At 66.7% G+C, this 57,332-nt stretch carries 51 protein-coding genes and 3 pseudogenes (2 of these 54 cut by a window edge); 19 read left to right on the forward strand and 35 right to left on the reverse strand.

Going from position 1 to position 57,332, the window contains the following annotated elements; genetic code table 11:
* Together WI26_RS14430 and WI26_RS14435 are read right to left on the reverse strand one after the other, a co-directional pair.
* Positions 1-1,354 carry the 5' portion of an aldehyde dehydrogenase gene (locus WI26_RS14430; RefSeq protein WP_059540465.1) on the reverse strand. The gene continues 137 nt to the left of window position 1, outside the view, so 1,354 of the gene's 1,491 nt are visible here — the first part of the coding sequence; the start codon lies at positions 1,352-1,354; its stop codon lies beyond the left edge, outside the window.
* 85 nt (positions 1,355-1,439) lie between these two features.
* Positions 1,440-1,991: a cupin domain-containing protein gene (locus WI26_RS14435; RefSeq protein ID WP_014895828.1), complete on the reverse strand. Its 552-nt coding sequence runs from the start codon at positions 1,989-1,991 to the stop codon at positions 1,440-1,442.
* Between the two features lie 468 nt (positions 1,992-2,459).
* Between WI26_RS14435 and WI26_RS31265 the strand changes: the two genes are divergently transcribed.
* The 11 genes from WI26_RS31265 to WI26_RS14485 all read left to right on the forward strand — a co-directional run bounded on the left by WI26_RS31265 (position 2,460) and on the right by WI26_RS14485 (position 15,325).
* Positions 2,460-2,642, forward strand: coding sequence for a hypothetical protein (locus WI26_RS31265; RefSeq protein ID WP_081051547.1), 183 nt, complete (start codon positions 2,460-2,462; stop codon positions 2,640-2,642).
* A gap of 285 nt (positions 2,643-2,927) precedes the next feature.
* On the forward strand, positions 2,928-3,713 hold the full coding sequence (locus tag WI26_RS14440) for a gamma-glutamyl-gamma-aminobutyrate hydrolase family protein (RefSeq protein WP_059540464.1): 786 nt from the start codon (positions 2,928-2,930) through the stop codon (positions 3,711-3,713).
* 29 nt (positions 3,714-3,742) lie between these two features.
* The gene (locus WI26_RS14445; RefSeq protein WP_059465918.1) at positions 3,743-5,080 is read left to right on the forward strand and encodes a glutamine synthetase family protein; all 1,338 of its coding nucleotides are present in this window, start codon (positions 3,743-3,745) and stop codon (positions 5,078-5,080) included.
* A 37-nt stretch (positions 5,081-5,117) separates the two neighbouring features.
* Positions 5,118-6,551: an aspartate aminotransferase family protein gene (locus tag WI26_RS14450; RefSeq protein ID WP_069226247.1), complete on the forward strand. Its 1,434-nt coding sequence runs from the start codon at positions 5,118-5,120 to the stop codon at positions 6,549-6,551.
* A gap of 61 nt (positions 6,552-6,612) precedes the next feature.
* Positions 6,613-7,728, forward strand: a complete 1,116-nt coding sequence (locus WI26_RS14455) for a polyamine ABC transporter substrate-binding protein (RefSeq protein WP_059468540.1) — start codon at positions 6,613-6,615, stop codon at positions 7,726-7,728.
* Between the two features lie 188 nt (positions 7,729-7,916).
* Entirely contained in the window at positions 7,917-9,071 is a 1,155-nt protein-coding gene (locus WI26_RS14460; RefSeq protein ID WP_059468541.1) for an ABC transporter ATP-binding protein, read from the forward strand.
* Positions 9,072-9,081: 10 nt separating this feature from the next.
* Positions 9,082-10,068: an ABC transporter permease subunit gene (locus WI26_RS14465; protein WP_059593519.1), complete on the forward strand. Its 987-nt coding sequence runs from the start codon at positions 9,082-9,084 to the stop codon at positions 10,066-10,068.
* Positions 10,065-10,904, forward strand: a complete 840-nt coding sequence (locus WI26_RS14470; RefSeq protein ID WP_059448516.1) for an ABC transporter permease subunit — start codon at positions 10,065-10,067, stop codon at positions 10,902-10,904. The genes WI26_RS14465 and WI26_RS14470 overlap by 4 nt, the downstream gene beginning before the upstream one ends.
* Before the next feature lie 101 nt (positions 10,905-11,005).
* Positions 11,006-12,580, forward strand: coding sequence for a DUF3138 family protein (locus WI26_RS14475; RefSeq protein WP_059541338.1), 1,575 nt, complete (start codon positions 11,006-11,008; stop codon positions 12,578-12,580).
* 113 nt (positions 12,581-12,693) lie between these two features.
* Entirely contained in the window at positions 12,694-13,998 is a 1,305-nt protein-coding gene (locus WI26_RS14480; RefSeq protein ID WP_069226430.1) for an NAD(P)/FAD-dependent oxidoreductase, read from the forward strand.
* A gap of 25 nt (positions 13,999-14,023) precedes the next feature.
* Positions 14,024-15,325, forward strand: coding sequence for an NAD(P)/FAD-dependent oxidoreductase (locus WI26_RS14485; RefSeq protein ID WP_069226248.1), 1,302 nt, complete (start codon positions 14,024-14,026; stop codon positions 15,323-15,325).
* A 78-nt stretch (positions 15,326-15,403) separates the two neighbouring features.
* Here WI26_RS14485 and WI26_RS14490 read toward each other — a convergent pair.
* A pseudogene (locus WI26_RS14490) lies at positions 15,404-16,422 on the reverse strand (IS3 family transposase); the annotation flags it as partial.
* Between the two features lie 63 nt (positions 16,423-16,485).
* Here WI26_RS14490 and WI26_RS31270 point away from each other — a divergent pair.
* Positions 16,486-17,612 (forward strand): IS3 family transposase gene (locus WI26_RS31270; RefSeq protein ID WP_155768721.1). Its coding sequence is split into 2 segments (ribosomal slippage): positions 16,486-16,726 and positions 16,726-17,612, totalling 1,128 coding nucleotides; the frame shifts between segments, so codons are not numbered across the junction.
* A gap of 15 nt (positions 17,613-17,627) precedes the next feature.
* Here the strand turns inward: WI26_RS31270 and WI26_RS31275 are convergent.
* The 10 genes and pseudogenes from WI26_RS31275 to WI26_RS14550 form a co-directional block, all read right to left on the reverse strand.
* Positions 17,628-17,975: pseudogene (locus tag WI26_RS31275) on the reverse strand (transposase); the annotation flags it as partial.
* 142 nt (positions 17,976-18,117) lie between these two features.
* Entirely contained in the window at positions 18,118-18,792 is a 675-nt protein-coding gene (locus WI26_RS14510; RefSeq protein ID WP_059468544.1) for a DUF799 domain-containing protein, read from the reverse strand.
* A gap of 10 nt (positions 18,793-18,802) precedes the next feature.
* Positions 18,803-19,234 carry a DUF4810 domain-containing protein gene (locus WI26_RS14515; protein WP_069226249.1) on the reverse strand — a complete coding sequence of 144 codons (432 nt, stop codon included), beginning with the start codon at positions 19,232-19,234 and terminating at the stop codon, positions 18,803-18,805.
* A 55-nt stretch (positions 19,235-19,289) separates the two neighbouring features.
* Positions 19,290-19,961 (reverse strand): CsgG/HfaB family protein, encoded by a 672-nt coding sequence (locus tag WI26_RS14520; RefSeq protein ID WP_196480711.1) that lies wholly within the window; start codon positions 19,959-19,961, stop codon positions 19,290-19,292.
* 439 nt (positions 19,962-20,400) lie between these two features.
* Complete coding sequence (gor, locus tag WI26_RS14525) at positions 20,401-21,756, reverse strand: glutathione-disulfide reductase (protein ID WP_069226250.1); 1,356 nt, start codon at positions 21,754-21,756, stop codon at positions 20,401-20,403.
* A gap of 244 nt (positions 21,757-22,000) precedes the next feature.
* The gene (locus WI26_RS14530; protein WP_014895816.1) at positions 22,001-22,225 is read right to left on the reverse strand and encodes a hypothetical protein; all 225 of its coding nucleotides are present in this window, start codon (positions 22,223-22,225) and stop codon (positions 22,001-22,003) included.
* Between the two features lie 529 nt (positions 22,226-22,754).
* Positions 22,755-23,825, reverse strand: coding sequence for a fimbrial protein (locus WI26_RS14535; RefSeq protein ID WP_069226251.1), 1,071 nt, complete (start codon positions 23,823-23,825; stop codon positions 22,755-22,757).
* An 85-nt stretch (positions 23,826-23,910) separates the two neighbouring features.
* Complete coding sequence (locus WI26_RS14540) at positions 23,911-26,547, reverse strand: fimbria/pilus outer membrane usher protein (RefSeq protein WP_081334268.1); 2,637 nt, start codon at positions 26,545-26,547, stop codon at positions 23,911-23,913.
* A gap of 179 nt (positions 26,548-26,726) precedes the next feature.
* Positions 26,727-27,437, reverse strand: coding sequence for a molecular chaperone (locus WI26_RS14545; RefSeq protein WP_236849283.1), 711 nt, complete (start codon positions 27,435-27,437; stop codon positions 26,727-26,729).
* Positions 27,438-27,589: 152 nt separating this feature from the next.
* Positions 27,590-28,153 carry a fimbrial protein gene (locus tag WI26_RS14550; RefSeq protein ID WP_059541349.1) on the reverse strand — a complete coding sequence of 188 codons (564 nt, stop codon included), beginning with the start codon at positions 28,151-28,153 and terminating at the stop codon, positions 27,590-27,592.
* 209 nt (positions 28,154-28,362) lie between these two features.
* Here WI26_RS14550 and WI26_RS32840 point away from each other — a divergent pair.
* Positions 28,363-28,502 (forward strand): annotated as a pseudogene (locus WI26_RS32840) (ISL3 family transposase); the annotation flags it as partial.
* Positions 28,503-28,651: 149 nt separating this feature from the next.
* On the opposite strand, the gene WI26_RS14555 reads toward WI26_RS32840, so the two are convergent.
* From WI26_RS14555 to WI26_RS14565, 3 genes are all read right to left on the reverse strand, one after another.
* Positions 28,652-29,773 (reverse strand): porin, encoded by a 1,122-nt coding sequence (locus WI26_RS14555; protein ID WP_069226253.1) that lies wholly within the window; start codon positions 29,771-29,773, stop codon positions 28,652-28,654.
* A 427-nt stretch (positions 29,774-30,200) separates the two neighbouring features.
* The gene (locus tag WI26_RS14560; protein ID WP_059508312.1) at positions 30,201-30,728 is read right to left on the reverse strand and encodes a chromate transporter; all 528 of its coding nucleotides are present in this window, start codon (positions 30,726-30,728) and stop codon (positions 30,201-30,203) included.
* Entirely contained in the window at positions 30,725-31,339 is a 615-nt protein-coding gene (locus WI26_RS14565) for a chromate transporter (RefSeq protein ID WP_069226254.1), read from the reverse strand. The genes WI26_RS14560 and WI26_RS14565 overlap by 4 nt, the downstream gene beginning before the upstream one ends.
* Positions 31,340-31,435: 96 nt before the next feature.
* Between WI26_RS14565 and WI26_RS14570 the strand changes: the two genes are divergently transcribed.
* Positions 31,436-32,320 carry a transcriptional regulator GcvA gene (locus tag WI26_RS14570; RefSeq protein WP_069226255.1) on the forward strand — a complete coding sequence of 295 codons (885 nt, stop codon included), beginning with the start codon at positions 31,436-31,438 and terminating at the stop codon, positions 32,318-32,320.
* Positions 32,321-32,360: 40 nt separating this feature from the next.
* Here the strand turns inward: WI26_RS14570 and WI26_RS14575 are convergent, their stop codons facing one another.
* The 13 genes from WI26_RS14575 to flgB all read right to left on the reverse strand — a co-directional run bounded on the left by WI26_RS14575 (position 32,361) and on the right by flgB (position 45,871).
* The gene (locus tag WI26_RS14575; RefSeq protein ID WP_069226256.1) at positions 32,361-33,668 is read right to left on the reverse strand and encodes a solute carrier family 23 protein; all 1,308 of its coding nucleotides are present in this window, start codon (positions 33,666-33,668) and stop codon (positions 32,361-32,363) included.
* 238 nt (positions 33,669-33,906) lie between these two features.
* Positions 33,907-35,145 (reverse strand): flagellar hook-associated protein FlgL, encoded by a 1,239-nt coding sequence (flgL, locus tag WI26_RS14580; RefSeq protein ID WP_059508315.1) that lies wholly within the window; start codon positions 35,143-35,145, stop codon positions 33,907-33,909.
* A gap of 23 nt (positions 35,146-35,168) precedes the next feature.
* Positions 35,169-37,151, reverse strand: a complete 1,983-nt coding sequence (gene flgK, locus WI26_RS14585; RefSeq protein WP_069226257.1) for a flagellar hook-associated protein FlgK — start codon at positions 37,149-37,151, stop codon at positions 35,169-35,171.
* A 195-nt stretch (positions 37,152-37,346) separates the two neighbouring features.
* Positions 37,347-38,102 carry a flagellar brake protein gene (locus tag WI26_RS14590; protein WP_059468555.1) on the reverse strand — a complete coding sequence of 252 codons (756 nt, stop codon included), beginning with the start codon at positions 38,100-38,102 and terminating at the stop codon, positions 37,347-37,349.
* A gap of 231 nt (positions 38,103-38,333) precedes the next feature.
* Positions 38,334-39,317: a flagellar assembly peptidoglycan hydrolase FlgJ gene (gene flgJ, locus WI26_RS14595; RefSeq protein ID WP_059541370.1), complete on the reverse strand. Its 984-nt coding sequence runs from the start codon at positions 39,315-39,317 to the stop codon at positions 38,334-38,336.
* The gene (locus tag WI26_RS14600; protein ID WP_059593521.1) at positions 39,318-40,517 is read right to left on the reverse strand and encodes a flagellar basal body P-ring protein FlgI; all 1,200 of its coding nucleotides are present in this window, start codon (positions 40,515-40,517) and stop codon (positions 39,318-39,320) included.
* Positions 40,518-40,522: 5 nt separating this feature from the next.
* Positions 40,523-41,212: a flagellar basal body L-ring protein FlgH gene (flgH, locus tag WI26_RS14605; RefSeq protein ID WP_059535093.1), complete on the reverse strand. Its 690-nt coding sequence runs from the start codon at positions 41,210-41,212 to the stop codon at positions 40,523-40,525.
* A 21-nt stretch (positions 41,213-41,233) separates the two neighbouring features.
* Positions 41,234-42,022 (reverse strand): flagellar basal-body rod protein FlgG, encoded by a 789-nt coding sequence (gene flgG / locus WI26_RS14610; protein WP_014895799.1) that lies wholly within the window; start codon positions 42,020-42,022, stop codon positions 41,234-41,236.
* Positions 42,023-42,057: 35 nt separating this feature from the next.
* Positions 42,058-42,816, reverse strand: a complete 759-nt coding sequence (flgF, locus tag WI26_RS14615; protein WP_059468558.1) for a flagellar basal-body rod protein FlgF — start codon at positions 42,814-42,816, stop codon at positions 42,058-42,060.
* A 20-nt stretch (positions 42,817-42,836) separates the two neighbouring features.
* Entirely contained in the window at positions 42,837-44,078 is a 1,242-nt protein-coding gene (gene flgE / locus WI26_RS14620; RefSeq protein ID WP_069226258.1) for a flagellar hook protein FlgE, read from the reverse strand.
* Between the two features lie 28 nt (positions 44,079-44,106).
* Complete coding sequence (gene flgD, locus WI26_RS14625; RefSeq protein WP_059593465.1) at positions 44,107-44,853, reverse strand: flagellar hook assembly protein FlgD; 747 nt, start codon at positions 44,851-44,853, stop codon at positions 44,107-44,109.
* Positions 44,854-44,920: 67 nt separating this feature from the next.
* Positions 44,921-45,346, reverse strand: a complete 426-nt coding sequence (flgC, locus tag WI26_RS14630; protein ID WP_059448498.1) for a flagellar basal body rod protein FlgC — start codon at positions 45,344-45,346, stop codon at positions 44,921-44,923.
* 36 nt (positions 45,347-45,382) lie between these two features.
* Entirely contained in the window at positions 45,383-45,871 is a 489-nt protein-coding gene (gene flgB, locus WI26_RS14635; RefSeq protein WP_059448497.1) for a flagellar basal body rod protein FlgB, read from the reverse strand.
* A gap of 205 nt (positions 45,872-46,076) precedes the next feature.
* On the opposite strand from flgB, the gene flgA reads away from it, so the two are divergent.
* The 3 genes from flgA to WI26_RS14650 all read left to right on the forward strand — a co-directional run bounded on the left by flgA (position 46,077) and on the right by WI26_RS14650 (position 48,286).
* Complete coding sequence (gene flgA, locus WI26_RS14640; RefSeq protein WP_069226259.1) at positions 46,077-47,309, forward strand: flagellar basal body P-ring formation chaperone FlgA; 1,233 nt, start codon at positions 46,077-46,079, stop codon at positions 47,307-47,309.
* 118 nt (positions 47,310-47,427) lie between these two features.
* The gene (gene flgM, locus WI26_RS14645; RefSeq protein WP_059448495.1) at positions 47,428-47,760 is read left to right on the forward strand and encodes a flagellar biosynthesis anti-sigma factor FlgM; all 333 of its coding nucleotides are present in this window, start codon (positions 47,428-47,430) and stop codon (positions 47,758-47,760) included.
* Positions 47,761-47,845: 85 nt separating this feature from the next.
* A complete protein-coding gene (locus WI26_RS14650; RefSeq protein WP_059468562.1) occupies positions 47,846-48,286 on the forward strand; it encodes a flagella synthesis protein FlgN in 441 nt (146 codons plus the stop codon).
* Positions 48,287-48,399: 113 nt separating this feature from the next.
* On the opposite strand, the gene WI26_RS14655 is transcribed toward WI26_RS14650, so the two are convergent.
* Entirely contained in the window at positions 48,400-50,250 is a 1,851-nt protein-coding gene (locus tag WI26_RS14655) for a M24 family metallopeptidase (RefSeq protein WP_069226260.1), read from the reverse strand.
* Between the two features lie 445 nt (positions 50,251-50,695).
* Between WI26_RS14655 and WI26_RS14660 the strand changes: the two genes are divergently transcribed.
* Positions 50,696-51,502 (forward strand): helix-turn-helix domain-containing protein, encoded by an 807-nt coding sequence (locus tag WI26_RS14660; RefSeq protein ID WP_069226261.1) that lies wholly within the window; start codon positions 50,696-50,698, stop codon positions 51,500-51,502.
* Between the two features lie 45 nt (positions 51,503-51,547).
* Here the strand turns inward: WI26_RS14660 and WI26_RS14665 are convergent, their stop codons facing one another.
* From WI26_RS14665 to WI26_RS14680, 4 genes are read right to left on the reverse strand one after another with little or no spacing between them, the layout of a single operon-like run.
* On the reverse strand, positions 51,548-52,789 hold the full coding sequence (locus WI26_RS14665) for a multifunctional CCA addition/repair protein (RefSeq protein ID WP_069226262.1): 1,242 nt from the start codon (positions 52,787-52,789) through the stop codon (positions 51,548-51,550).
* On the reverse strand, positions 52,786-53,433 hold the full coding sequence (locus tag WI26_RS14670; RefSeq protein ID WP_069226263.1) for a glutathione S-transferase family protein: 648 nt from the start codon (positions 53,431-53,433) through the stop codon (positions 52,786-52,788). The genes WI26_RS14665 and WI26_RS14670 overlap by 4 nt, the downstream gene beginning before the upstream one ends.
* 54 nt (positions 53,434-53,487) lie before the next feature.
* Positions 53,488-54,447, reverse strand: coding sequence for a complex I NDUFA9 subunit family protein (locus WI26_RS14675; RefSeq protein ID WP_059541387.1), 960 nt, complete (start codon positions 54,445-54,447; stop codon positions 53,488-53,490).
* A 57-nt stretch (positions 54,448-54,504) separates the two neighbouring features.
* Positions 54,505-56,457: a lytic transglycosylase domain-containing protein gene (locus WI26_RS14680; protein WP_069226264.1), complete on the reverse strand. Its 1,953-nt coding sequence runs from the start codon at positions 56,455-56,457 to the stop codon at positions 54,505-54,507.
* A gap of 8 nt (positions 56,458-56,465) precedes the next feature.
* On the opposite strand from WI26_RS14680, the gene WI26_RS14685 reads away from it, so the two are divergent.
* Positions 56,466-57,080, forward strand: a complete 615-nt coding sequence (locus WI26_RS14685; protein WP_059468570.1) for a 5-formyltetrahydrofolate cyclo-ligase — start codon at positions 56,466-56,468, stop codon at positions 57,078-57,080.
* Between the two features lie 68 nt (positions 57,081-57,148).
* On the opposite strand, the gene WI26_RS14690 is transcribed toward WI26_RS14685, so the two are convergent.
* On the reverse strand, positions 57,149-57,332 hold the 3' end of the coding sequence (locus tag WI26_RS14690; RefSeq protein ID WP_069226265.1) for a winged helix DNA-binding protein. 329 nt of this gene lie beyond the right edge of the window; only the last 184 of its 513 coding nucleotides appear in the window; the start codon falls outside the window, past its right edge; the stop codon is at positions 57,149-57,151.

A 57,332-nucleotide genomic window follows, 5' to 3' on the forward strand; every position in this document is an offset into this window, starting at 1 on the left:
CCCACACGGTGCCCGCCCGCAGCCGGCGCGACACGTCGTGCGCGGTCGTCAGGCTGGACGTCCACACCGCCGCCGCGAGCCCGTACTCGGTATCGTTAGCGATCCGAACCGCCTCGTCGACATCGTCGAACACGATCACCGACAGCACGGGGCCGAAGATCTCCTCGCGCGCGATCTTCGCGTCGGGCTTCACTTCGAACACCGTCGGCTCCACGTAGAAGCCGCCGGTCTCCTCCTTCACGCGCGCGCCGCCCGTCACCAGCGTGCCCTCCTTGCGCCCGGCATCGATGTAGCCGAGCACGCGCTCGAGCTGAATCCCGTCGACGATCGCGCCCATCGATACCGCCGGATCGAGCGGGTTGCCCGGCACGTACGCGCGGGCGGCCGCGACCAGCTTCTCGATGAACGCATCCTTGATGTCGCGATGCACGAGCAGGCGCGAGCCGGCCGTGCACATCTCGCCCATGTTGTAGAAGATCGCGCCGGCCGCGGCCTGCGCGGCGCGGTCGAGATCCGGACAATCGGGCAGCACGATGTTCGGCGACTTGCCGCCGAGTTCGAGCCATGCGCGCTTCAGGTTCGACTGCGCGGCGTACTGCATGATCAGCTTGCCGACTGCGGTCGAGCCAGTGAACGCGATGCAGTCGACGTCGCGATGCAGCGCGAGCAGCTTGCCCGGTTCGCCCGCGCCCGGCACGACGTTGAACACGCCGGCCGGGATGCCGGCCTCGTATGCGAGTTGCGCGACACGGATCGCGGTCAGCGGCGATTTCTCCGACGGTTTCAGCACGACGCTGTTGCCGGCCGCGAGCGCCGGGCCGAACTTCCATGCGGCCATCAGGATCGGGAAGTTCCACGGCACGACGGCCGCCACCACGCCGACCGGCTCGCGCGTGACGAGGCCGACGAGATGATGGTCGGCCGGCGCGACTTCGCCGCCGACCTTGTCGATCGCCTCGGCGAACCATTCGACGCAATACGCGGCGCCCGGCACGTCGACCGTCGTGGTATCGCCGATCGGCTTGCCCGCGTCGAGCGTCTCGAGCAGCGACAGTTCGTCGAGATGCTCGCGCATCAGTGCGGCCCAGCGCAGCAGCACGGCCTTGCGCGCGCGCGGGTTCAGTCCGGCCCACACGCCGGCGTCGAACGCGCGGCGCGCGGCCGCGACGGCGGCGTTCACGTCCGCTTCGCCGCAATCGGCCACCTTCGCGAGCACGCGGCCGTCGATCGGGCTCACGCAGTCGAACGTCCTGCCGCCGTGCGCGTCGCGCGACGCGCCGTCGATGAATGCGCGCCCTTCGATCGCGAGCGACGCCGCCTTGTCCTGCCAGTCAGCCAAAGTCAACTTGTTCATCAGGATGCCTCAATTGTCGTGGCATTCGCGCTGCGGCACGCCGCGCAACGGCAAGACTGCCGGCGGCGAATGCGGTGATGCGGGCTCAGAAGGTGGCCGGCGAATTCGCCGACACGACCTCGCAGAGCTGTTCCGCGCTGGGATTGCGAAAACGGTGCGGCAAGCGGCTTTCGAAGTAGTAGCCGTCTCCGGGATCGAGCAGCCAGGTCGCGCCGTCGACGGTGAGCTCGAGCCGGCCCGACACGACCACGCCGCCCTCGTGCCCCGCATGCACGAGCATCTCGGGCCCCGTGTCGGCGAGCGGCTGGTAGATCTCGCGCATGATGCACATGTTGCGATCCTTCACGCCCGCGCCGACGAGATGAAACGCGAGCGCGTCGTTGCCGAGGTTCGGCATCTCGTCACGGCGCGATACGACCGAGCGCGATTCGACGAGTTCGAAGGTGAAGAACTCCGCGAGACTCATCGGAATGCATTCGAGCAGTTTCTTCAGCGAGCCGACCGACGGGCTCACGCGCCCCTGTTCGATCAGCGAGATCGTGCCGTTGGTCACGCCGGCCCGCTTCGCGAGTTCGCGCTGCGACAGACCATGCTTGTTGCGCACGAAACGCAGGCGCTCGGCGACTTCGGTGGACATCGATTCGGTTTCGGACACGATAGGAGTGCGGTGAAAAAGTGAAACGACGCGTTGGACGGCATGACGCAGCCGTTGAATATTCTAATCACTTTATGCCGCACATCAGCGGGGAAAACCCTGAAAGGCGTTCGAAATAATGAACACCTCATGAGCCATTCCATTTGCGAATGTTTTGTTCGGAGTGCCTCGGGAAAGCCCTGACACGAGACCGTCAAAAAACATTTGACGCCGTTTTTGGCTCGTATATGCTGGCTCTCAGGTCAGCGTCATTGACCATTCATCGGCACCGAAAAACGTTATTGCAACGTAGAAATTGATGCCCATCAATGTAAATGACACAGGCCCGGCACCTCGATTATTTTAAACGCCTCGCGCGCTGAAACGATCAGGTGTTCAATACTTTCAACAAACCAGTCGAGTGTAATCGTGAGAGTCCGTGGCCCTCTGGTGAGGTGGGATCGAGGCGATGTGCGAAGTTTGCGCAGCGCTGCTCCCGCTTCCGATGGCAGTTGCGGCTGGCATAGTCCTCGCCTGCTGCATCTGTCGATCTACACCATCCTGTCCCGTCGTTCCGTTCGCCGTCACAACGCCGTTTCCGCGCGCGCGTTCGTGGCCGTCGATACCGACGGAGTCGCTTCGCTGCTGCCATAGCGCCTCTCCTCCTTTTCTTGTCGTTCGTTTCAACTGCCTGCTCGTCAGCCGCGTCATCCGCGCGGTGACGGAACGCGTTCGCGCATCCATTGCCGCGTCGCGCAGCGCAACGAAGCGAACGACAGCCTGACCGTCGCGCGCAGCGCGGATCGCCATGCGAACCCGTTGCGCCCATTCACCAGCGGCCTTGCGCATTTCGCCAGGCCGCGGGGCCGTGTCGCGCCTGCGTTTCGTGATTTTCCCGCGCAATGCACGTCGCAGCCCTATGGACAACTGATTGACGTCATGGAAAGGAAACCCCTCGTCGGCCTCACCGCCGACTTCACGCAGATCGGCGCCCATGCGTCGCATACGGTCGGCGACAAGTACGTCGCGGCGATCGTCGACGGCGCGCACGCGCTCGCGATGGTGCTGCCCGCGCTCGGCGATCGCCAGTCCGTCGACGACGTGCTCGCGACGGTCGACGGACTGTTGTTTACCGGCAGCTATTCGAACGTCGAGCCGCACCTTTACGGCGGCGCGCCGAGCGCGCCCGGCACGAAGCACGATCCCGCACGCGACGCGACGACGCTGCCGCTGCTGCGCGCGGCGATCGTCGCGGGCGTGCCCGTGCTGGCCGTGTGCCGCGGCTTCCAGGAGCTGAACGTCGTCTGCGGCGGCACGCTGCATCAGCGCGTGCACGAAGTGCCGGGCCTCGCCGATCACCGCGAGGACGACGATGCGCCGATGGACACGCAATACGGCCCCGCGCACATCGTGCGCCTGACGCCCGGCGGCCTGCTGCACACGCTCGCCGGCGGCCGCGACGACGTGCACGTGAACTCGCTGCACAAGCAGGGCATCGCGCAGCTCGGTTCGGGCCTCGCCGTCGAAGCCGTCGCACCGGACGGCCTGATCGAGGCCGTCAGCGTCGTCGATGCGCCGGCCTTCGCGCTCGCCGTGCAATGGCACCCGGAATGGCGGCATGCGCATGATCCGCTGTCGAGCGCGATTTTCCGCGCCTTCGGCGATGCATGCCGCATGCGCCGCAACGCCCGCACGCGCGCCGCGGCCGCCGCCGCGCTCGCCTGAGCGCGCCGACCCACATAACGAGAACAGACATGCAAGACATCGAAGACTTTCTGAAGCAGCACCGGATCACCGAAATCGAAGCGATCATTCCCGACATGGCCGGCATCGCGCGCGGCAAGATCACGCCGCGCAACAAGTTCACGTCCGGCGAATCGATGCGGCTGCCGCAGGCCGTGATGGTGCAGACGGTCACCGGCGAGTACCCGGAAGACGGCTCGCTGACCGGCGTGACCGATCCCGACATGGTGTGCGTGCCCGACACGTCGACCATTCGCCTGATTCCGTGGGCCGTCGATCCGACCGCGCAGGTGATTCACGATTGCGTGCATTTCGACGGCTCGCCCGTCGAGATCTCGCCGCGCTACGTGCTGCGCCGCGTGCTCGACCTGTACAAGGCGAAGGGCTGGAAGCCGGTCGTCGCGCCGGAGCTCGAGTTCTACCTGGTCGACATGAACAAGGACCCGGACCTGCCGCTGCGTCCGCCGGTCGGCCGCACGGGTCGCCCCGAGACGGGCCGCCAATCGTATTCGATCGAGGCCGTCAACGAGTTCGACCCGCTGTTCGAGGACATCTACGAGTACTGCGAAGCACAGAACCTCGACATCGATACGCTGATCCACGAAGTCGGCGCCGCGCAGATGGAGATCAACTTCATGCACGGCGACGCGCTGTCGCTTGCCGACCAGGTGTTCCTGTTCAAGCGCACGGTGCGCGAGGCGGCGCTGCGGCACAACATGTATGCGACGTTCATGGCCAAGCCGATGGAGGGCGAACCGGGCTCCGCGATGCACGTGCACCAGAGCATCGTCGACGAGGAGACGGGCCGAAACCTTTTCACGTCGCAGGAAACGGGCGGCGCGACCTCGGTGTTCTACAACTACCTCGCGGGGCTGCAGAAATACACGCCCGCATTGATGCCGATCTTCGCGCCGTACATCAACTCGTACCGCCGGCTGTCGCGCTTCATGGCCGCGCCGATCAACGTGCAGTGGGGCTACGACAACCGCACGGTCGGCTTCCGCATCCCGCATTCCGGGCCGGCCGCGCGCCGCATCGAGAACCGGCTTCCGGGTGTCGACTGCAACCCGTATCTCGCACTCGCCGCGACGCTCGCGGCCGGCTATCTCGGCATGACGCAGCGTCTCGAACCGACCGAGCCGCTCGTGAGCGACGGCTACGACCTGCCGTACCAGCTGCCGCGCAACCTCGAGGAAGGGCTCACGCTGATGGCCGCGTGCGAACCGCTCGGCGAGATTCTCGGCCACAAGTTCCTGAAGGCGTATTTCGCGCTGAAGGAAACCGAATACGAAGCGTTCTTCCGCGTAATCAGCTCGTGGGAACGCCGCCATCTGCTGCTGCACGTCTGAGCGTGCACACGACCGAATACGGAATCACGGAGGAAACATGACTTACCGCAACGAATCTGCATGGATCCAGCCGGCCGCCCCGGCCGCCGCACCGCGCACGACGCAGGCACGCTCGAGTGCCGAATACCGCGCGCTCGACGCCGCGCACCACATCCACCCGTTTTCCGACATGGGTGCGCTCAATCGCGCGGGCAGCCGCGTGATCGTGAAAGCCGACGGCGTCTACCTGTGGGACTCCGACGGCAACAAGGTCATCGACGGGATGGCCGGCCTCTGGTGCGTGAACGTCGGCTACGGCCGCAAGGAGCTCGCCGATGCCGCATATCGCCAGATCCAGGAACTGCCGTTCTACAACACGTTCTTCAAGACCACGCACCCGCCGGTGATCGAACTGTCAGCGATGCTCGCCGAAGTCACGCCGGCCGGCTTCAACCACTTCTTCTATTGCAACAGCGGCTCGGAAGGCAACGACACGGTGCTGCGTCTCGTGCATCAGTACTGGCGCGTGCAGGGCAAGCCGCAGAAGAAGTATGTGATCTCGCGCAAGAACGGCTATCACGGTTCGACGATCGCCGGCGGCACGCTCGGCGGGATGGGCTACATGCACGAGCAGATGCCGTCGAAGGTCGAGCACATCGTGCACATCGACCAGCCGTACTTCTTCGGCGAAGCGCAAGCCGGCGAGACGCCCGAGGCGTTCGGCCTCGCGCGCGCGCAGCAGCTCGAGGCGAAGATTCTCGAACTCGGCGCGGAGAACGTTGCCGCGTTCATCGGCGAGCCGTTCCAGGGCGCGGGCGGCGTGATTTTCCCGCCGTCGACGTACTGGCCGGAAATCCAGCGGATCTGCCGCAAGTACGACATCCTGCTGGTGGCCGACGAAGTGATCGGCGGCTTCGGCCGCACCGGCGAATGGTTCGCGCATCAGCACTTCGGCTTCGAGCCGGACCTCATCACGATGGCCAAGGGCCTGACGTCGGGCTACGTGCCGATGGGCGCGGTGGGCATCCACGAGCGCATCGCGCGCCCGATCATCGACAACGGCGAATTCAATCACGGCCTCACGTACTCGGGCCATCCGGTCGCGGCGGCGGTGGCGGTCGCGAACCTGAAGCTGCTGCGCGACGAAGGAATCGTCGAGCGCGTGAAGCACGACACGGGCCCGTACTTCCAGGCGCTGATGCGCGAAACCTTCGCGCGTCACCCGATCGTCGGCGAAGTGCACGGCCACGGAATGGTCGCGAGCCTGCAGCTCGCCGAGTCGCCCGCCGAACGCCGCCGCTTCGCGAACGGCGGCGACGTCGGCACGATCTGCCGCGACTTCTGCTTCAACGGCAACCTGATCATGCGTGCGACCGGCGACCGGATGCTGCTGTCGCCGCCGCTCGTGATCTCGCGTCAGGAAATCGATGAACTCGTATCGAAGGCGAAGAAGGCCGTCGATGCGACCGCCCAGCAACTGGGCCTTTCGTAACGACTTTGCCTACAGGCGTGCGGCGGGCGCCGCACGCCACCATAACCAGGGGAATTCCACCATGCGTGCCTGCTTTCTTCGCCAAGCCTGTTCCGTCGCGGCCCTTGCCGCCGCGGCCGCGTTCACGTCGGTCGCCAGCCCGTCGGCGCATGCCGACGAGCTGAACGTCTACAACTGGTCCGACTACATCGCACCCGACACGATCCCGAATTTCCAGAAGCAGACGGGCATCCACGTCAAGTACGACAACTACGACAGCGACGACACGCTGCAGGCGAAGCTGCTGGCGGGCAGCTCGGGCTATGACATCGTCGTGCCGACCTCGAACTACATGGCCAAGCAGATCCAGGCCGGCGTGTACCAGAAGCTCGACAAATCGAAGATCCCGAATCTCGCGAACCTCGACCCGCTGCTGATGAAGATGATCGCGGATGCCGACCCGGGCAACCAGTACGGCGTTCCGTGGGCCTACGGCACGGACGGCATTGGCTACAACGCGCAGGCGGTGAAGAAGGCGCTCGGCGACAAGGCGCCCGTCGACAGCTGGGCACTGGTGTTCGACCCGGCCAACATGGAAAAGCTGAAAAGCTGCGGCGTGTCGTTCCTCGACCAGGCCGTCGACGTGTTCGCCGCGACGCTGCAATACATGGGCAAGGATCCGAACAGCAAGAATCCCGGCGACTACCAGGCTGCATTCGAAGTCCTGAAGAAAGTTCGTCCGTACATCACCCAGTTCAACTCGTCCGGCTACATCAACGACCTCGCGAACAACGACGTGTGCGTCGCGCTCGGCTGGTCGGGCGACATCGGCATCGCGCACCGCCGCTCGTCGGAGGCGAAGCGCTCGTACGACATCAAGTTCGCGAACCCGAAGGAAGGCGGCCTGCTGTGGTTCGACGTGATGGTGATCCCGAAGGACGCGCCGCACCCCGAGGCCGCGCTCAAGTGGATCAACTACGTGTCCGATCCGAAGGTCAACGCGGCGATCACCAACACGGTGTTCTACCCGACCGCGAACAAGGCCGCGCATCAATTCGTCACGCCGGCCGTCGCGCAGGATCCGACCGTCTATCCGCCCGAAGACGTACTGAAGAAGATGGTGCTGATGAAGCCGATGCCGGCCGACATCCTGCGCCTCGAGAACCGTCTGTGGGCGCAGCTGAAAACCGGCCACTGATCGCCATGCATCACGGCGGCGCAGGCATCGCTCCACGCCTCGCCGCCTGAGATACGCGGACCTGCGTCCGCCCGCGCGCACCGCGCGCACTGTTCCATCCGGCATGAGCCGTTGTCCGCGAGTCGCGTTGCGCGCCTCGCGCGGGGACGCTCACGCCCGCAATCCGTGAAGAACGAATGGTGACTCCCATGCAATCGATACCCTCTTCCGCTGCCGCACGCCAGACCCAACCGGCCGCCACGGCCCGCACCAGGAACGACGCCTTCGTACGCATCGAAAACGTCGTGAAGAAGTTCGGCGACAGCACGGCCGTCGACAACGTCAACCTGACGATCGCGAAGAACGAGCTGTTCGCGCTGCTCGGCAGCTCGGGCTGCGGCAAGTCGACGCTCTTGCGCATGCTCGCCGGGCTCGAGACGGCCACCTCCGGCAAGATCTTCGTCGACGGCGAGGACCTTGCGTCGCTGCCGCCGTACCGCCGGCCGGTGAACATGATGTTCCAGTCGTACGCGCTGTTTCCGCACATGTCGGTCGAGTCGAACGTCGCGTTCGGACTCAAGCAGGAAGGCACGCCGAAGAACGAAATCAGGGAACGCGTGGCCGACGCCCTCGCGCTCGTGCAGATGAGCAAGTACGCGAAGCGCAAGCCGCATCAGCTGTCGGGCGGCCAGCAGCAGCGCGTCGCGCTCGCCCGCTCGCTGGTCAAGCGTCCGAAGCTGCTGCTGCTCGACGAGCCGATGTCCGCGCTCGACAAGAAAATCCGCCAGAAGACCCAGCTCGAACTCGTGAACATCATCGAGAAAGTCGACGTGACCTGCGTGATGGTCACGCACGACCAGGAAGAAGCGATGACGATGGCGAGCCGCCTCGCGGTGATGAGCGAAGGCAAGATCGTGCAGATCGGCACGCCGGGCGAAGTGTACGAATACCCGAACAGCCGCTTCTCGGCCGAGTTCATCGGCTCGACGAACCTGTTCGAAGGCCGCGTGGTCGAGGACGAACCCGATCACATCTTCGTCGAAAGCGACGATCTCGAAGCACGGATGTACGTGAGCCACGGCGTGACCGGCCCGCTCGGCATGCCGGTCGGCATCTCGGTGCGCCCGGAGCGCGTGCACGTGTCGCGCGAGAAACCCGGCTCGCATCACAACTGGGCGCGCGGCGTCGTCACCGACATCGCGTACATGGGCGCGTACTCGCTGTACCACGTGCGTCTGCCGAGCGGCAAGACGGTGGTGTCGAACCTGTCGAGCTCGCACCTGATGCACGACAGCGCACCGGCGTGGAACGACGACGTGTTCGTGTCGTGGTCGCCGGCCAGCGGCGTCGTGCTGACGCAGTGAGGGCGACATGATGAGAACTTCCGCTTCCACCCCGTCCGCGCCGGTGCCGACCGGTGCGACCGCCACGACCCAGGCCGCCAAACGCCGCAGCCGCTTCGCCGCGCTGTCGCGCTTCCTGCCGTCGGGCCGCGGCATCGCGATCGGCGTGCCGTTCCTGTGGCTCACGATCTTCTTCGCGCTGCCGTTCGTGCTGGTGTTCAAGATCAGCTTCGCCGACCAGGTGATGGGCATTCCGCCGTACACGTCGCTTGTCGAGATCAAGGACGGCGTCGTGCACTTCGCGCTGCAGCTGTCGCACTACGCGTTCCTGCTGCAGGACGACCTGTACATCGCGACCTACCTCAGCTCGCTGAAGATGGCCGCCGTGTCGACGCTGCTCTGTCTGCTGATCGGTTACCCGATGGCGTACTACATCGCGCGCTCGGAGCCGGGCCGGCGCAACGTACTGATGATGGCCGTGATGTTGCCGTTCTGGACGTCGTTCCTGATCCGCGTGTACGCATGGATCGGCATCCTGAAGGATGACGGCCTGCTGAACCATGCGCTGATCGCGCTGGGCATCATCCACACGCCGCTGCGCCTTTATCACAGCGACGCGGGCGTCTACATCGGGATGGTCTATTCGTACCTGCCGTTCATGGTGATGCCGCTGTATGCGCACCTCGTGAAGATGGACCTGACGCTGCTCGAGGCCGCGTACGACCTGGGCGCCAAGCCGTGGGTCGCGTTCACGCGCATCACGTTGCCGCTGTCGAAGAACGGGATCATCGCCGGCAGCCTGCTGGTGTTCATCCCGGCGGTCGGCGAATACGTGATTCCCGAGCTGCTCGGCGGCGCCGACACGCTGATGATCGGCCGCGTGATGTGGGATGAATTCTTCAACAACATGGACTGGCCGATGGCGTCCGCGGTGACGGTCGCGATGGTGCTGCTGTTGCTGGTGCCGATGGCGCTGTTCCAGTACTACCAGGTCAAGGAACTGGAGGAAGCGAAATGATCAAGCCGAGCAAACCGCTGTCGACGGGCGTTCTCGCCTTCGGCTTCCTGTTCCTGTACATCCCGATCATCAGCCTGGTCGTGTACTCGTTCAACGAGTCGAAGCTGGTGACGGTGTGGTCGGGCTTCTCGCTGAAGTGGTACGCGGCGCTGTTGCAGGACGACGAGCTGCTCACGGCCGCGTGGCTGTCGCTGAAGATCGGCCTGCTGACGGCCACCGCGTCGGTCGCGATCGGCACGTGGGCGGGCTTCGTGCTCGCGCGCTTCGGCCGCTTCAAGGGCTTCACGCTGTACACCGGAATGATCAACGCGCCGCTGGTGATTCCGGAGGTGATCCAGGGGATCTCGCTGCTGCTGCTGTTCGTCGCGCTGGAGCAGATGTTCGGGTGGCCGAAGGGTCGCGGGATGGTGACGATCTGGATCGGCCACGTGATGCTGTGCGTGTCGTACGTGGCGATCATCGTGCAGTCGCGCGTGAAGGAGATGAACAAGTCGCTGGAGGAAGCCGCGCTCGATCTCGGCGCGACGCCGCTGAAGGTGTTCTTCGTGGTGACGCTGCCGCTGATCTCGCAGGCGCTGCTGTCCGGGTGGCTGCTGTCGTTCACGCTGTCGATCGACGACCTGGTGCTGTCGGCGTTCCTGTCGGGGCCGGGCTCGACGACGCTGCCGCTGGTGGTGTTCTCGCGCGTGCGTCTCGGCCTGAATCCGGAGATGAACGCGCTCGCGACGCTGTTCATCACCGCGGTGACGATCGGCGTGATCGTCGTGAACCAGATGATGATCGCGCGCGAACGGCGCCGGGTGGCCGACATGAAGGCGGCGTTCGCGGCGGCCTGACTCCCCTCTTCCCTTTCCATCGATAACAAGACCCGCGCGCCGCGTGATGCGGCGCGCGAACCGATCACACATTGACAGGCGCACGACAAGGAGAATCCGCAATGAAGAAGAAACTGATCTGCCTGCTGGTGGCCGGCGCGTTGCCGGGCATCGCGCTGGCCGACTCGACTTCCGCCGAAATCAAGGCACTGCAGGCGCAGGTCGCCGCGCTGCAGAAGCAGATGAAGGCCATGCAGGCGCAGCTCGCCGCGAAGCCGGGCGGCGCGCCGCTCGCGCAGGCCGGCGCGACGGCTTCCGCGAAGCCGGCAATCGTGGCCGCCGATCCGTCCTCGCCGGACTACGGCCGCGCCCAGGCCACGCTGACCAACGACGAAGTCAGCGAAATGAAGCAGCAGATCGCGAACCAGCAGCTGAAGGTCGACTCGCTGACGGACGCGGCCAACACCGGGCCGCTCGCGGGCCTGTCGGTCACCGGCTACATCGACCCGACCTACATCTACAACCGCGCGGCCGGCACGTCGTCGTTCCTGTTCGCGAACCATGAAAACGCGTACAACTACTTCAACAGCACGTTCGGCGATCTGTACCTCGACATCAAGAAGACCTTCGGCGTCGGCCCGATGGCGCCGTCTGCGGAGATCACGCTGATGCCGAACCGCGGCAACGGCATCACGCTGCTGCAGAACTCGCGCGGCTCGATCACCGACAACCTGCTGAACACGGCGGTCGTCAACGTACCGATCACGGCCGAGACGACGCTGGTCGCCGGCTTGATCCCGAGCTTCGGCGGCTACGAGGTGCAGCAGTCGAACCAGATGCTCACGCTCACGCACAACCTGCTGTACGATTTCTCGGATCCGGGCAGCTACGTCGGCGTCGGCGCGAACTACACGAAGGGCAACTGGGCGTGGAAGTTCTTCCTCGGCAACGAGCAGTACCGCACGTACGGTTCGGTCACGCAGACGGGCACCAATGCGCTCGGCGATCCGATCAGCACCAGCAACAAGGTGCCGACCTTCACGGCACGCGCGGACTACACGTGGTCGAGCGCGCTCGATATCGGCGGGTCGTTCAACATCGGGCGGCAGACGCTGGCGAGCGCGATCGATGCGAACGGCGTCGTCCACTACGGCCCGGGCGGCGCGGCACCGAGCGCCTATGGTTCGTTCTTCTTCGGCGAACTCGACGCGACCTACACGCTCGCCGACGTTCAGTACAACGCCGAAGTCGACTACGGCCGGCAGCAGCATGCGGCGTTCAACGGCGGGCTCGCGCAGTGGTACGGCCTGTCGCTGCTCGCGCACCGCAAGTTCAACGCGCCGGTGGTCGGCCGCATGGGCGTGACGCTGCGCTACGACCTGCTCGCCAACACGAAGAACGGCGGCGGCGGCGGCGGCATCGCGCTGAACGGCAACGGGATGGATCCGAACAACGGCTTCGGCGTCGATGCGGACTGCCTGGCGATGTCGCAGGCCGGCGGCGGCCTGGGCTTCGAGTGCAAGGGCGCGGTGCGCCAGGACGTCGCGCTCGACCTGCTGTTCTATCCGACCCAGCAGATCACCGTGAAGGTCGAATACCGGCACGACTGGGCGAACAACAAGGTGTTCCTGCGCAACGACGGCTCGTACGGCAAGTCCAACGACCTGCTCGCGACGCAGTTCATCTATTCGTTCTGATGCGAGCCGCGCGGGACGCCGTGCCGCGCGCACGGCGTCCCGCATCGTTTCACCCGGCCGGATCGCGATGCGCCGCGCACCGCGATCCGGCCGCCTTCGACGGAGCCAGTTTGATGACGCAGTCTTTCACCCGCCGCGCCGACGCGCTGGCGCGCGACTCGTACTACGAAGCGACCGCCACGCGGCCCGTGGTCGACGACCCCGTGCTGGAGGACGCGATCGACGTCGACGTGTGCGTGATCGGCGCGGGCTTCGCGGGACTCTCGACGGCGCTCGATTGCCGTGCGCGCGGGCTGTCGGTCGCCGTGATCGATGCGCACCGGCCCGGCTGGGGCGCGTCGGGCCGCAATGGCGGCCAGGCAATCACGGGCTTCGCGAAAGACGAGGTGATCGAGCGGCAGCTCGGCGCCGCCGGCGCGCGTGCCGCGTGGTCGCTGTCGCTCGACGGCGTCGCGCTGATCGCCGAGCGGATCGCGCGCCACGGCATCGATTGCGATTTCACGCGCGGCTACCTGACGGTCGCGACGAAGCCGCGCCGCATCGGCGACCTGCGCGCATGGATGGATGCCGCGACGTCGCGCTGGGGCCATCCGTCGCTGTCGTGGCTCGACACCGACGCGATTCGCGCGCGCATCGCGTCGTCCCGCTATCTGGCGGGTGTCTACGATCCGCTGTCGGGCCACCTGCATCCGCTCAAGTATTGCCTCGGCCTCGCGGATGCCGCGCGCCGCGAGGGCGTCGCACTCCATGCGCATACGCCCGCGCTCGAGGTCGTGCGCGGCGCGCGGCCGGTCGTGCGCACGCCGTCGGGCGAAGTGCGCTGCCGCTTCGTCGTGTCGTGCTGCAACGCGGGCCCCGGCGGCATCCTGCCCGCCGCCACCGCCGCGCGCATCGCACCGATCGCGTCGTACATCATCGCGACCGAACCGCTCGGCCGCGCGCGGGCCGACGCGCTGATCGCGCAGCGCGAAGCCGTATGCGACAACAACTTCTTCCTCGACTATTTCCGGTTGTCGGCCGACCATCGCATGCTGTTCGGCGGCCGCGCGAACTCCGCGGGCGCGTCGCCCGACACGCTCGCGGAGACGATCCGTCAGCGCATGGTCGGGGTGTTTCCGCAGCTCGCCGACGTGCGCGTCGACCACGCGTGGGGCGGCTTCGTCGACGTCACGCGCAACCGTGCGCCCGACTTCGGCGCGCTCGATCCGAACTTTTTCTACGTCCAGGGCTTCAGCGGGCACGGCGTCGCGCTGACGGGCATCGCCGGACGTGCGATTGCCGGCGCGATCGCGGGCGACACGCGCGCGTTCGACCTGTTCGCGCAACTGCGCCACCGGCGCTTTCCCGGCGGCGACGCGTGGCGGCAGCCCGCGCTCGAACTCGGGATGCTGTATCACCGCATGCGCGAGCTGTTCTGAACCTCATTCATTCGTTTTCCTGATCATGCAGACATTCGCCAACCAGCCGCACGTCGCGTCGTACTATGCGGCGACCGCCAACGATGCGACCCGCCATGCGCCGCTCGCCGGTGCGACCGACGCCGACGTATGCGTGATCGGCGCGGGCCTCACCGGTTTGTCCGCCGCGCTCAACCTTGCCGAGCGCGGCCATTCGGTGACCGTGCTCGAGGCATCGCGGGTCGGATGGGCGGCGAGCGGGCGCAATGGCGGCCAGCTGATCGGCGGCTTTGCATGCGACATCGATACGTTCGGCAATTTCATGCCGGAAGGCGACGTGAAGCGAATCTGGGACATGGGGCTCGAAACGCTGTCGCTCGTGAAGTCGCGCATCGCACGGCACGACATCGACTGCGCGCTGGCACCCGGCTACCTGACCGCCGCGAATACCGAGCGCGACGCGGACGGGCTCAAGCGCTGGCGCGACGAGGCCGCGAAGCGCTTCGGCTACGATCGCTTCCATTTCGTCGAAGCGGACGAGCTCGGCGACTACGTGCAGTCGGCACGTTATCGCGGCGGCCTGTACGACCCCGACAGCGGCCACCTGCATCCGCTGAACTACACGCTCGGGCTCGCGCGAGCGGCCACCGACGCAGGTGTGCGGATTCACGAGGACAGTTGCGTGACGCGCGTGCGCGACGTGTCGGGCGGCCACATCGTCGAGACTGGCGGCGGGCATGTGCGCGCGCGCTTCGTCGTGCTCGCGTGCAATACGTACGTCGGCACGCTCGCGCCCGCGCTGGCGAAGAAGATCATGCCGGTCGGCACCTACGTGATCGCCACCGAGCCGCTCGGCGAAGCGCGCGCCGCCGCGCTGATGCCTGCGCGCGCGGCGATCTGCGACAGCCGCTTCGTGCTCGACTATTTCCGGCCGGCGCCCGACACGCGGCTCGTGTGGGGCGGCAAGGTCAGCTATTCGACCCGGGAACCGCGCGATCTCGCGGCGGCGATGCGCGCGGACATGCTCAAGACATTCCCGCAGCTCGCGGACGTCAAGGTCGACTACGCATGGGGCGGCTTCGTCGACATCACGATGAACCGCGCGCCGCACTTCGGGCGCGTCGCGCCGACGATGTATTTCGCGCAGGGTTTCTCGGGGCACGGCGTGAACACGACCGCGCTCGCGGGCAAGCTGATCGCCGAGGCGATCGACGGACAGGCGAGCCGCTTCGACCTGTTCGGCAAGATCAGGCATCGCGACTTTCCCGGTGGCGCGACGCTGCGCACGCCGGCGCTGGTGCTTGCGATGAGCTGGTACCGGCTGCTCGACGCGTTCGGTGTGCATTGAGCAACGGCACACGCGGACGAACGAGCGATGCAAAACGGCCGCGCATGAACTGACCCCACGAAGTTGGACGGTTAAAATCTAAGCGGCCAAGGGCTGAGTCCTGTATTGCACGGGACTCAGCCCATTTAATTTCAGCTTGATGCGTTCGTGGTTGTAGTAGTGAATGTAGCGGCTCAACGCATCTCGCAACTGCTCCACGTTCGCAAAGCGCGCCAGCCGATAGCACTCGGATTTCAGCGTGCCGAAGAAGCTCTCCATGGCTGCGTTATCAAGGCAGTTGCCTCTGCGCGACATGCTCTGGGTGAGCGCATGCTGCTTCAACAACCGACGGTAGGCGGGCATCTGATACTGCCAGCCTTGATCCGAATGCAGTAACGGCCGTCCTTCATCATCGAGCTTGGCCACCGCCTTCTTCAACATGCCGCTGACCAACTCGAAGCTCGGGCGCTCATCCATTTGGTAAGCGACGATCTCCCCGTTGTACAAGTCCATCACCGGCGACAGATAGAGCTTTGGGCCCCCTACATTGAATTCGGTCACGTCGGTCACCCACTTCTGATTCGGGCGTTCAGCATCAAACTGCCGCCGCAGTAGATTTGGGGCAACGCGGCCGACTTCGCCTCGCCAGGAACGATATCTCTTCGGGCGTACCAGAGATTTCAACTGCAGTTGTCCCATCAACCGCTGCACGGTCTTGTGATTGATCGCGTGTCCCGCTTGCCGGATCACTGTCGTGATTCGCCGATAGCCGTAACGGCCCTTGTGGTGGTCGTACACGCTCCGGATCTTCACTTTGAGATCCGCATACCGATCGCCAGCATCCAATACCTTGAGTTGGTAATAGAACGTGCTGCGTGCCAGACCTGCCGCCTTCAGTAACGCGGCTACCGGATGGCATTGCCTAAGCTCACGTATTATTTGCGTTTTTTCCTGGGCGCTGTCTGCTTCTTTGATTGCAGCAGCGCATCGAGCTTTTTTAGGTATGCCACCTCCGCTCGCAAATACACGATTTCCTTGAGCAGTTCCTCGCGGCTCGGCTCTTTCTGCACGGTATCGTCGAGGGATTTCGGTGGTGGTGAGGTGGTCATTTTCGGGGGGCTGACCTGCTCCCCGCGTTTAGTACGGTGACGGTGTAGAGTCCGTTCCAGAGAGGAACGGCAATGAAAAAGCGATTCACCGAAGAACAGATCATCGGTATCTTGAAGGAAGCCGAGGCTGGCCTGAAGCCGGCGGAGCTGTGTCGCAAGTACGGCATCTCGGAAGCGACCTACTACAACTGGAAAGCGAAGTTCGGCGGGATGACGGTCTCCGAAGCGCAGCGCCTGAAGGAACTGGAGCAGGAGAATAGTAAGCTCAAGCGTCTGTTGGCCGAATCGATGCTCGACAACGCCGCGCTGAAGGACTTGCTGGCTCGAAAGTAGCAAGCCCGCAGGCCAAGCGCGAAGCGGTCCGGATATTGATGACCGAACGTGCCATGGGTGTTACCCGGGCCTGCGGGCTGGTAGGGATTTCGCGCTCTCTGTTCTATTACGAATCACGCCGCCGAGTTGACGACGAAGTGCTGACTGGCCGGATGATGGCCATCGCCGCGCAGAAGCGCCGCTACGGCTATCGCCGGATTCACGTGCTGTTGCAGCGGGATGGCTACTTCGTCAATCACAAGCGTATCTGGCGCCTGTACACCAAGGCGGGACTGAGTGTGCGCAAGCGGCGACGCAAGCGTATTGCGGCTGTCGAGCGCACGCCGCTACCGTTACCAACAGGCCCGAATCAGAGCTGGTCGATGGACTTCGTTTCTGACGGGCTGGCCTATGGTCGGCGGTTTCGATGCCTGAACGTGGTCGACGACTACACGCGCGAGTGCTTGGCCATCGAGGTCGATACTTCATTGCCGGGCCTACGCGTTCAGCAAGTGCTCGAGCGGCTCAAGGAGATGCGAGGCTTACCCGCATCCATCACGGTCGACAACGGGCCGGAGTTCGCTGGTAAGGTGCTGGATGCATGGGCCTACGAAGCCGGTGTCACGCTGTCGTTCATCAGGCCTGGCAAGCCGGTGGAGAATGCCTATATCGAGAGCTTCAACGGTCGCTTCCGCGACGAATGCCTGAACGAGCACTGGTTCGTCTCAATGCGCCACGCCAAGCGGCTGATTGAGGAATGGCGTATCGAGTACAACACCGAGCGGCCTCATAGTTCGCTCGGCTATCTGACGCCTGCGCAGTTCGCCCGGGCGCACGACGCGAAGCAGCAGTTTTTAACTTCGGACTCTAACTGCAGTTCGGACTAAAACCGGGGGCAGGTCAGGGCGCCCTCGGCGACGAGGCGCCAACGCATCTATACCGCCCTCATGATACAGACGCTCCCAGATCGGGATGCTTCGTTCATTGCGGATGCCGAATAGCGCTGCCACCTGCGCATACGACAGCTCATCGCGCCGCATCCGCTGAAGGACTGACAACTTGAATCGCGCGTCGTAGTGGCTGTGCTTCTTGCTCAGTCCGTCTTCGCCATGCTCGCGATAGCTCGCCACCCAACGTCGCACCATCGTCCTGCCCACTCCGTAACGGTGAGCAAGTGTCTTGGTGCCGGCCTCTCCAGCCAGGTACGCCTGAACCACTCGACGCCGAAAACGTTCGTCGTACTTCGTCATGAAAAACACCCCAAAGGTTGGATCTAGTCCAACTTTTGGGCTGCAGTTCAGCATGCGCGGCCGTTTCATCGAGTCCCGCAGCTTCGGCAGGGCGGACCGTCGAGCATCCTGCCGGCCCCGCCGAAGCAAACGCAGGCAGCGGTCAGTCGGTTCCGTACTTCGGTGAGCGCGGCCCGTACAGCAGCCCGTTCGGCGGCCCGGCGGACAGCAGCCTGCTGCTGGTCAAACCGGCCACGTCGTGTGCTTCGTCCGTCAACGAATGCGCGATCTGCTTGACGGCCGCCTGCACCAGCATCCCGACGACCCCGAACGCGTTGACGCTCATGTTGTTGCCGACTTCCTTGCCCGTCGCGCGGCCCTCGCCCTGCCACAGCACGTCGCCGGTCTTCAGGTCGACGAGCTTCGCCGACGCCGCGACGATTGTCGTGCTGTCCACTACCTGATAGACGGAGCCGTATTGCGTGACTTTCGCGTAGAGCGCGGCGTCCGCGCCGAAGATCTCGCGCAGCTTCGCCGGCGACGTGCCCTGGATCTCCGCGGCGTTGGTGAGGCCGTTTTGCTTGAACGTCTCGTCCATCACTGCGACCGGCACCACGTAGTAGCCCGACTCGGCCAGCGGCTGCGTCATCTGCGAGAGCACGCCGTAGGTCGCGCCGACATCCGTCGTCTCGTTGAGCGGCGGCAGCACGAGGATGGAGCGCGGCTGGCTTTTCTTGAAAGCCGTGTAGTCGGGACGTTTGACGGGCTGCGCGCACGCGCTCAGCAGCGCGACGATCGACAGCACGGACAGCAGCTTGAATGAAAGTGTCTTGATCATGGCGGGCACGTCACTGTTTGGCGGGAGTCGGATCGGCGCTCTTCTGGCCGGCGATCGTCTGGCCGGCGGCCGACGCGTTCGCGGGCTTCGTGCCGCCGGCTTTCTTCTTCAGCAGGAAATCCATGTACTGCGCGGATTCCGGAAAGAGCGCCTTCTCGGCCTCGAATTCCTGCCCGGCCTGCTGTTCGCTGCCGACGCTCGCGTAGAGCATCCCGAGGTGCGCGTGGAAGCCGGGCGGCGGCTTGTTGCCCTTCGCGCGAATGTCCTGCAGCGCCTTCTCGAGCGCGTCGATCTGCTGCTGCGGCGACTCCTGGCCCTTGAAGTATTCGTACACCTGCAGCTGGTAGCCGTTCCATTGATAGAGCGGCGGCGTGGTCGGCGCCGCACAGCCCGCGAGCAGCATGGCGGCTGCCGTGGCCGGCAGCCAGATTCCCCGTTTCATGGTCTTGTCTCTTCTGGTTGATGAATGATTCGTCGCGCCGTGCGGCGCACGGTGCTTACTGCGCCGCCTTCAGCGTGCCGGCGTCGACCTGGTCGACGAGGTGGTTCACGGCTTCCTGGATCGCGAGGTCCAGCACCTTGCCGTTGAGCGTCGAGTCGTAACCGGCCGTGCCGCCGAAGCCGATCACTTCCCGGTTCGACAGGCTGAACTCACCCGCACCCTGGCTCGACGCGACGACTTCCGACGTCGTCGTGTCGACGATGTTCAGGTTGACCTTCGCATACGCGACCTGCGTCTTGCCGCGACCGAGAATGCCGAACAGCTGGTGATCGCCGACGTCCTTGCGGCCGAACTCGGTCACGTCGCCGGTGACGACGTAATTCGCGCCCTTCACCGCCTGCGCCTTCTTCATGAAGCCGGCTTCCTGCTTGATCTCGTCGAGGTTCTCGCGATCGAGCACGTTGAAGCGGCGGCTCTGCTGCAGGCGCGTGACGAGGATCGTCTTCGCCTGTCCGCCGAGGCGGTCGATGCCGTCCGAGAAGATGCCGCGCATGTAGCTCGAGCGGTTATCGAACTTGCCGACCGCGATCGCGACGGGCTTGCCCGCATACGGCTTCTGCGCGCTGCTCACGGCCGGCACGTCGAGCGTGCGCGACGATTCGGTCGCGCAGCCGGACAGCGCCGCGACGAGCGCCGCCGCCACGAGAACGGTGCGTCGTGTCTGAATGTTCACTGCTGGTCTCCTTGCGTGAAAAGATTGCCCGGAACGGGCAAGCCGGCTCGTTGACGAGCCGACGGTCGATGCGGTGATCGAAACGGTTGGGGCATGCGCGGCCTCACTGCCCGGATGGCGATGGAGATGACGGCATGCGAAGGGAAAGTGCGCGCAACGGACGTGCTGCGGCAAGACGCGAACGCGCGGCGCATGGATCGACAACCTTGCGTGCGCCGGCTACTCCGTGATTCTGCTTGCTGCGCTGTTGATCGCGCATGATCGGCCCCGTATATGATTTTGGCCGATCATACCAAGCCTGATTATTGAGACGGGATTTCTTGATAAGAATTGACGTTTATTGGAAACAGCCGCAAATTCGCGATCCGTCGTGCAGCAACGGCGCGTGCGCGGGACGACCGCGCCGGCCCGCGACCCGGCGCGCCGGTTGCCGTCAGTCGGCCACTTTCTGCCGCATCGTCACGAATTCCTCGGCCGCGGTCGGATGAATGCCGATGGTGTCGTCGAACTGCGCCTTCGTCGCGCCCGCGCGGATCGCGATCGCGATGCCCTGAATGATCTCGCCCGCGTCGCGGCCGACCATGTGCGCGCCGATCACACGCTGGCTGTCGCGCGCGACCACGAGCTTCATCAGCGTGCGCTCGTCGCGGCCCGACAGCGTGTGGCGCAGCGCCTTGAACGACGTGCGATAGATGTCGACCTCGTCGTGCAGGCGACGCGCATCGGCCTCGGTCAGGCCGACCGTCGCGACCTCGGGCTGGCTGAACACGGCCGACGGCACGTAATCGTGATCGACCGCGATGCGCGCGCCGCCGAACAGCGTCCGCGCGAGCAGCCCGCCGTCGCGTGTCGCCACCGGCGTGAGCTGCGGCCGCGACGTGACATCGCCGATCGCGTGGATCGAAGGCACCGACGTCGCCGAATACGCATCGACGGCGATCGCGCCGCGCGCGTCGAGCAGGACGCCCGCCTGCTCCAGCCCGAGCCCGTCGACGTTCGGCACGCGTCCGGTCGCGTAGAGCACCTGGTCGTACGGCCCGTGCCGCGCATCGCCGATGCGCACGGACAGCGTGCCGTCCTCCGCACGCTCGATCGACTCAACCACCGCGCGTGCATGAATCGCGACGCCCTGTTTCGTCATTTCGTCGGTCAGGAATTGACGCACGTCGTCGTCGAAGCCGCGCAGGATCTTCTCGCCGCGATAGAAGAGATCGACATGACTGCCCAAGCCGTTGAAGATGCCCGCGAACTCGACCGCGATATAGCCGCCGCCGACCACCGCGATGCGTTTGGGCAGCTTCTCGAGCGACAGCGCCTCGCGCGACGTGATCGCATGCTCGATGCCGGGCCGCGGCGGCAGCGACGGGCGCGAACCGGTCGCGATCGCGATGTGGCGCGCGCGGATCGTGCGCTCGCCGATCGCGACCGTATGCGCGTCGACGAGGATCGCGCGCCCTGCGTGCATCGCGACGCCGGATTGCCGCAGCAGGTTGATGTAGATGTCGCTGAGCCGGTTGATCTCGCGATCCTTCGCGGCAATCAGCGCGGGCCAGTCGAGCGTGCCGGCGCCGAAGGTCCAGCCGAAGCCCTTCGCGTCCTCGAGCTCGTGCGGATAGTGCGATGCGTAGACGAGGAGCTTCTTCGGAATGCAGCCGCGCAGCACGCAGGTGCCGCCGATCTGCTCTTGTTCCGCTATGCCGACGCGCGCGCCGTATGACGCCGACATCCGGGCGAGCCTCACGCCGCCGGAGCCGGCCCCGATGACGAACAGGTCGTAGTCGAAATCCATCGCAAGCCCTCATCGCAGTTCGGATGACGGCACGATAACAAGATTCGGGAATTCGTGCGGAACATGGCGCCGCAGGACGCGCGCGCCACAAAAAACGGCGAGAGACGTCGCCTCTCGCCGGTCAAACCAGCTGCCGGGTGTGCCATGCGTCACCGATCGACCACATGCCCGGCCTGCCGGCCGCGCGGCACCGGTCCGCCCTGGCGCGCGAACGGCGCACCTGCGGCGAGACCGGCCGCCATGCTCAGGCCTGCGACGTGTCGCTGCCGTCCGTCGCCTGCGTATCGTCTGCCTGCTGGGGCTGCTCCTCCTTCTTCTCGAGCATGCCTTCGATCGCCTCGGCGCCCTTGAAGCCGGCGACGGCCGCCGCCGCCTTGGTCAGCAGGCCCGCATCCGGATCGACCTTCTCCGCCGCCTCGACGGCTGCCACTGCGCCAGCGATTTCACCCACGGTGTTCAGGATACCCATCGTCATCCCCTTTCAAGAAAATCGTGAGCGCATCGTCCCACGAAAAAAACCGGCGGACCGTGTTTGTCATCACCGGATACACAAGTTACGCACCAGGCCGGCCGCACGCGAGACGCGCGCCGGAACGACGCCCGCGCGTGCGTCGCGGCACACGGCGGACCATGCACGCAGCGTAGCGGAATCGCTTCGCGCGCACTGTCAAAGTATGTTCTGGAATGCCGACGGAATCCTTACGGCCCGACCGTTCCCGATGGCGCGATCGCTGAATGGTCGTCCGTGCGGATGAAGGTCGCGTGACGAAAAAAACGGATTCGTCACAGGAAACCGTGGAGGGTTTGAGAGCGAGTGCGTAGCGCTGCTGCTGACACGCACCAGCGCCGGGCCTGTCCAGCGTTCGCGCGGGACAGGCGCTCGTATCGCATTGCGCGCGCGGCACGGGCGTCTCGACGATGCTCATGCGCGGCAGTCGAGCGTGTGCGGGACAGCTCCGTGCGCGACCAGCACGAACGCTCGCCCCGCCCGCCTCGTCTCACTGATACGAAAATGTGATGGTGCTGCGCGCCTTCACGCTCCCGGTCGAAACCTGTTGGCCCGACTTGACGTACTTCGCGACGAACGGAACCGTCACGCGTCCACCCGTCGATGGTGTGGTCGTGATGTACCACTGGTTCGTAGTGCCGGGGCTACTCGAATCCGGTCCGAAACGAACCGGCACGGTGCCGTTATTGCGCAGAATCCGGATGCCGACGCCGGATGCGGTCGATTCCGGCGACAAGCTCAGGACATCGCTGACATTCGCCGGATTGTTGGCATCGGTCATCGTCGCATGGACTCTGACGTTCTCCTCGCAGTCGAGCTTGACGGAAAATGGCTGCGCAGCCTGTGGCGAGACGGAGCCGACGCCACCGAAGCTCGATACCGTGACGGCCGGCATGTCGACGACGGCGTCCAGCCCGCTCGTCACCTTGCACACGCGCGCCGCGACGGTCGCAGAAACGGATGTCTTGGCTGTCAACTGCACCGCGCCGAGCCTCTCTCCGCTCGGTTCGGAAAACGCTTCGAACTTCGCCGATTGGGCTGAAAATGAATAGGTCCCGGATTTGACTGGTCCGCTCACAACGGGCGTCGCCTTGACCATGAAGTTGGCAGTGGTGTAGGCGTCGAAACCGAAAATCTGTTCGAGCTCCGTGTACGGCTCCTCAAGGGGGACCCAATCAAAATTGATATTTCTGTATTCGGGTTTGACCGCAATAGCGAGGCCGACGCCAGGAATAGTCGTTTTATAAACCGGATAAGTTTTTCCGCCATCCACGTATTGGATACCGGGCACCACTGCCAGCGCGGGGCTTAACCTTATCCGGAACTCGTCGTGTGGTCTGCCGCAATCCCTGAGCCAGAATGCCCCACCGTCCTCCGATGCCGCCCCAAGCACAGTGCCCGGCTTGAATTTGCTGGATGGGCCGGAGATGTTCAATGGCGCCATATCAATAATCGCAGGATAATTAGGACTCGTTGTACAAGCCGCCGCCGCCATCCCGCACTTGACCGACAGCACGGACGCAACTGCAAACATCTTTAAGAAGGTAAGTTTTTTGCTCATGTTATGCGCTGAGTAAATGCGTAATTGACGAACACTTCCATTGGCCCCGCAGCATCGGACATCACCGCCGATTGCATACCATCCATCACAACCCCGCCGAGCTGGACACCGCGGTCCGGCACGTTCCGCTGAATTGCTGGTAACCCGCAGCCTTGCCGCGCGGCGGCAACGCATAGTCGATCGAGCACGCGTGCTCGTTGCCATCGCCCCACGTGACATCGAGCCGGCCCTTTTCCTCGAGCCCGCGCGCGAAAATCTTGCTGCCCTGCCCGACCACGCCGACATCCTTGCCGCTCGCGTCACGCACCGCCGCGCCGAACGGCAGCGCGACGCCATTCGTCTGACGCGCACTGACGAGCGCGGTGCGGCCCGAGACGGTCGCGAAACGCAGCAACGGCACCGCGCCCGCACGCGGCACGACCTGCTGGCTCGTTTCCGTCAGTTCGACATCCGTGGACAGCCCCTTCGGGTCGAGTTCGACGGTGTTCAGGCTATACGGCGTCAGGTACGGCACGATCGCGTAGCCGCGGCCGTCGACGCGAGCGCCGGCCGAATTCGTGATGCGCGCGCCACTGGCGCCCGGCGCCGCGACGATCGCGAACGTCTCGGAAAGCGGCTGCGACAAGGTGATGCCGCCGCCGTGTGCGACTACCGCGCCCCGTACGCCCAGCGAACCCTGCTGGTAGGTCGAGCTGGCGCCGGCGCTTGCGTTGAACTCCGCGAGCGCGCCGCGGTACGTCACGTTGCCGCTGCCGTTCGTCGACGACGCACCATTGCCCGATGCATGGTTCGCGCTCACGCTGTACGAGAGGTTGCGATCGGCGCCCGCCAGGCCCGACAGCGTCGACTGGACCTGCGTCTGGCCCGACGTGTCGTGACTGACGTTGGTCGATACCGTGACCGGACTCGTCTTGCCGAACGGAATCGACACGCTCGCATAGAGCATCGTGTTCATTTCGCCGCTCGAGCTGCGCTGCCGCGTCGCGGAGATCGAATACGACAGATTCCGGAAGGTATTGCTGTAGCCGGCCGAATAGTTCGTGTCCGAGCCCGGGCGGTTCCAGTAATTTGCCGCCGACGCCGTCACGCTGAGCCGACCGCCTCGATCGCCGAGACGCTGGCTGAGCGTGAGCGACGCGCGATTGCGCTGGCGCCAGACGGATTCCACCGAGTTGCCGGACTTGACGGCATTGCGCGCAATCAGCGCGTCGTTGAGGCCGAAGTACCCGTTCGTCGAGTAGCGATACGCGGCCAGCGCGATGTCCGTATTCGTCGTCGGAATCGTTTTCGAGTAGCTGACGCGGATACTCGACCCGTTGAAGCGCTTGACGCCCGACACCGACGTGGACGCATGCGTGACGTCCGCGCCGAACGCACCCAGCCTCGTGTTGAACGCGGCGCCGACCATGCCGGCCGCGTAACCTTGCGCGACCGTGACACCCGCGTACCCGGTGACCAGATTGTTCAGGCCCCGCTGCCAGGTCGCCTGTGCGAACGGCACATTGCCGTCGACCTGCTGATTCCGCACGGCGCCGGCCACGAAGTTGTAGCGGTTGCGGCCCGGTCGCAGCGACATCGGAACGGCCGCGTACGGCACGGAGAAACTGTGCGCCGAACCATCCGCCTCGGTGACGGACACGTTGAGGTCGCCCCCATAGCCGGTCGGATACAGATCATTGATTTCGAATGCGCCGGGCGCAACGATCGTCTCGTAGATCTGGACGCCGTTCTGCCGGATCGTCACCTTCGCATTGCTGTTCGCGACGCCGCGAATGACTGGCGCGTAGCCGCGCAACGAGTCCGGCAGCATCCGGTCGTCGGAGGACACCTGCACGCCCCGGAACGCGGTCGAATCGAACAATTCGCCGGACGTATAGCTTTCGCCGATGCGCAGTTGGGACGACAGCGACGGCAGATCCCGCTGCATGTACGTCGCGATGTTCTGATAGCGGTTTTCGCCACGCTGCGCCCAGTTGTACGACCCTTCGTGCCTGAAGTGCCAGTTGCCGACGTTCACGCCCGCGCTCAGCCCGAGGTACCCGTCGGTCTGCGATGCACTGCCGCTGCTCTTCGACGTGTAGATGTTGGCGTTGTAGCCAAGGCTCGCCACCGGCACGCCGGAACTCCACTGATCCGGACTCACTGCACCGCGCGCTTCGCGTACGAGCGAAGCCTGCGGAATCGACAGCGTCAACCGCAGGTCGGCAAAGTTGAAATCGGCGCTGGCGTCGTGCACGACCTGGCCGATACGCAGACAGGTGCCTTCGTCCGCCAGTTGCGCGGTCAGTTCCGGCGACAGCGTCTGGAAATCGATGCCGATACGGTTCAGCAGTTGCGTGTCGAAGCACGGCTGCGCATCCGGTGTGCCCTCCGCCGCCTTGAACGGCACGTCGTAACGGCCGATCCAGTTCTGGCCGACGTAGAGATCGACACGGTACGTGCCGACGGACACAATGTTGCCGCGCTCGAATCGAGAAAGATCGATGCCCCGACCGCTCCCTTCAGGCAGAAAGCCACCGTCGAACTCCACCTGCGCAAACTCGGTCTGCGCCACCTGCAACGGAGCAGGCTCGGCAGCATTGCCGATTCCGGAATATGCGGCCAAAGTGGACGGCACGAGCACCGACAGCAACTTGAGTTGCGGCCGGGGTTGTTCGCAAGGGATACGGGCAGGTCTTGTCGAGTTCACGGTATGGCAGGAAGGTAAACGAGCGCGGCCCATCCGGACGGCACAGCCGCCCGGCGTATCCGGTATCTCGAATGGAATTGACTGGGAGATGACTGCGACGCCCTGCGGAGTCGAATCGGCGTTGCGATTCAGATCGCGAGTGCCGAACCGATGAAGATTCCGGCGGGGCGCCGCGATGCGGCTCGATCGGCAAGCGACGGGGTTGAACTGCTTTACGGCTTCAACGCAACCGGCTGTTCGTGTGCTTGCGTGGCGCCCCAATCGTCGATGCTGCCGAATTTGATGCTGGCATCCGCGGCTGGCGGCGAAACGAGGCCGTCGACCGGCAAGGACAACGTGCCGCCCGGCAACGCATAACCCATGTTCGCGTCATACTCCTTCCCCGCCGATTTCAACGCCGCATACCCGACGTTCACGACATAGGGAGTCGGATTTGCCGCCTCCAGCCGGTAGGCCGCGTTGCCGTCGCGCACGAGCGTCCACTTCAATTGTGTCGACGCTGCGCGGGCCGAACCCGGCAGATCGGCCGGCCGATACATCAGCTTGATTCTCGACCGGAACGCGATCTGAATCTTGTTGCGGTCATCGCCGCTCGAGGCTTTCGGCGGAATCTCCAGTACGTTGAGCCAGAACAGCGATTCCTTGTCGGCCGGCAACGTCGCTTCCGACTGGATGATGCGAAGCGTCTGCCCGCGGCCCGGCTCCAGCCGGAACATGCTCGGCGTCACCATGAAGGGCACGTCGATCTTGTCCGGCGACTCGTTGGCGTCGCCGGTGTCGAGCCACGCCTGAACGAGCGCTGGGGCCTTGCCTTCGTTCGTCAGCTTGACCGTGACTTCGCGCTCGGTCGAAGGAAAGACGACGCGCGTGCCGGAAATCACCACGCCAGCGGACGCCAGAGTCGAGAAAAGTGCCGAGGCCATTACCGCGACGCCGATCAGTATCCTCATCTTCATCATGCACGACACCCTTAGTATGCAATCCTTATCTTTTGCGTAGTTATCCGGGATACGCATCGACTCCCAATGAAAACGTGTCGAGGGGCCGACTCCCGACGGAGCGACCCCACCGTTACTTACTGATAGCTCAGCGAGTATTGAACGCGCGTGTTGGCTGCACCTGCTTCCGCGGCGCCAGTCGCGACGTATTCGGCGAAGTAGTCCATCTTGGCCTTGCCGTCCTTGCCGATGTCGGCGGACAGCGCACCCTGGTCACCGGCTCCACCGACGTTCACCGACTGCTGCTGGGCGTTCAGCACGCTGATTTCGACGTTCTTGGCACTGGGCGCTTCGGCCGTACCCGCGTCAAGCGTCAGGCGACCCGTCGAATGGTTGACGCTGGCGCCCGATTCGAATGCCACGCTGACCTTGGTCGGATTGCCCTCGGTGGTCGCACAACCCGTCAGCATCAGGCTGAACGGTGTACGACCAGCGGTCTGGCCGGATTCCTTCAACGCCGTGGTAGACACCGGCGGCAGCGTAACCGTCACATCGGCAGCGCCGCCGTCCGGCTTGCAGGTCGACGCGATGACGCTGCCGTTGAACGTGATCGTGCCGTCGGATGCGTACGCTGCCGGAGCCATGGCGATGATGCCACCCGCTGCCAGCACCGCGGAAATGAAAGTCTTTTTCATGCTCATGTGTTTTACCTCAATGATTCAGACGACATGTATAGGTCACTAGAAAAACCGGCGCCCTTGTTGAAGAACAAGGCCTCGCGCTCAACGCGAATCCTTCATTTTCCTTTCACCAAAAGGAAGACACAGTCTGCCCAATCGGCATTGCTCGCCGCCATAGGAAACGTCCTAAATCTTGGTTCATCGCAGGAAACCGTGGCGCGTTCGAGGGCGAATGGCCGGAAGGAGAAGTCCACACGCCGTCGCTGTACTGGAAGCCGGTCAGCGAGTAATGCGGGCACGCTGCGAACAGATCCACGAGACGACGGTTCGTCCGGTGCGTGACCTGCCGCGATTCGAATACCGGGCGGTGCGCTTCGCTTCACTTGCCGTGATCGGCGCATGGCGGGACTTGCACGAAGCAGCAGCGCGCCCATGCCGGGCGCACAAAAAAAGAGGCTCCCGCAGGAGCCTCTTCGATGCGCGCCGGGCCAGGGCCGGCGCACGCATGCCGATTTTTCGTCAGAAGATATTGCGCAGGCCGATCGCGATGCCGGTCTGGTTGCTGCGACCCGGCAGCTCGACGTTCGCCGCGCCGTTCGTCTTGTTGAAGTCGACGGTGCCGTAGACTTCGGTGCGCTTGCTGAGCGCGTATTCGGCGATGCCGACGATCGCGTAGCGGTTGCCGCTCGCGAGCGTGCCGTTCGTGGTCATCGCGTTACGCATGTGGTCGTAGTAGAACGCGCCCGTCAGCGTCAGCGGCGTGCTGACCTGCCAGCTCACGCCCGCGAACGGACCGTCGTCGATCCGGCCCGTGCCCTTCGCGACCGGAATCGACTGCTGCGCGAGCAGGCTGTCGACGAAACCGGTGTCGTCCTTCGAGCGCAGGTAGCCCGCATAGACCTTCGCCTTGCTGAACGCGTACACGACGTTCGCGTGGTAGATCGTCTGCTTGCGTGCGGAGTTGTCGCTGTTCTGCTGCGCGCCGGCCGCGATGCTGAGCGGACCCGCCACGTACGACAGCGACACGCCCCATGCATTGCCCTTGCCGAGCGAGCCCGGAATCTGGCCCGAGAAGCCGCCCGCGCCGGTCGACTCGTAGTTCGTGCCCGTCGAGTACATCGCCTTGGCGGTCAGGCCCGCGAACTTGCCGGTGTACTTGATCTGGTTGTCCGCATAGAGGCCGCCACCCAGCGCGACCGGCAGCCACGCGTTTTCGAGATAGTTGCCGACGGTCAGCGGATCGTAGGTGTCCGACAGCAGGTCGAACAGCGGCGTCTTCTGGCGGCCGAGGGTCACCGTGCCGTACGGGCTCTGCAGGCCGACGTACGCTGCGCGGTTGAACAGACGGCCGCTGTCGGCGAATGCGCCGTTCTGCAGGTTCACGCCGCTTTCGAGGTTGAACAGGGCCTTCAGGCCGCCGCCGAGGTCTTCCGTGCCGTAGATGCCGAAGCGGCTGTTGGTGATCGCGCCGTTGGTCATCGACAGCAGGCCGTCGTTCTTGGCGTTTGCGTTGGTCAGGTACCGGATGCTGGCGTCGGCGACGCCCCAGAGCGTGACCGAGCTTTGTGCTGCTGCGTACTGGCTGGCGAAGGCCAGCACCGCGCCCCCTGCGATGGCTGCGAGTCGGGTGGTCTGCTTCATGAGCTTTCCTATTTGTAGGTGTCTCCATTCATGGCCGGCCGCGTGTGCAGCCGGGTGGCGATCGCGCACGTTCATGGCGCGCGCGATGTGGGCTGAATCATAAGACCAGTGCGCGCCCTGAAAGAAATTGAAATGCGCGGTAACGCTGCGATTGTCGCCCTGGAACAACGTTTCCCGCGCCGGGCTTGCCTCTCGCGCGACCGATGCGGGGTACGGCGACGGCGGAACGACGGCCGATGCTGTAAGGATCGGCCGGGAACGCGGCCGATGCAGCCCGGAGCATGGAAGGTGGATGCGGGACGAGCGGGCCGGACGGCGGCTGCGAGCGCGGGCGGCGACCCGCGCCCGGTCTCGTGAACGGAGACCGGCCGGCGTCTGCGTCGCGTTTGCTATCGCCCGACCGGAACCGGCACGGGACGGCCGCCGCTCACTGGCCGATGCCCGTGAGCCCGATCAGCGCGCCGGCCGCGAGCAGCCATAGCGGATGGATGCGCGTGCGCCACGCGAGCACCGCGCATGCGGCGGAGATGCCCCACTGGATCGCGGTGCGGTTCGACGCTTCCGAGATCAGCATCGCGCTGGCCGCGACGAGCCCGGCCGTGACGGGCATCAGCCCCTGCTGCACGTAGCGCCGCCAAGGCCGGTCGCGAAAGCGCTCCCACGCGTGCAGCGCCAGCACCGTGACGAGCGACGACGGCCCGAACTTCGCGATCGACGCGACCAGCAGCCCGGCCCAGCCGGCCACATGCCAGCCGACCAGCGACACGATCATCATGTTCGGCCCCGGCGCGGCCTGCGCGAGCGCGAACAGCGCGGTGAACTCGTGCGCACTCATCCAGCGGTGCACGTCGACGACCTGCCGCTGCATCTCCGGCAGGATCGTGTTGCCGCCGCCGAACGCGAGCAGCGACAGCTGGCTGAAGATCGTCGCGATCGCGATCAGCGTGTCGTTCATGACCGGCCTCCATCGCGCGCGGTCGCGCGCTGCGATGCCGGCGTATCGCGACGCCGGGACGCGAGCCAGATGCTCACCGGCGTCAGCACGAGCATCGCGCTCAGGAGCGGAATGCGCAGCACCGCGATCGCGACGAACGCGAGCGCCGCGATGCCGGCCGCGGTGCGCGGCGCGTGCCGCAGCGGTTTCGCGACCTTCACGGCCATCGCGACGAGCAGGCCCGCGGCCGCGGCGGCAAGCCCGCCGAACAGGTGCTGCACGCGCGGATCGCCCTGCGTCTTCGCGTACAGCACGCCGAGCGCGACGACCACGAGCGTCGGGCCCGCGATCAGCCCGAGAATGCCGGCGAACGCGCCCGCGACGCCGCGAAAGCGCATGCCGACGGCGACCGACAGGTTGATCACGTTGCCGCCCGGCAGGAACTGACACAGCCCGAGCAGATCGGTGAATTCGTCGGCGGTGAGCCATTTGCGCTCATCGACGATCGTGCGCCGCGCGAACGGCAGCGCGCCGCCGAACGACATCAGGCCGAGCGACAGGAAGCCGGTGAACAGCTCGGCGAGGCCGATCCGGCGCGAGGACGCGGCGGGCGGCGGAGAAAGGGATTGCATGGGGGTCCTCATCAAACGATGCCCCGAGGTTACCGCCGTTGCGCATTCCGGCAAAACGATTTTATCGGCGCACCCTTGTGATCTAGAATCACAAGCATGGCACGCGACCTCCCGCCCTTTTCCGCGCTTCGGGCCTTTGAAGCAGCGGCACGACACGAAAGCTTCAGCGCCGCCGGCGACGAACTGCATGTGACTCACGGTGCCATCAGCCGGCAGATCGCCGGGTTCGAGGCGTGGCTCGGCAAGCCGGTGTTCCATCGCTACGGCAAGCGCGTGAAGCTCACCGACGAAGGCCGCCGCTATCTGGACACCGTGCGTGCCGCATTCGACAGCATCGCGCTCGCCACCGAGCAACTGCGCAACACGGGCGCCGCGCGCGTGCTGCGCATCAATGCGCTGCCGACCTTCGCGATGAAATGGCTGCTGCCGCGCCTGTCGCGATTCCAGCGCGGCGCGCCGAACGTCGAGCTGAAGCTGTCCACGTCGAACGCGCCGCTCGACATGCTCGACGGTTTCGACGTCGCGATCCGTCGCGGCCCCGGCCACTGGCCGGCCTGCACGAGCGGCCACTTCCTCGACGAAAGCGTGATTCCGGTCTGCAGCCCTGCGCTGCTCAAGCGCGCGCCGATTTCCAGCGCGGACGATCTCGCGCGGCACGTGCTGCTGCATTCGGATACGCGGCCGGAAGGCTGGCGCGACTGGTTCGCGGCGGCCGGCGTGGCGATGAAAGGGCGCAAGCGCCAGTCGTTCGACCACTTCTACCTGGCGCTGCAGGCTGCCGTCGACGGGCTGGGCGTCGCGCTCGGCCCGCTGCCGCTGATCGACGACGAACTCGCGAGCGGCCGCCTCGTGATGCCGCTGCCCGGGCCGCGCATCGCGACGCGCAGCTATTGGTGGATCGCACCGGGCGCGGCGGCCGACGATCCGCTCGTCGCGCAGTTCTGCGCGTGGCTGCAGGCGCAGTCGAATACCGGCGCGTGAATATGTGCCGGCGGGCGGCATTGCACCGCCCGCTGCCGGGTCACACCACCGGGCCCGGTTCCTTTTCCTTGCGCAGGATCGCGTACAGGATGATCGCGCCGAACGTCGCGGTGCCGATCCCGCCGAGCCCGAACCCGCCGAACTTCAGCGAGAAGTCGCCGGCGCCGAGCACCAGCGTGACGGCCGCGACGATCAGGTTGCGGTTGTCGGAGAAGTCGACCTTGTTGACGACCCAGATCCGGGCGCCCGTCACCGCGATCAGCCCGAACACGACGATCGACACGCCGCCGAGCACCGGGCCCGGAATCGTCTGGATCACCGCGCCGAACTTCGGCGAGAAGCCCAGCCCGATCGCGATCAGCGCGGCGACCGCGAACACGAGCGTCGAATAGATCCGCGTGACGGCCATCACGCCGATGTTCTCCGCGTAGGTGGTCACGCCCGTGCCGCCGACGCTGCCCGACACGATCGTCGCCAGCCCGTCGCCGATGAACGCGCGACCGACGTAGCGGTCGAGGTTGGTGCCCGTCATCGCGCTCACCGCCTTGATGTGGCCGAGGTTCTCCGCGACCAGGATCACCGCGATCGGCGCGAGCATCAGCATCGCGTGCGGATCGAAGACCGGCGCGCGGAAGCTCGGCACCCCGAACCAAGCGGCATGCGCGACGATCGAGAAATCGACCGGCTTGCCGAGGCCCATCCCGTTGGTGGCGATCGCATAGATCACGTAGGCGATCACCAGCCCGACGAGGATCAGCAGGCGCTGCATCATCCCCTGTGCGAACACCGCGACGCCGCCGACGCAAAGCACCGTGACGAGCGCCATCACCGAGTCGAAGGTCGACGCCGACACGCCCTTGACCGCGATCGGCGCCAGGTTCAGCCCGATCACCGCGACCACCGCGCCGGTGACGACGGGCGGCATCAACGTCTCGATCCAGCGCGTGCCGATTGCCTGCACGAGCGCGCCGAGCGCGACGTAGACCACACCGCACGCGATGATTCCGCCGAGCGCGACGGGGATGTTCGGGTTCGGCCCGCTGCCGCCGTAGCCCGTGACCGCGATCACGAGGCCGATGAACGCGAAGCTCGAGCCGAGGTAGCTCGGCACGCGGCCGCCGACCAGCACGAAGAACAGCAGCGTGCCGATGCCCGACATGAAGATGCACAGGTTCGGATCGAAGCCCATCAGCAGCGGCGCGAGCACGGTCGAGCCGAACATCGCGACGACGTGCTGCACGCCCATCGCGACCATCTGCGGCCACGGCAGGCGCTCGTCGGGGCCGACCACGCGCGCGGCGGCGCCGGTCGGTTGCACCCGCCAGCGCGGGAAGTAGGAATCGGACATGGGGATAAGGGCTCCTGTCGAACGCCGGCTGCGGACAGTGCGCCGGTCTGGAATCTGGCGCGAGTTTACGGAGCGGAAATGGGGCTGGCAAGCGCGAACCGCCGGCGCGGCGCGGCGGCGACGTGCTCACCGGGCGCGGTGCCGGACGGCAAGATCGCGCCAATGAAAGCCGACCGGGGTCGGCCGGCGCCCGGCGCGATGTAAGCGTGCGCTCACATCGAGGCGAGCGCCGCGAGGATCACGGATTGATGTACTGGAACAGCGACATGTTCTGCAGTTGTGCGTAGGCCTTCTGCGCGCCGCTCAGCGCGTTCTGCACCTGCAGGTACTGGCTGATGGTCGTCACCATGTTGGTGCTGGTCAGGTCCGACAGGTTGCTGGTCGTCTGCAGCGCCGCGGTCTGGTTGACGGCCTGCATCGCCTTGACTTCCTGCTCGCGGCCACCGACCGACGCCAGCACGGTCGTGACGTTGCGCATCGAGTTGTTGATCTTCGTCGCGGCCGTGCCCATCGCGTTCGACAGCGCGGCGCTCGCGGTCGGGTTACCCGTGACGGGCGTCTTCAATGCCGTGATCATCGAATCGAGCGTCGAGAACACGTCGACCCCGCTCGCCTGCGGCGCGGGCGTCACCGAAAACGTGTCGTTGACCGACGGCGTGCCCGACACGGCCACCTTCATCCCGCTGCCGAGCGCGATCGCGGTGCCCGACGTGTAGGCCTGCGCGGGCGTGGTCGTCGGCGGCGACGCCGTATTGTCGGTCACCGTGTAGGTCGGCGCGGCCGCCGTGCCGCCGAAGGTGATCGTGAACTGATGGCCGTTCGTCGCGGCCGACGGGTCCGTCACCGTGACGTTGCCGATGGTGGCCGTGCCCGTGTTGCTCGCGCCGGCCGCCTGGACCGGCGCGCTGCCCAGCGACTGCACCGACATGAACACCGAGAGGCCCGAGTCGCCCTGCGGCACGCTGCGCGAATCGTCGATCTGCACGGTGCGCGTGCCCGTATCGCCGACGTAGCTGATGCCGCCGGCCGCGTTTTTCGTGAACGGCGCCGCCGCATTCTTGAAGCCCGCGAACAGATAGTTGCCGGCGCCGTCCGTCGAGTTCGCGAGCGACATCAACTGGTCGCGATAGCCCTCGAGCTGCGTCGCGAGCGCCGCGCGGTCGCTGTCGGCGAGCGAACCGTCGCCGGCGCGCACGATCACCGACTGGATGCTGCCGAGCACGGTGCTGACGTTCTGCAGCGCCTGGTCCTCCGCCTGCAGCGACGCGAGCGCCGTGCTCTGGTTCGCCGCGTACTGTGACAGCGTGGCCGACGTCATCGACAGCTGCACGGCCTGCGCCGCGCCCACCGGGTTGTCGGCCGGCGTCGTGAGGCTCACGCCGCTCGAGATCTGCTGGTAGAGCTGCGCGAGCTGGGCCTGCTGATCGTTCATCTGGCCGACGTTCAGCTGGTAGAACTGGGTCGTGGAAATCCGCATCGTTTCTATCCTCTCGAATCCGCTCAGCTGAACAGGCCCAGCACGGTCTGGAACAGCGAAGACGCCGTCTGGATCACTTTCGCGTTCGCCTGGTAGAGCTGCTGGTACTGCATCAGGTTCGCGGCTTCCTCGTTCTGGTTCACGCCCGACACCGACTGCTGCGCGGACGTGATCTGCCCGACCAGCGCCGTCTGTGCGGTGCTCGACGACTTGAGCTGGCTCGCGGTGTTGCCGATGTTGTTCACGTAGTTCGCATACGCGCCCGTGAGCGTCGTCGTGCCGCCGCCGAGCGTCTTCGCGTTGACGAGCTGCGACAGCGCGAGCGCGTTGCTGCCGTCGCTCGTGCCGCCCGCGTACGGCCCGATCGTGAACGAATCGCCGTCCGACGGCGTGCCCGACAGCGTGACGGTCACGCCGTTCAACGCCCCGGCGGCCGTCCCCGACATCGTCATCGCCGCACCGGTCGACGGGTCGTACGGCACGGAGTCGGTCGGATTGTTGATCGTCACCGAAGTCGGCGGCGTGCCCGGGATCGTCACCGTGGTGCCGACCGGGAAGCCCGACAGCGACTTCGTCGCCGCGTCGTAGGTCAGCTTGGTCGTCGGCACCTGGTAGCCGGCGCTCACCCCGCTCAGCGCGATCTTGCCGGTGCCGATGTTGGTGCTCGACGCCGACGTGATGGCCGGCGACGCGGCCGCGATCGCCGAGCCGCTCGTCGTCGCGAGGCCGAAGCCCGTCAGCGCGCCGCGCGTCGGCAGCACGGTGAACTGGTCGCCGGCATTCATCGCGCCGGACGAGAACGAGAAGTTCAGCCCGCCGAGCGAAAGCGGCATCGGCCCTGCCTTCTGGTCGACCACCGCGCCGCTCGCGCGATCGGTCAGCGTGTAGTTCGTGCCGTCGTACGACAGCGTGTAGTCGCTCGTCGTCGGCTGCGACGCGTTGGCGAACGACACGGAAAGCGACGCGTTGCCGGTATTGCCCTGGTTCGAATAGACGGCCGGGGCCGCCACCGTGAACAGGTTGCCGCCCGGCTTGCCCGACAGGTCGATGCCGAGCGCGTTCTGCGCGTTGACCTGCGCGGCGAAGCTGGCCGCGACCGCGCCCAGCTGCGCCTGCGCGGGGTCGAGCGTCTGGCTGCGGAACGCGAGCAGGCCGCCGAGCGTGCCGCCCGACAGCGACGCATCCGGCAGCGCCTGGTTCGGGCCCGGCGGGTTCGCGCCGGCGATGCCCTGCGACACCACGGTAAGTTCGCTCGGATCGGACGGCGACGTGACCGTCGCGAGCTGGTAGCTCTTGTCGGCGAGGACGAGCGGCTGGCCGCCCGCGAGAAACACGCTATAGCCGCTGTCGTTGCGCACCACCTGCACGCCGGCGAGGCTCGACAGGTTCGACACCGCGAGGTCGCGCTGGTCCATCAGCTGGTTCGGCGGCTGGCCCTGGCTGCTCGCCGCCGAGATCTGCTGGTTCAGCTGCGCGATCTGCGCGGTGTACGTGTTGATCTGCGACACCGTGCTGGTGAGCTGCGTATTGACGCTCTGGCGCAGCGCGTCGTACTGCTGGCCGGTCGCGTTGAGCTGGTTCGCGAGAATCTGCGCGTTGCTGATCGCGGTCTGCCGCACCGACGTGTCGGCGGCGCTGTTCGCCACGTTCTGCAAGCCGGTGAAATAGCCGGTGATCGCGGTCGAGATCCCCGCCGTCGGGCTGCCGACGTAGTTGTTCAGCTGCGCGACGAGCGAATACCACGTCGATAACGAGCCGCCTTGCGACTGCGCGCTGTTCAGCTGGTCGCTCAGGTACTGGCTGTACTGCCGCTGCACCGTGACGGTGTTCACGCCCTGCGGCATGTAGCCGCTCGACGTGTACTGGCCGCTCGCCTCGGCATAGACCGGGCGTTCGACCGAATAGCCGGGCGTCGCGGCGTTGCTGATGTTCTGACCGGTCGTCGTGAGGCCCCAGAGCGCGGCATTGAGGCCGCTGACACCGAGGTTCATGAGTGTGTTGGACATGCGCGATCCTGATGAGCCGGCCGCGCTGCGGCCGCCGGGTTGCGTGACTCCCGGTATAACGGCCGCGGATCGGAAAAATTGAGGGAAAAATGCGCTGGCGACACACGCGTGCGCGTCGTCCGTCGAGCGCTCCGGCGGACGCTGCCGGCACCGGTGCGAAAGCGGCCCCGGACGGGGCCGCGAGAGGGAGATGCGTCAGGCCCGCGCGAGCGAGCGGCGCTTCATCTCGAGCTGCGTGATCAGGCGCTGCAGCGTGTTCTCCGCGCTGCCCGGCAACGACATGAAGCGAAAGCCGAGCTGGAAGCGCCGCGAGCCGTTCGGCATCTGGGTCGAACGCTGCGACACGAGCCGCAGGTCGAGCGACAGCTTGCCGTGGCCGGTCAGCTCGAGCTCGACTTCCGGCAGCAGCGTGCCGACCTCGAGCGCCTCGACGCGCTCGTCGGCCGTGCGCAGCCCGACGCCGCCGAGCGACAGGTTATGCACCTCGAACACGAAGCCCTCGCCGTCCGGCAGCTTGCCGCGGCACAGGAACGGATCGACGATCGGCGCATCGACACGGAAATACTCGCGGCGCTGGATGCACATCAGCACGTCGGGGAAATCGGCGACGAACGCGGGCAGCCCCTCGTAGCGCGTTTCGCGCGGCGTGCTCGTGGTGAATTCGACGCGCACGCCTTCCGGCGCCGCGGCGAACGTGCAATGCGACGCGCCGAGAATGCCGGCGTTCTGCTCGGACAGCGCGCCCCAGTCGAACGTAAACGTGCGCGCGCCGACGTCGACCTCGAGCAGGCGCGTGACGAGCTGGCCACCCGGGTACTGGACGGTCAGGAAGTCGCCGCGGTTCACGAGGTTGCGCAGCTGCACACCGATCTCCAGCGGATTACGGCGGGCGTAGTCAGGCCCGGAATGGCCCGCATCCAGGCTCGGATCGGTCGACGTTTCGATATTCATGGCTAGCCGGTTTTCTTTTCATGGGCGCCCGGGCGACCGGTGCGCAGTAAAATCGGGCCAGAACATGGCCCGGTTGCAGGTCTCACACACTTAGCGGCAGTGCTCACCGAAAGTTTAGATCGAATTGCCGGTTTTTTTCGCGCAAACGTTGAAACCGCGCGCGGCGAGTGCCGGGCGCGGTCCGTAAGATTGCAAAAAGGCTGCCGGCGGGGCCGTTCCGGCCCCTGCCCGTCAGCCGATCTGCTGCATGATCGAGATCAGCTTCTTCGCGTAATTCGGGTCGGTTGCGTAACCGGCCTTCTGCATCCCGTGCGCGAAACCCTCGACGCTGCGGCTCGCGCTCAGCACGCCCGCATAGCGCGGGTTGTTCTTCAGCAGGTTCGCATAATCGGTCATCGCATGCTCGTACGAATCGTACGCGCGGAACTTCGCGACGACGCGGCGCGGCGTGCCGTTCACGTATTCGGTCGTCAGCGCCGATACCGTGCGGCCCGTCCAGCCCTTGTTCGCCTTGATGCCGAACACGTTGTAGCTCGTCGAGCCGTCGCTCGCGCGAATCTCGCGCTTGCCCCAGCCCGATTCGAGCGCGGCCTGGCCGACGATGAAGCGCGCCGGGATGCCGGTGGTCGCGCTCGCCGCCTGCGCCGGGCCGGCGAGCCGGTCGACGAACGCGTCGGCGTCCTGCGCGCCGCTCGCGCCTTTCAGCGGCGGCGTCAGCGCGCTGCCAGCCGTGTAGCCGCGCGCGCCGGCGAGCCCGCCGTTGTTCGACGCGTTCGCATAAGCCCGCGCCATCGCGTTCATCGCGGCGAGGCTGCCTTCGTTGCCCGACGTGCCCGAGCCGATCGCGCCGAACCCGGCCGCGCCCGCGTCGGCCGCCGTGTCGGTGCCGTCGCCCTGCCCCGCGTTGCGCAGCAGCTGCTTCATCAGCGCGTCGGCCACGCCGATTCCGCGCTTCGACATCTGCTGCGCGAGCTGCTGGTCGAGCATCGACGTGTACATCTTCGACGTATGCGAATCGAGCAGGCCGCCGTCGGGCGACGCGTCGCGCATGCTCTTGAGCATCATTTGCGTGAACATCGCGTCGAACTGGCCGGCGACCGCCTTCGCGCCCGCCTGCGGCGACTGCTTCGCCTGCGCGCGCAGCGCGTCGAAACCCTGCACGTCGAGCGCGAAGCGCTGCGTGAGGTCGTTTGCGTTCGGGAGGTTCGCTGCCATTTAGATGATCTCCAGGTCCGCGCGCAGCGCGCCGGCCGCCTTCATCGCCTGCAGGATCGACATCAGGTCCGCCGGCGTCGCGCCGAGCGTGTTCAGCGCCTTCACGACGTCGGCGAGGTTCGCGCCGGCCGTCACCATCTTCAGCGCGCCGTTGTCCTGCTTCAGCTGGATCTGCGATTGCTGCGCGACCACCGTCTGCCCGTTCGAGAACGGCCCCGGCTGCGATACCACGGGCTGCGTGTTGACGACCACCGACAGGTTGCCGTGCGCGACCGCGCAGCTTTGCAGCGTGACCATCTGGTTCATCACGATCGAGCCGGTGCGCGCGTTCAGGATCACCTTCGCGGCGGCCTTGTCCGGGCTCACGTCGAGATTCTGCAGGCGCGCCATGAACGCGACCTGCTGCGCGGAATCGGCCGGCGCGGCAAGCTGGATCGTACGGCCGTCGAGCGCCGTCGCGGTGCCCGGGCCGAAGCTCGAATTGACCGCGGACACGATCCGCTGCGCGGTGCCGTAGTCCATGTCGTTCAGCTGCAGCTGCAGCACGCCGTTCATCTGCGCGATCGCGTTCGGCACCGAGCGTTCGACGATCGCACCGCCGACGATCCGGCCGGCCGCGAGCTGGTTCACCTGCACGCGGCTGCCGTTCGCGCTCGCGCCAGCGCCGCCGACCGCCATGTTGCCCTGCGCGAGCGCGTACACCTGGCCATCCGCGCCCTTGAGCGGCGTGAGCAGCAGCGTGCCGCCGCGCAGGCTCTTCGCGTTGCCGAGCGACGAAACGGTGACGTCGAGCGCCTCGCCCGGCCGCGCGAACGGCGGCAGCGTGGCGGTCACCATCACGGCCGCGACGTTCTTCAGTTGCATGTTGTTCAGCGACGACGTGCCGCCGTTGGCCGAACCGTTGTTGATCGAGATGCCCAGGTTCGCGAGCATGTTCGCGAGCGTCTGCGTCGTAAACGGCGTCTGCATCGTCTGGTCGCCCGTCCCGTCGAGGCCGACGACGAGGCCATAGCCGATCAGCGGGTTGTCGCGCACGCCCTGAATCTGCGCGAGGTCCTTCAGGCGCTCCGCGTGCGCGGGTGCCGCGCCGAGCGCGCATGCCGCCACCACGAGCGCGGCTGCGAGCCGGACGACGGCCGGCACGCGCGACGCACGGAACGACATACGGGACGACAGGCGGTGGAAAAGAGGCTGCTGCATCGTCATCACCACGGTGCGATGTTGAGGAAGAAGCGCTGCAGCCAGCCCATCGTCTCGGCTTCGTTGATGTAGCCCTTCGCCGAGTATTCGATGCGCGCGTCGGCCACCTGCGTCGAGTAGACCGAGTTCGCGCCCGAGATCGTGTTCGGGTTGACGACCCCGGAGAAGCGCACGAACTCGTTGCCCTGGTTGATCAGCATCTGCTTCTCGCCGCTGACGACGAGGTTGCCGTTCGGCAGCACGTTGGTGACGGTCACCGTGATCGTGCCGTTGAACGTGTTCGCCGCGCTGGCGCCGCCGGTCGCCGCGAACTTGTTGTTGCCGGCCGCCGACAGGTTCGCCTTCGCGAACAGCCCGCCGAGGAAGCCGGCCGTCGGCACGTTGAAGCTGGTGTCGCCCGCGCGGTTGGTGTTCGCGCCCGACGACTTGGTCGCGTTGATGTTCTCCGCGATCACGATCGTCAGGATGTCGCCGACGTTGCGCGGCCGCTGATCCTCGAACAGCGGCCGGCCGGCGTAGCCCGGGTTGTAGATCGAGCCGGGCGCCTGCATCGCCATCGGCGCCGGCGGCTGCGCCGTCATCGGCTGCTGGATGATCGGGTCGCGCGGAATCTGCGCGCAACCGGCGAGCGCGGCCACCGCGACCGCGCACGCGGCGCGGACGGAGGCTGACGGGAGGAGGCGAACCTGCTTCATGGCGACGACGGGACTTTCCGGTTAGCTCTTCATCTGCGTGACGGTCTGCAGCATCTGGTCGGACGTCGTCACGGCCTTGCTGTTGATCTCGTACGCGCGCTGCGTCTGAATCATGTTGACGAGCTCCTGCACGACGTTCACGTTCGACGCCTCGACATAGCCCTGGTTGAGCACGCCCGCGCCGTTCAGGCCCGGCTGCGACACGTTCGGCGCGCCCGACGACGTGGTCTCGGCGAACAGGTTCTCGCCCTTCGCCTCGAGGCCGGCCGGGTTGATGAAGGTCGCGATCTGCAGCGAGCCGATCTGCACCGCGTTGCTCGAGCCCGGCTGCGTGACCGACACGACGCCGTCCTTGCCGATCGTGAGCGACTGCGCGTTCTGCGGCACGGTGATCGCCGGCAGGATCTGATAGCCGCTCGACGTGACGAGCTGGCCCTGCGCGTTGGTCTGGAACGAGCCGTCGCGCGTGTACGCGTTCGTGCCGTCCGGCATCAGCACCTGGAAGAAGCCCGCGCCGTTGATCGCGACGTCCTTCGAGTTGCCGGTCTGCGTGAGGCCGCCCTGCGTGTACAGGCGCTCGGTCGCGACCTGCTGCACGCCCGTGCCGAGCTGCAGGCCCGACGGCAGTTCCGTCTGCTGCGTCGAGTTGGCGCCCGGCTGGCGGATGGTCTGGTACAGCAGATCCTCGAACACCGCGCGCGACGCCTTGAAGCCGTTCGTGCTGGTGTTCGCGAGGTTGTTCGAGATCACGTCCATCTGCGCCTGCTGCGCATTCATGCCGGTGGCGGCGATGTAGAGCGATCGGTTCATGTTGAATCTTCTCCTGGTAGCTACGGCCGTGCCGCTCAGCTGAAGTTGAGCAGCTGGTTCGCCGACTGCTCGTTCTGGTCGGCCGTCTGGATCAGCTTCGACTGCAGCTGGAACGCCCGTGCGTTGTCGATCATCGCGACCATCGCGGTCACCGGGTTCACGTTGCTGCCTTCGAGCGAATTCGGCGTGACGACCACGTTCGGGTCGGCGTCGGCCGGATTGCCGTCGGCGGTGCGGAACAGCCCGTCGTTGCCGCGCGTGAGCGTGGCCGGGTCGGGGTTCACGAGCTTCATCTGGTCGACGATCGCGACCGCCGTCGGCGGATCGCCCGGCATCAGCGCGGACACCGTGCCGTCCTTGCCGATCGTCACTTCCGCGTTCGGCGGCACCGAGATCGGGCCGCCGTTGCCGATCACCGGCAGGTTGCTCGCGTTGACGAGCTGGCCGTTTTCGTCGACGTGCAGATTGCCCGCGCGCGTGTACGCCTCGCCGCCGTCGGCGGTCTGCACAGACAGCCAGCCGGCGCCCTGCACCGCGACGTCGAGCGGGTTGCCCGTGCGCGTGATCGGGCCCGGCGCGTAATCCGCTCCGGGTGTCGATGCGAGCACGTAGGTGCGCGTCGTCGTCGGGTCGATATTGCTGCCGTCGCCGAAATTCATCGGCACCGCGCGATAGGTCGCGAGCTGCGCGCGAAAACCCGTCGTCGACGCGTTCGCGAGGTTGTTCGCGACGATCGCCTGCTGGTCGAGCGACTGCGACGCGCCCGTCATCGCCGTGTAGATCAGTCGGTCCATGGCTGCCGGTTATTAGCGCGTTACAGGTTGATGAGCGTCTGGTCGACGGTCTGCTGCGTCTTGATCGTCTGCGCGTTCGCCTGGTAGTTGCGCTGCGCGGTGATCAGGTTGACGAGCTGCGACGTCAGGTCGACGTTCGAGTTCTCGAGCGCGCTGCCCTGCAGCGAACCATGGTTCGTGCTGCCCGGCGACGAAATCTGCGGCACGCCCGACGCGGACGATTCGGCGTACTGGTTGCCGCCGAGATTGACGAGCCCGTTCGGGTTGTTGAAGTTCGCGAGCACGATCTGGCCGAGCACCGCCGTCTGGCCGTTCGAGTAGTTGCCGGTCAGCTTGCCGTCGGCGCCGATCGAGAAGGTCGTCAGCGTGCCGCTCGCATAACCGTCCTGCGCGAGGTTGTTCACGCCGTCCTTGCCGCCGTACTGCGTGGTGCCGGTCAGGTCGAGCGTGAGCTGCTGCGGCGTCGCCGAGCCGTCGGTGTTCGGGACGGTGAACTGGAACTGGCCGAGCGATGCGGTCGGCGTGGCCGGCGTGCCCGTCGTCGTGCTCTGGATCGCGCCGGACGAGTTGAACGTGACCGTGCCGAGATCCGTCGTGGTGCCGCCCTGCACGCCCGCGTAGGCTTCCCACGTGCCGGCCGCCGACTTCACGAAGTACATGTTGACCGCCTGCGAGCCGCCGAGCGAGTCGTACACCTGGATCGACGTCGAGTAGTTGTACGTCGTGGTGTCGGTCGCGCTGAACGGCGTCTTGGTCGGCACCGTGTCCTGCGAGTTCAGGTTGAACTGACCGGTGATCTTGGTCGTCGCGGTCGGCGCGATATTGGTGGTCGGCGCCTGCAGCGGCACGGTCTGTGCGGTGTTGACCACACCGCCCGCGCTCGCCGCGTAACCCATCAGGTTACGGCCTTGCGAGTCGACGATGAAGCCGTTCTTGTCGCGCTGGAACGTGCCGTCGCGCGAGTACGTCGTCACGCCGTTGTTCGACATCTGGAAGAAGCCGTTGCCGTTGATCGCGACGTCGAGCGACGAGTTCGTCGTGTTGATCGTGCCCTGGCCGAACTGCTGCTGCACCGACGCGAGCGTCGTACCGATCCCGATCTGCGTGTTGACCGACGTCGCGACCGAGTTCGCGTACATGTCGGAGAACTGCGCGGTGCTCGACTTGAAGCCGACCGTGTTCGCGTTCGCGATGTTGTTGCCGATCACGTCGAGCGCGTTCGATGCGCCGGCGAGGCCGCTCAGACCCTGTTGATAACCCATTTCGGTCTCCGTTTTCGAGAAAGCTGGATCAGTTGGTGGTGGTCGTGCCGCCGGACGACGACGACGCGGTGTTCGGGAAGATCGACGCGACCTGGGTCAAGCCCACCGTCGTGCCGTTCGACAGCACGAGCCCCGCCGTGCCGTCGGCCTGCTTGATCACGCTCTGCACCGTCGCGGCCGCGAGCACGGTCGGCGCATACGTCTTGCCGTCGCTGCCCGTGTACTGCGCGCTCACGGTGTAGGTGCCGTCCGGCAGCGTGTTGCCGGCCGCGTCCGTCGGCGTCCAGTTGAACGGCACCGTGCCGGCCGACTGCTTGCCTGCGTTGATCGTGTTGACGACAGCGCCCGACTTGTCCTTCACGGTGATCGTCAGGTTCGACACGTCGCTCGTGAGCGACACGCCGAACGGCGACGCCGCGCCGCTCTTCACCCCGACGCTGTTGCCCGGCGCGAGCACGTTGGTGCCGATCAGCAGCGCGGCCTGCGTCTGCTGGCCGGCCGCGAGCTGCGTCGACAGCGACGTGAGCGACGTATTCAACTGCGCGATGCCGCTCACCGTGTTGATCTGCGCGAGCTGCGACGTCATCTGCGAGCTGTCGACCGGGCTCGTCGGATCCTGGTTCTGCAGCTGCGTGACGAGCAGCTTCAGGAACGTCGCCTGCAGGTCGCTCGCCGACGTGCCGGTGCTCGACACGTTGTTGGTGTTCATCGTGTCGGTCGGCAGGGTCGACACGTTGGTGCCGTTGCTGCCGATCGTCGTGCTGGAGGAAGTCATCCTGGGTGGCCTTGTGTCGGAACTGTCGGGTCTGGGTCTCGGTGTGGAAGTGCGATCGGCGCGCGGCTTACGTGCCGATCGTCAGCGTCTTGAGCATCAGCGTCTTCGCGGTGTTCAGCGTCTCGACGTTGGCCTGGTACGAGCGCGACGCCGAGATCATGTTCACCATCTCCTGCACCGGATCGACGTTCGGCATCTGCACGTAGCCGTTCGCGTCGGCGGCCGGGTTCGCCGGGTCGTAGGTCGACTTCATCGGCGACGGATCGTCGACGACCTTCGTCACGCGCACGCCGCCCACGCCCTGGCCGGATGCGGTGCGCGCGCCGCCGATCGGGTCGGTCGCGAACACGACCTGCTTGGCCTTGTACGGCTTGCCGTCAGGGCCGGTCGCGCTGTCGGCGTTCGCGAGGTTCGACGCGGTGACGTTCAGGCGCTGCGATTGCGCGGACAGCGCCGAACCGGCGACGCCGAAGATGTTCATCAACGAGGGCATGGAGGCTCCTTGTTCGGGTTCGGAAGCGGCGCGCGCTTACGAGTTCGTCGAGATCGCGGCGATCATCGCCTTGATCTGCTGGGTCATCACGGTCATCCCGGTTTCGTAGTGCAGCGCGTTGTTCGCGAACTGCACGCGCTCGACATCGAGATCGACCGTGTTGCCGTCGAGCGACGGCTGCAGCGGCATCCGGTACTGCGCGCGACCGTAGTCGTCGGCCGGGCCGCCCGTCGGAATCAGCTTCGCGGTGCCGGCCATGTGGCCGGGCGCCGTCGACACCATCGTCATCCCGCTCGTCACGCCGGCCGGTTGGGCCATCGGCAGCTGCGCGGCATTGCTCGGCGCGAGGCCGCCGCCCGTCTGCTTCAGCGAGCGCGCGAGGGTCGACGCGAAATCGACGTCGCGGGCCTGGTAGCCGGGCGTGTCGGCGTTCGCGATGTTCGACGACAGCAGTTCCTGCCGATAGGCGCGCACGTCGAGCGCCTGTCGGCCGAACGCGAATTCGGCATCGAGTTTGTCCAGCATGTGTGCGTCTCTCCGTATGAAGCGCTGCACGCCCGTTGCGCCGGGTGGCGACCCAAGGGGCTTTTTTCCATGACAGCGATGGTAGGCGTCGGGCGCAACCGGCAATCGGACGAATAACGCGGCAAAGCCCCCCTCTATTCATCGTTTGCGCGACGGCCCGCGTCCCTAGAATGCGAATCGGATCAACGGCTTCGAGGACACGGCGATGACAGGCGCACTTCGCGGAAACGACGGACGCGGCATGCGCATCGCGCAGGCGTTCGCGCTCGCCGCGGCGCTGTGGCTCGCGGTGCCGCTTGCGCACGCGGACGACGGGATGATCGTGATTCCCGGACGCGGCGAGACGGCCGAGACCGCGCTCGCGCATGCGAACGCGGCGAGCGGCGGGCAGTTCGGCGGGAATTCGGGCACGGCTTCTTCGGCTTCGGCTTCGGGCACGGGAATGGCGATGACAGGCGGCGCCCGGGACGCAAGCGGCGGCGCCGGCATCAATAGCGTGGCCTCGGCCGGCTATGCGACGCAGCCGGCCGGCTCGATGGTCGTGACGAGCGTCCCGCCGCCGGCGGCCGTGCCGGCACCCGCGCCGCGCCCCGTCTACGCCGCCGCGCGCACGAATGCCGGCGATGGCGCGCGGCGCGCCGCCGAGCCGGGTGCCGTGGCGACCGTCGTCGCCGGCGCGGCCGATGCCGCATCGAATCCCTCGCGACCGGCCATCGCCGCGCGCATGGCTGCGACCCGCGCCGCTTCAGCGGCGCCGGCGGCTGCCGCCAGCCCGGCCCAGGCCGCCACCGCGTCCCAGCCGGCGACACCGCCCGGCCAGCAGGACCCCGACACGATCCGGCGCACGGCCCTCGCGTTCCTGCAGCAGCAGGTCGCGGGCCTGCCGGGCAAGACCACCGCGACCGTCGCGGCCGCGTTTCCGCGCGGGCTCGCCGCGTGCACGACGCTCGAGCCGTTCCTGCCGACCGGCGCGCGCCTGTGGGGCCGCACGACGGTCGGCGTGCGCTGCGCCGGCGCGCGGCCGTGGACCGTCTATTTACAGGCGAAGGTCGCCGTGCAGGCCACCTATTACGTCGCCGCGCGGCAGATCGCACCCGGCGAGCCGCTCACGGCGGCCGACCTCGTTGCGCGCGACGGCGACCTGACGGTGCTGCCGCTGGCGGTCATCACCGATCCCGCGCAGGCGGTCGGCGCGACCGCAATGGCGCGGATCTCGGCCGGGCTGCCATTGCGCCAGGACATGCTGAAGAGCGCCGCGTCGGTGTCGGCCGGCCAGACGGTCCGGGTCGTCGCGGCCGGGCCGGGCTTCACGATCTCGGCCGAGGGCAGCGCGCTCGCGAATGCGGCGCCGGGCCAGTCGGTGCGGGTCAGGATGGCGGCAGGCCAGATCGTCACGGCGATCGTCAAGGACGCCGGCACCGTGGAAATTCCGCTTTAGGGACGGATCGAGGCGAAAGAGTGTAAAGAATTGTTTATTCGGAGAATGTCGGGCTCACGATGCTAAAGTTCGGGCCGACCCGGCCGTTATCTGGGTCATACCGTACAGGAAACCCATCGTGAAGATCGATTCCACTCCGAACCCGAGCCCACTCGCGTCGACCGGCAACGGCGCGACCCGCGCGCAATCCGGCGCGGCTTCGTCGTCGTCCGCGCAGGCGGCCGACGCTGGATCGACCGGCGGCGACACGACCGTGAACCTGTCGGGTCTGTCCGGCCAGCTGCGTTCGCTGTCGGCCTCCGGCAGCGCCGACATCGACACGGCCCTCGTCCAGTCGATCAAGGATGCACTGAACAACGGCACGTTGACGATCGACGTGAACAAGATCGCCGACGGCGTACTGAATACCGCCCGCGACCTGCTGCAACAGCAGCGCTCGCAGGGCAACTGAGCCGGCCCGGGGCCCGTCACGCCCTGACCGGTCCCCTGGTTTGCCGGCATGCGCACACGCGTGCCGACACGACGAGCATGACGCGATGAGAGAAGAGCTGCTGGCCACGGTCAACGACGAACACGCGACGGTCGAAGCGTTCGCGTCCCTGCTCGCCTACGAAGAAAAGGCGCTGACGACACCTGAGCCGCTCGAAATGCTGCCCGGCATCGTCGAAAGGAAAAGCGCGCTGATCGACCGGCTCGCGCAGCTCGAGCGCACGCGCGATACGCAACTGTCCGCGCTCGGCTTTCCGGCCGGCAAGAAAGGCATGGACCAGGCCGCCGAGCGCGATGCCCGCCTCGCCGGCCGCTGGCAGTTGCTGCTGCAGGCCGCCGAACGTGCGCGCCAGGCCAATGCGACCAACGGGATGCTGATCCGGATCCGGATGGACTACAACGAGCGCGCGCTCGCAGTGCTGCGCTCGGCGCCCGCGCCGGCCGGTGTCTATGGCCCCGACGGGCGTGTGTCGGCGCTGATGCGCTGAGACCCCGACCGCTCCGACTGCACCGATTCCACTGACGCCCCGTCACGCCGGCGCAGCAACTCACCGGCTGCGCATCGCGCAGCCCTGCCGAGGCCGAGCGCACCTTCCTCGTCTCAAAGCAGCGGACACGCGGTAACCTGCGTGCCGCGTTCCACGCAAAGCCGTTCGTAGTCGCGCAGGTACGCGCGCTCGTCGTCGTCCAGCATCTCGAGGTCGATCAGGTCCCAGTCGTAGCCGACCGTGACGAGGTTCTCGAACGTCACGGTGTCGGACGCGTCGTCGTCCGCGCGCACGATCACGATGTTCTCGATCCGCACGCCGCCCTTGCCCGGCACGTAGATGCCCGGCTCGACCGAAATCACCGCGTTCGGCACCAGCCCGTACTTCGCGCCCGGCGCGAAGCGCACGCCGCCTTCGTGCACGTGGATGCCGACGCCGTGCCCGGTGCCGTGGCCGAAATCGTAGCCATGATCGCGGCACACCTGGCGCACGGTCGCATCGACGTCGCCGCCCGTCGCCGTCTTCGGAAAGCGCGTGACGAGCCCCTTGATGCACGCCTTCAGCGCGACCGTGTAGATCTCGCGCTGCCACGGCCTGGCGACCGTGTCCGGCTGCGTGCGGCGCAGCACGACGCGCGTGCAGTCCGTCGCGAAACCGGCGTCGTAGTAGGCGCCGCTGTCGAGCAGCACGAGTTCGCCTTCGGTCAGCTCGACGTCGGCGCTCGCCGCCGTGTAGTGCGCGAACGCGCTGTTCGCGCCGTTCGCCGCGATCGACGGGAACGTCAGCGCGACCGCCGAGCGGGCGCCGTACGCGTCGTTGATCGTGCGGGCCAGGTCGTACTCGGTATGGCGCTGCCCCGGCTCGCCGGCCTTCGCCCAGCGCATCGTTTCGGCGATCGCCGCCGAACTGCGCGCGAATGCGTCGCGGAACCGGTCGAGCACCGCCGGCGTCTTGCCGGCCCGCAGCGCCTCCACCGGGTTGAAATCGGCGTGGCGCGCGTGCGGCCACACGCGGCGCACCGACTCCACGAGCGCGCAGTTGACCGATTCGAAGCCGTAGCACACGTGGTCGACCGCGAACCGCGCGAGGAAGCGCTCGAGTTCGGCGACATCGCGCCGGATCACCTGCAGCGCCGGATACGACGTCACTTCGACCGGGCACCGGTCGCAACCTTCCGGCAGAAACAGCACGACCTGCTCGCCGAGCGCGAACAGAAAGCCGAGGTGCGACGACGCATTCGGGATGTGATAACCGCGGCTGTTCAGCAGATACGCGAGATCGTCGGACGCGCACGTGAAGAACGCGGTCTTGCCGGGCGCCGCGCCGGTGTGCGCGGCGAGTCGCCGGTTCAGCGCATCGAGGTTGTGCGCGATGCTCGCGCCAGTCATCGCATCCGGCAGCTCGAAGATCGGCCGCTCGACCTCCCAGCCCGGCAGCGCGATCGCGCGGTCGATCTCGCGCTCGACGAGGCTCGTCCAGTCGAGCGACGCCGCCTGCGTGCGCTCGACCAGCCGGTCGCGCTGCGCCACGCTGATTCGCAGCGCGTCGTAGCCGACCCGCGCGAGCCGGCTCGCATGCGCGAGCAGCCAGTCGGCCAGCGCCTGCCAGATCGTCACGTTCATCCCGAGCTTCTCGATGTGCACGCGCGCCGGGTCGCATTGCTGTTCGGCCTGCAGGTGATAACGGCCATCGACGAACAGCACGAACGGCGGCACGCCGAGCGCCTGCGCGGTCGCCGCGCTCAGGAAGATCCCGCAGCCGGCCGAGCCGTCGAAGCCCGACAGCGCGTAGCGCGGGTTGTTGCGGCGCGGCAGGTATTCGGTGATGTACTCGTCCTGCGACGTGACCACGACCGCATCCAGCCGGGCGGCGTCGAGCAGTCGCGACAGGCCGGCCTGCGTGTCGGCGACGGACGCGTCGTACGAGGGAAGGCCGGAGAAGCTGTATTTCAGTCGATCGATCATCGGATACCCGTTATTGATTGTTGTCGGCGGCCGGCGGCGACACGCGCCGGCGCATGCGCGGCGCGACACACCGCCCGTGCGGGGCCCCGCGGCCCGACGAGCAGCCGCGCCGCAGGGCCGTTCCATGGACGGATTTTCGGGAAAATTTTTGTCTCACTTAACTTTGTTTGATGCGAGCGACAGAATCTAGAGCACGCTGAAATCGAGGTCAAGCCAAAATTTTCGTAGGGCTAAAATTGCCGGCACCGCGCGCGGCGGCGGCGCGGCCCCACGCGGCCCCGCCTGGCGCGGAGCGTCCGGGCGCCGGCGTGCGCGGTACGCGCGGTACAATGCGCCGGCATCGTCGTCCCGACGGCCGTGCTTCGTGCGATTCGCGCAACGCCGCATCTCGGCGACGGCACCGCCCCTCTGCCCGCCTTGCGGCTCGTTGCCACGAAAGAGATTCATGGATTCAGACATCATGCGTATCGGCCAGCGCATTCGCCGCCTGCGCCGGGAAGCGAAGAAGACGCTGCTGGAAGTCGCGACCGAAGCGAACCTGTCGGTCGGGTTCCTGTCGCAGGTCGAGCGCCACCTCACCGGCATCTCGCTCTCGTCGCTCGTCAACGTCGCGAAGGCGCTGAACGTGCCGCTCGGCACGCTGATCGACCAGCCGCGCCAGGCGCAGCCCGATTCGCACGCGGGCCGCCGCGAACCGTACGCGGTCGATGCCGCGTCGCAGTGGTACGAGCGGCTGTCCACCACCTTCGACGGCAGTCAGATCAACGCGCTCAAGGTCCGGATGATGGAGGGCTACCGTTCGGAATGGGTCGCGCACGGCGGCGACGAGTTCGTATACGTGCTCGCCGGGCGGCTTTGCTACACGATCGGCAGGAAGGATTACCCGCTGTCCGCCGGCGACTCGCTGCACTTCGACGCGAGGAAGCGCCACCGCGTCGCGAACGTCGGCGACGGGCCCGCCGAAATGATCGCGGTCGGCACGCTGCCGCTCTTCGACGACAACGATGCGGAGCTCGGATCCGCGGCGATGAAGATCAGGCTGCTCGCACGCGATGCGGGCGCGACGCCGGGCGAGCCGCGCGTGAGCCGTCGCGAACCCGCGGCGAAACCCGAGCGCGATGCGGATTCGAGCGCGGCCGCGCCCGCCGACACGCCGGCCAAGCCGGCGGCCGGGAAGCCGCGCACGGCCGCCGCCAAACGTCTGGCTACCGCCTCCCCGGCGCGCCGCGCCGCCGCCCGCGCGAAAAAATGACGGCCGGCGGCCGGGCGGCGCACCCCGCCACCCGGCGCTTGCGCACTATTCGCCGATCGCCAGCGCCTGCTTGACGGCCTCGATGCGCGCGCGATGCACGGCATCCTTGATCTGCATCGCATCGTTGGCGAGGCCGCGCGCGATCGCGCCCGCATCGACGCTGCGCGCCGCCACCAGCGCCACGCGCAGCCGCTCGGCCTGCGGATACGGCTGCGTGTCGAGCCCGAGCCGGCCGCGCGCATCCGATTCGCACGCCTGCAGCATCTCGGCGAAGCGCGCCGGCTTGCGCAGCGCGTCGCTGCGCTCGAAGAGCCGCACGAGCGCGGCCGCGCCCATTTCCATCACGCGATGCAGGTTGCCGTGCTCGCGCGCGACCACCAGCGCGAGATCGCGGCACTCGTTCGGCACGCGCAGCCGCTCGCATAGCGGCTTGATGAGATCGACGCTGCGCCCCTCGTGGCCGACATGGCGCGGCAGCACATCGGCGGGTGTGGTCGCCTTGCCGAGATCGTGCGTGAGCGCCGCGAAACGCACCGGCAGCGAATAGCCCTGCTTCGCCGCGTAGTCGACGACCATCATCACGTGCACGCCCGTATCGACCTCCGGGTGGTAGTCCGCGCGCTGCGGCACGCCCCACAGCGCGTCGACCTCGGGCAGGATGCGCGCGAGCGCGCCGCACTCGCGCAGCACCGCGAACATCCGCGACGGTTTCGCCTCCATCAGCCCGCGCGCGATCTCCTGCCACACGCGCTCGGGCACCAGCGCGTCCGCTTCGCCCGCATCGACCATCCGCCGCATCAGCGCGAGCGTGTCGTCCGCGACCGTGAAATCCGTGAAGCGCGCGGCAAAGCGCGCGAGCCGCAGGATCCGCACCGGATCCTCGACGAACGCGTCGCCCACGTGCCGGAACACGCGCGCGCGCAGGTCGGCCTGCCCGTCGAACGGATCGATCACGGGGCCGATCAGCGCGCCTTCCGGGCTCACTTCACGCGCCATCGCGTTGATCGTCAGGTCGCGCCGCGCGAGGTCCTCGTCGAGCGTCACGTCCGGCGCGTAATAGAACTGGAAGCCGTGATAGCCGGCCGCCGTCTTGCGTTCGGTGCGCGCGAGCGCGTACTCCTCCTGGGTGTCCGGATGCAGGAACACGGGGAAATCCTTGCCGACCGGCCGGAAGCCCTGCGCGACCATCTGCTCGGGCGTCGCGCCCACCACCACGTAGTCGCGGTCCTGCACAGGCACGCCGAGCAATTCGTCGCGGATCGCTCCGCCTACTGCGTAGATGTTCATGGCGTCGGTTCGTATTCGGCGATCACGTTGGTTTCGCGGCGCGCGGCATCGATCCAGCGTTGCACCGCCGGCAGCGCCGTCACACGCGCGGCATAGCCGGCCGCCTCCGGCGACAACGCCGGCGCATACGTGTTGAAACGCATCACGACGGGCGCGTACATCGCATCGGCGATCCCGAATTCACCGAACAGGAACGGGCCGCCCGATGCCTCGATGCATGCGCTCCACAGCGCGTCGATGCGCGCGACGTCGGCGAGCGCCTCGGGCGTCGCGCCGCGCCCCGGCATCGACGCGCGCACGTTCATGCCCATGTGCGTACGCAGCGCGGCGAAGCCCGAGTGCATCTCGGCCGAGATGCAGCGCGCATGCGCGCGGTCGAGCGGATCGGCCGGCCACATCGGGAACTGCGGATAGCGCTCGGCGAGCGTCTCGGCGATCGCGAGCGAATCCCAGATCGCAACGCCGTGATCGTCGATCAGGCACGGCACCTTGCCGGTCGGCGAATATTCGCGGATGCGCGCGGCCGTGTCGTCGCGGCGCAGCTCGATCGCGATCTCGTCGAACGTGATGCCGAAATGCGCGAGCAGCAGCCACGGCCGCATCGACCACGACGAGTAATTCTTGTCTCCAATGACGAGTTTCATGGCGGGGTTCCGAAAGGCGCAAAAGTGAATGACGAAAGCGACGGCCCGCGACGCCTAGCGGCGCGAGCGGAACCAGTCGAAGCGGGAGCGCCGCGCCGTGTGGCCCAGATACGCGGGCGCGATGCTCTCGAGACTCGCGGGCGCGATCCCGAGTTCCGGCGCGAGCGGCCCGGACAGCACGTTCGGCACCGACATCGACGCAAGATTGTCGCGCGTGATCACCGGCTCGCCGGGCAGGCATTCGAACACGCGCGCCTGCAGCTGCGCGAGCGCGTCGGGCAGGCGCACGATGCGTGCCTGCCGGCCGACCAGCGTGCCGCAATAGCGCACCAGTTGTTCGAGCGTATAGACGGTCGGGCCGCCGAGTTCGTAGGTCTTGCCGTGCGCTGCCGCGAGGTCGAGCGTGTTGACGAATGCGCGCACGACGTCGCCGACGAACACCGGCTGGAATTGCGCGTCGGGCATCGCCAGCGGCAGCACCGGCAACGTGCGCTGCAGGTTCGCGAACGTGTTCAGGAACGCGTCGCCGGGGCCGAACACGACCGACGGGCGGAAAATCGTCAGCGCGAGCGAATCGGTCGCGGCGACCGCATGCAGCGCGGCCTCGCCGTCGCCCTTCGAGCGCTGGTACATGCTCGGGCCATGCGAATCGGCGCCGAGCGCGCTCATGTGCAGCACGCGCCGCACGCCGACTTCGACGCACGCGGCGGCCAGCGCGGCCGGCAGCGCGACGTGCGCGCGCTCGAACCCGGGCCCGTAAGGCGTGCCGCGGCCGCCGTGCAGCACGCCGACGAGATTGACGGCCGCATGTGCGCCTGCGACGAACCGCGCGAGCGTGCGCGTATCGAGCGCGTCGAGCTCGACGATCTCGACCGGCAGCATCTGCAGGTGGCGTGCATGCTCGCGCCGCCGCGTGCCGATCCGCACCTGCTTGCCGGCGTCGACCAGCGCATTGACGAGCCGGCTGCCGATGAAGCCCGTGCCACCCAGCAGCGCGACGGTCTGGCGATCCATGATGGTGACCTCAAAAGAACACTGCCGCGTCTCGCGCGGCAGTGTGAAGATTGCGGATCAGGGCGAGATCATGCCTAGACGTTTCTTCAACGACTGCGGTTTGCCCTCGAAGAGCGCCGCGTAATAGACGGTATTCGACAGCACGTTCTTCACGTAGTCGCGCGTCTCGTTGAACGGAATCGTCTCCGCGAAGATCGCGCCTTCGACCGGCTGCGTCAACACCTGGCGCCACTGGCGCGGCCGGCCCGGGCCCGCGTTGTAGCCTGCCGTCGCCAGCACCGGCGAGCTGTCGAAGTTGTTGTAGATGTCCGCCAGATACCAGGTGCCGAGCTGGACGTTGGTATTGATGTCGTGCATCTGCGCACGCGTGATCGTGCCCATCCCGAGCTTCTTCGCGACGAGCTGCGCGGTGGCCGGCATCAACTGCATCAGCCCGCCCGCGCCGACCGACGAACGCGCGTTCGTGATGAAGCGCGATTCCTGGCGAATCAGCCCGTAGGCCCATTCGATGTCGAGGCCGCTCGACTGCGCGTAGCGCTCGACGATGTCGCGGTACGGCGACGGGTAGCGCAGCGTGAAGTCGTGCTCGGCCTTCGTGCGGTCGGCCGTGTTGACCGTGCGGTCGAGCAGGTCGATGCGCTTGCCGTATTCGGCGGCCGCGAGCAGCTGGCGATCGGTCATCCCGCGCAGCGGCCAGTTCCATTCGCGGTTGCCTTCGAGGCGCAGGTTCAGCCCGTAGAAGCGTTGCGCGAGCGCGAAGCCGGGGATCTTGCTCATCGCGTCGACGTCGGCGTCGCTCACTTTCGTGCGCGGCGGGATCGACGTGCGCTGGCCCAGCTCCTCGCCGGCGAGCTGCCCGTAGAAGTTGAACTGGCCCGCGACCTGCTCGAATTCCTGGTTCGCCTGCAGCGTGTCGCCGCTCTGCTTGAGCGCGCGCGCATGCCAGTAGATCCACGCCGGATCGCTGCGCAGCGACGGCGGCATCTGTTCGATCGACCAGCGCACCATCGGCCAGTTGCCGGCGAGCAGCGCGGCGCGCGTGCGCCATTCGTAACCCGGGTTCGACAGCGGCGCGTTCGCGGATTTCGCATACCAGACCGATGCGAGCGCCGAGCGCTTGATCGCGCCCTGGTAGCCGATCGCGCCCCACGCGATCGCCTGCTCCTGCTTCGTCAGCGAGCCGGCGACCGACGTCAGCATCCCCGCCGCGGCGTCCGGGTCGTTGCGCGCCATGCGGCCGAGCGCGATCAGCGCGAGCTGGTGCGAGGCCGCGTCGGGGCCGATGCCGCGCGCGAGATACAGCGGCGGCGCGCTGGTCGCCTGATCGAAGCCGGCCGGCCGCGGGCCGAGCGCGTCGACGATCTTCCCGCCGAGCGTCGTGTAGTTCTGCTCGTACGCGAGGCGGGCCTGCTGCCACACGTCGTCGCTCGTGAACTGCTGGTTGACGGTGAGCGCCGTAATCAGGTCGACACAGGCGTCGCCGTAGTATTTCGGCTCGACGAGCAGCGCGCGCGCCGCGTCGGCGACGTTCTCGCCGCGCGCCGCGCGCGATTCGAGCGCGTAGCACTTGACCTGCGTGTCGTCGTCGAGCACGAAGCGCTTGTACTGGTCGTCGAAGCTGCGCCAGTCGTGGCGCGCACCGAGCACGAGCAGGTAGTCGTTGCGCAGGCGGTCGGCGATCGCCTGGCCGTCGTAGCGCTGCAGGAACGACTGCACGGGAGCGTCGGGGGCGTCGACACGTGCGCGGCCCGTCGAATCGAACAGTTGCGGCTTGATCTGGAAATACTCGACGTAGGACGGGACCGGATAGTTCGGAATCATCGCCGCGAGCTGCGCGGCCTTCGCGGCGTCGTTGCGGCGCGCGGCTTCGCGCAACTGCACGAAGATCTGGTCGTCCCCGGCGAGCGTGTCGTCGTTCGGTGCGGCGCACGCGGCCGTGCCCGCGACGAGCGCGGCGGCCGAAAGCGCGAGCGCGACCGCGCGATATACTCGGAAAAGGCTGTTCGACATCGTTTTGAATGGAGCACGAAGTGAGCGAAAGCATAGCATGCAACCCTGTGCCGAACCCGAAGGTTGCACTACGCAAAACGCTGTCCGGCGCGCGTCGCGACGCGGCGTCGCAGCCCGTCGCGAACGCCGCGCTCGACGCGCGGCTGCGCCTGTTGCTCGAGCGGCTCGCGCCGTGCACGGTCGGCTTCTACTGGCCGCTGCCGGGCGAATTCGACGCACGCGACGCGGTGCTCGCGTGGTCCGCGGCAGGCCCGGGTCGCCGGGCCGCGCTGCCGGTGATCGGCGAGAAGCACACGCCGCTCGCGTTCCATGCGTGGGATGCGCACACGCCGATGCGCGAAGGGCATCACCGGATTCCGGAGCCTGCGTCGGGCGTCGTCGTCGTGCCCGACCTGTTGCTGATTCCGTGTGTGGGATTCGATCTGCAGCGCTACCGGCTTGGCTATGGCGGCGGCTATTACGACCGCACGCTCGCGATGTGGCCGGGCACGACGCTGCCGGTGACGGTCGGCATCGCCTATGAAGCGTGCCGCGTCGATGCGCTGCCGGCCGAAGCGCACGATCTCGCGATGCAGTGGATCGTGACCGACGGCGCGCTTTACCCGGACCCGGCCGCCGGATGACGCGGCGCGCGACGTCGCTCGAGCGGCATGCCGCGCGTCACCGCGTTCGTCGTCCCGTCCGCAATCGTTTACAGCGATGCCGCCGCGCGCGCGGCCGTGTCGTAGAGGCCCGACGCGTTGCGCAGCAGCTGCGCGGCGTCGCCGATCTGCTCGTTGGTGAGGCCGCTGTCCTTCAGCGTCTCGATCAGGCAATGCTCGCGCACTTCCCGATACTTCAGGCACAGCTCGCGGCCCGCCTCGGTCGCGAAGAAG

This window comes from Burkholderia diffusa, from assembly GCF_001718315.1.
GTDB classification, from domain to species: domain Bacteria; phylum Pseudomonadota; class Gammaproteobacteria; order Burkholderiales; family Burkholderiaceae; genus Burkholderia; species Burkholderia diffusa_B.

Bases quoted from the DNA above. Each gene is read 5' to 3' on its own strand.
- WI26_RS14435 (WP_014895828.1), bottom strand. From the start codon at position 1,991: ATGTCCACCGAAGTCGCCGAGCGCCTGCGTTTCGTGCGCAACAAGCAT.
- WI26_RS14440 (WP_059540464.1), top strand. From the start codon at position 2,928: ATGGAAAGGAAACCCCTCGTCGGCCTCACCGCCGACTTCACGCAGATC.
- WI26_RS14445 (WP_059465918.1), top strand. From the start codon at position 3,743: ATGCAAGACATCGAAGACTTTCTGAAGCAGCACCGGATCACCGAAATC.
- WI26_RS14450 (WP_069226247.1), top strand. From the start codon at position 5,118: ATGACTTACCGCAACGAATCTGCATGGATCCAGCCGGCCGCCCCGGCC.
- WI26_RS14455 (WP_059468540.1), top strand. From the start codon at position 6,613: ATGCGTGCCTGCTTTCTTCGCCAAGCCTGTTCCGTCGCGGCCCTTGCC.
- WI26_RS14460 (WP_059468541.1), top strand. From the start codon at position 7,917: ATGCAATCGATACCCTCTTCCGCTGCCGCACGCCAGACCCAACCGGCC.
- WI26_RS14465 (WP_059593519.1), top strand. From the start codon at position 9,082: ATGAGAACTTCCGCTTCCACCCCGTCCGCGCCGGTGCCGACCGGTGCG.
- WI26_RS14470 (WP_059448516.1), top strand. From the start codon at position 10,065: ATGATCAAGCCGAGCAAACCGCTGTCGACGGGCGTTCTCGCCTTCGGC.
- WI26_RS14475 (WP_059541338.1), top strand. From the start codon at position 11,006: ATGAAGAAGAAACTGATCTGCCTGCTGGTGGCCGGCGCGTTGCCGGGC.
- WI26_RS14480 (WP_069226430.1), top strand. From the start codon at position 12,694: ATGACGCAGTCTTTCACCCGCCGCGCCGACGCGCTGGCGCGCGACTCG.
- WI26_RS14485 (WP_069226248.1), top strand. From the start codon at position 14,024: ATGCAGACATTCGCCAACCAGCCGCACGTCGCGTCGTACTATGCGGCG.
- WI26_RS14510 (WP_059468544.1), bottom strand. From the start codon at position 18,792: ATGATCAAGACACTTTCATTCAAGCTGCTGTCCGTGCTGTCGATCGTC.
- WI26_RS14515 (WP_069226249.1), bottom strand. From the start codon at position 19,234: ATGAAACGGGGAATCTGGCTGCCGGCCACGGCAGCCGCCATGCTGCTC.
- gor (WP_069226250.1), bottom strand. From the start codon at position 21,756: ATGGATTTCGACTACGACCTGTTCGTCATCGGGGCCGGCTCCGGCGGC.
- WI26_RS14530 (WP_014895816.1), bottom strand. From the start codon at position 22,225: ATGGGTATCCTGAACACCGTGGGTGAAATCGCTGGCGCAGTGGCAGCC.
- WI26_RS14535 (WP_069226251.1), bottom strand. From the start codon at position 23,825: ATGAGCAAAAAACTTACCTTCTTAAAGATGTTTGCAGTTGCGTCCGTG.
- WI26_RS14540 (WP_081334268.1), bottom strand. From the start codon at position 26,547: ATGGGCCGCGCTCGTTTACCTTCCTGCCATACCGTGAACTCGACAAGA.
- WI26_RS14545 (WP_236849283.1), bottom strand. From the start codon at position 27,437: ATGGCCTCGGCACTTTTCTCGACTCTGGCGTCCGCTGGCGTGGTGATT.
- WI26_RS14550 (WP_059541349.1), bottom strand. From the start codon at position 28,153: ATGAGCATGAAAAAGACTTTCATTTCCGCGGTGCTGGCAGCGGGTGGC.
- WI26_RS14555 (WP_069226253.1), bottom strand. From the start codon at position 29,773: ATGAAGCAGACCACCCGACTCGCAGCCATCGCAGGGGGCGCGGTGCTG.
- WI26_RS14560 (WP_059508312.1), bottom strand. From the start codon at position 30,728: ATGAACGACACGCTGATCGCGATCGCGACGATCTTCAGCCAGCTGTCG.
- WI26_RS14565 (WP_069226254.1), bottom strand. From the start codon at position 31,339: ATGCAATCCCTTTCTCCGCCGCCCGCCGCGTCCTCGCGCCGGATCGGC.
- WI26_RS14570 (WP_069226255.1), top strand. From the start codon at position 31,436: ATGGCACGCGACCTCCCGCCCTTTTCCGCGCTTCGGGCCTTTGAAGCA.
- WI26_RS14575 (WP_069226256.1), bottom strand. From the start codon at position 33,668: ATGTCCGATTCCTACTTCCCGCGCTGGCGGGTGCAACCGACCGGCGCC.
- flgL (WP_059508315.1), bottom strand. From the start codon at position 35,145: ATGCGGATTTCCACGACCCAGTTCTACCAGCTGAACGTCGGCCAGATG.
- flgK (WP_069226257.1), bottom strand. From the start codon at position 37,151: ATGTCCAACACACTCATGAACCTCGGTGTCAGCGGCCTCAATGCCGCG.
- WI26_RS14590 (WP_059468555.1), bottom strand. From the start codon at position 38,102: ATGAATATCGAAACGTCGACCGATCCGAGCCTGGATGCGGGCCATTCC.
- flgJ (WP_059541370.1), bottom strand. From the start codon at position 39,317: ATGGCAGCGAACCTCCCGAACGCAAACGACCTCACGCAGCGCTTCGCG.
- WI26_RS14600 (WP_059593521.1), bottom strand. From the start codon at position 40,517: ATGCAGCAGCCTCTTTTCCACCGCCTGTCGTCCCGTATGTCGTTCCGT.
- flgH (WP_059535093.1), bottom strand. From the start codon at position 41,212: ATGAAGCAGGTTCGCCTCCTCCCGTCAGCCTCCGTCCGCGCCGCGTGC.
- flgG (WP_014895799.1), bottom strand. From the start codon at position 42,022: ATGAACCGATCGCTCTACATCGCCGCCACCGGCATGAATGCGCAGCAG.
- flgF (WP_059468558.1), bottom strand. From the start codon at position 42,816: ATGGACCGACTGATCTACACGGCGATGACGGGCGCGTCGCAGTCGCTC.
- flgE (WP_069226258.1), bottom strand. From the start codon at position 44,078: ATGGGTTATCAACAGGGTCTGAGCGGCCTCGCCGGCGCATCGAACGCG.
- flgD (WP_059593465.1), bottom strand. From the start codon at position 44,853: ATGACTTCCTCCAGCACGACGATCGGCAGCAACGGCACCAACGTGTCG.
- flgC (WP_059448498.1), bottom strand. From the start codon at position 45,346: ATGCCCTCGTTGATGAACATCTTCGGCGTCGCCGGTTCGGCGCTGTCC.
- flgB (WP_059448497.1), bottom strand. From the start codon at position 45,871: ATGCTGGACAAACTCGATGCCGAATTCGCGTTCGGCCGACAGGCGCTC.
- flgA (WP_069226259.1), top strand. From the start codon at position 46,077: ATGACAGGCGCACTTCGCGGAAACGACGGACGCGGCATGCGCATCGCG.
- WI26_RS14650 (WP_059468562.1), top strand. From the start codon at position 47,846: ATGAGAGAAGAGCTGCTGGCCACGGTCAACGACGAACACGCGACGGTC.
- WI26_RS14655 (WP_069226260.1), bottom strand. From the start codon at position 50,250: ATGATCGATCGACTGAAATACAGCTTCTCCGGCCTTCCCTCGTACGAC.
- WI26_RS14660 (WP_069226261.1), top strand. From the start codon at position 50,696: ATGGATTCAGACATCATGCGTATCGGCCAGCGCATTCGCCGCCTGCGC.
- WI26_RS14665 (WP_069226262.1), bottom strand. From the start codon at position 52,789: ATGAACATCTACGCAGTAGGCGGAGCGATCCGCGACGAATTGCTCGGC.
- WI26_RS14670 (WP_069226263.1), bottom strand. From the start codon at position 53,433: ATGAAACTCGTCATTGGAGACAAGAATTACTCGTCGTGGTCGATGCGG.
- WI26_RS14675 (WP_059541387.1), bottom strand. From the start codon at position 54,447: ATGGATCGCCAGACCGTCGCGCTGCTGGGTGGCACGGGCTTCATCGGC.
- WI26_RS14680 (WP_069226264.1), bottom strand. From the start codon at position 56,457: ATGTCGAACAGCCTTTTCCGAGTATATCGCGCGGTCGCGCTCGCGCTT.
- WI26_RS14685 (WP_059468570.1), top strand. From the start codon at position 56,466: ATGGAGCACGAAGTGAGCGAAAGCATAGCATGCAACCCTGTGCCGAAC.